General features: G+C 31.9%; 46 protein-coding genes (1 of these 46 cut by a window edge). 26 read left to right on the top strand and 20 right to left on the bottom strand.

The genetic code is table 11. The annotated features are described in order from the left end of the window. Positions 1 to 25: 25 nt before the first annotated feature. From BMY33_RS11420 to mazG, 7 genes are all read right to left on the bottom strand, one after another. The gene (locus BMY33_RS11420; RefSeq protein ID WP_091408464.1) at positions 26 to 1,387 is read right to left on the bottom strand and encodes a RagB/SusD family nutrient uptake outer membrane protein; all 1,362 of its coding nucleotides are present in this window, start codon (positions 1,385 to 1,387) and stop codon (positions 26 to 28) included. A gap of 12 nt (positions 1,388 to 1,399) precedes the next feature. Beyond that, on the bottom strand, positions 1,400 to 4,408 hold the full coding sequence (locus BMY33_RS11415) for a SusC/RagA family TonB-linked outer membrane protein (protein ID WP_091408461.1): 3,009 nt from the start codon (positions 4,406 to 4,408) through the stop codon (positions 1,400 to 1,402). A 634-nt stretch (positions 4,409 to 5,042) separates the two neighbouring features. Further along, positions 5,043 to 6,428 (bottom strand): RagB/SusD family nutrient uptake outer membrane protein, encoded by a 1,386-nt coding sequence (locus BMY33_RS11410; protein ID WP_170837062.1) that lies wholly within the window; start codon positions 6,426 to 6,428, stop codon positions 5,043 to 5,045. Between the two features lie 11 nt (positions 6,429 to 6,439). Next, positions 6,440 to 9,517 (bottom strand): SusC/RagA family TonB-linked outer membrane protein, encoded by a 3,078-nt coding sequence (locus BMY33_RS11405; RefSeq protein WP_091408457.1) that lies wholly within the window; start codon positions 9,515 to 9,517, stop codon positions 6,440 to 6,442. 346 nt (positions 9,518 to 9,863) lie between these two features. Further along, a complete protein-coding gene (locus tag BMY33_RS11400) occupies positions 9,864 to 11,387 on the bottom strand; it encodes a helix-turn-helix transcriptional regulator (RefSeq protein ID WP_091408455.1) in 1,524 nt (507 codons plus the stop codon). Between the two features lie 486 nt (positions 11,388 to 11,873). Continuing rightward, entirely contained in the window at positions 11,874 to 13,385 is a 1,512-nt protein-coding gene (locus tag BMY33_RS11395; protein ID WP_091408453.1) for a helix-turn-helix domain-containing protein, read from the bottom strand. Positions 13,386 to 13,667: 282 nt separating this feature from the next. After that, positions 13,668 to 14,441 carry a nucleoside triphosphate pyrophosphohydrolase gene (gene mazG, locus BMY33_RS11390; protein WP_091408451.1) on the bottom strand — a complete coding sequence of 258 codons (774 nt, stop codon included), beginning with the start codon at positions 14,439 to 14,441 and terminating at the stop codon, positions 13,668 to 13,670. A 118-nt stretch (positions 14,442 to 14,559) separates the two neighbouring features. Between mazG and BMY33_RS11385 the strand changes: the two genes are divergently transcribed. After that, positions 14,560 to 15,846: a glycosyltransferase gene (locus BMY33_RS11385; protein WP_091408448.1), complete on the top strand. Its 1,287-nt coding sequence runs from the start codon at positions 14,560 to 14,562 to the stop codon at positions 15,844 to 15,846. A 1-nt stretch (position 15,847) separates the two neighbouring features. Here the strand turns inward: BMY33_RS11385 and BMY33_RS11380 are convergent, their stop codons facing one another. From BMY33_RS11380 to BMY33_RS11365, 4 genes are all read right to left on the bottom strand, one after another. Continuing rightward, the gene (locus BMY33_RS11380) at positions 15,848 to 16,792 is read right to left on the bottom strand and encodes an NAD(P)H-dependent flavin oxidoreductase (RefSeq protein WP_091408446.1); all 945 of its coding nucleotides are present in this window, start codon (positions 16,790 to 16,792) and stop codon (positions 15,848 to 15,850) included. Further along, complete coding sequence (locus BMY33_RS24010) at positions 16,792 to 16,950, bottom strand: T9SS type A sorting domain-containing protein (RefSeq protein ID WP_425284221.1); 159 nt, start codon at positions 16,948 to 16,950, stop codon at positions 16,792 to 16,794. Before BMY33_RS24010 ends, BMY33_RS11380 begins: the two co-directional genes overlap by 1 nt. A gap of 29 nt (positions 16,951 to 16,979) precedes the next feature. Further along, positions 16,980 to 18,167, bottom strand: coding sequence for a tRNA 2-thiouridine(34) synthase MnmA (mnmA, locus tag BMY33_RS11370; RefSeq protein WP_091408441.1), 1,188 nt, complete (start codon positions 18,165 to 18,167; stop codon positions 16,980 to 16,982). Between the two features lie 145 nt (positions 18,168 to 18,312). Next, positions 18,313 to 18,999, bottom strand: coding sequence for a toxin-antitoxin system YwqK family antitoxin (locus BMY33_RS11365; protein ID WP_091408438.1), 687 nt, complete (start codon positions 18,997 to 18,999; stop codon positions 18,313 to 18,315). A gap of 258 nt (positions 19,000 to 19,257) precedes the next feature. Between BMY33_RS11365 and BMY33_RS11360 the strand changes: the two genes are divergently transcribed. Next, positions 19,258 to 20,250 carry a fasciclin domain-containing protein gene (locus BMY33_RS11360; protein WP_091408435.1) on the top strand — a complete coding sequence of 331 codons (993 nt, stop codon included), beginning with the start codon at positions 19,258 to 19,260 and terminating at the stop codon, positions 20,248 to 20,250. A gap of 77 nt (positions 20,251 to 20,327) precedes the next feature. Here BMY33_RS11360 and yidC read toward each other — a convergent pair whose 3' ends face one another. From yidC to ruvX, 5 genes are all read right to left on the bottom strand, one after another. Beyond that, complete coding sequence (yidC, locus tag BMY33_RS11355) at positions 20,328 to 22,211, bottom strand: membrane protein insertase YidC (RefSeq protein WP_091408432.1); 1,884 nt, start codon at positions 22,209 to 22,211, stop codon at positions 20,328 to 20,330. A gap of 98 nt (positions 22,212 to 22,309) precedes the next feature. Continuing rightward, positions 22,310 to 23,944, bottom strand: coding sequence for a CTP synthase (locus BMY33_RS11350; protein WP_091408431.1), 1,635 nt, complete (start codon positions 23,942 to 23,944; stop codon positions 22,310 to 22,312). Positions 23,945 to 24,149: 205 nt separating this feature from the next. Continuing rightward, entirely contained in the window at positions 24,150 to 24,569 is a 420-nt protein-coding gene (locus tag BMY33_RS11345; protein WP_091408428.1) for a DUF5606 family protein, read from the bottom strand. Positions 24,570 to 24,681: 112 nt separating this feature from the next. Continuing rightward, positions 24,682 to 25,272: a peptide deformylase gene (gene def / locus BMY33_RS11340; RefSeq protein WP_091408425.1), complete on the bottom strand. Its 591-nt coding sequence runs from the start codon at positions 25,270 to 25,272 to the stop codon at positions 24,682 to 24,684. Between the two features lie 46 nt (positions 25,273 to 25,318). Further along, on the bottom strand, positions 25,319 to 25,729 hold the full coding sequence (gene ruvX / locus BMY33_RS11335) for a Holliday junction resolvase RuvX (RefSeq protein WP_091408423.1): 411 nt from the start codon (positions 25,727 to 25,729) through the stop codon (positions 25,319 to 25,321). Between the two features lie 128 nt (positions 25,730 to 25,857). Between ruvX and BMY33_RS11330 the strand changes: the two genes are divergently transcribed. From BMY33_RS11330 to BMY33_RS11320, 3 genes are all read left to right on the top strand, one after another. Then, positions 25,858 to 26,541, top strand: coding sequence for a hypothetical protein (locus BMY33_RS11330; protein ID WP_091408421.1), 684 nt, complete (start codon positions 25,858 to 25,860; stop codon positions 26,539 to 26,541). Between the two features lie 56 nt (positions 26,542 to 26,597). Continuing rightward, on the top strand, positions 26,598 to 27,413 hold the full coding sequence (locus BMY33_RS11325; protein WP_091408419.1) for a 2,3,4,5-tetrahydropyridine-2,6-dicarboxylate N-succinyltransferase: 816 nt from the start codon (positions 26,598 to 26,600) through the stop codon (positions 27,411 to 27,413). Positions 27,414 to 27,490: 77 nt separating this feature from the next. After that, complete coding sequence (locus BMY33_RS11320) at positions 27,491 to 28,555, top strand: glycosyltransferase family 9 protein (protein WP_091408416.1); 1,065 nt, start codon at positions 27,491 to 27,493, stop codon at positions 28,553 to 28,555. Here the strand turns inward: BMY33_RS11320 and BMY33_RS11315 are convergent. After that, positions 28,552 to 29,373 carry a glycosyltransferase family 2 protein gene (locus tag BMY33_RS11315; protein WP_091408415.1) on the bottom strand — a complete coding sequence of 274 codons (822 nt, stop codon included), beginning with the start codon at positions 29,371 to 29,373 and terminating at the stop codon, positions 28,552 to 28,554. The genes BMY33_RS11320 and BMY33_RS11315 overlap by 4 nt on opposite strands. Positions 29,374 to 29,444: 71 nt before the next feature. On the opposite strand from BMY33_RS11315, the gene BMY33_RS11310 reads away from it, so the two are divergent. The 5 genes from BMY33_RS11310 (at position 29,445) to BMY33_RS11290 (ending at position 35,423) form a co-directional block, all read left to right on the top strand. Next, positions 29,445 to 30,203, top strand: a complete 759-nt coding sequence (locus BMY33_RS11310; RefSeq protein WP_091408412.1) for a glycosyltransferase family 2 protein — start codon at positions 29,445 to 29,447, stop codon at positions 30,201 to 30,203. A 182-nt stretch (positions 30,204 to 30,385) separates the two neighbouring features. Then, positions 30,386 to 32,761, top strand: a complete 2,376-nt coding sequence (locus BMY33_RS11305; RefSeq protein ID WP_091408410.1) for a TonB-dependent receptor — start codon at positions 30,386 to 30,388, stop codon at positions 32,759 to 32,761. 10 nt (positions 32,762 to 32,771) lie between these two features. Further along, positions 32,772 to 33,638, top strand: a complete 867-nt coding sequence (locus BMY33_RS11300) for a DUF4249 domain-containing protein (RefSeq protein WP_170837061.1) — start codon at positions 32,772 to 32,774, stop codon at positions 33,636 to 33,638. 4 nt (positions 33,639 to 33,642) lie between these two features. Next, a complete protein-coding gene (locus BMY33_RS11295) occupies positions 33,643 to 34,680 on the top strand; it encodes a sensor histidine kinase (protein ID WP_091408406.1) in 1,038 nt (345 codons plus the stop codon). Further along, complete coding sequence (locus tag BMY33_RS11290) at positions 34,677 to 35,423, top strand: LytR/AlgR family response regulator transcription factor (RefSeq protein ID WP_091408404.1); 747 nt, start codon at positions 34,677 to 34,679, stop codon at positions 35,421 to 35,423. Before BMY33_RS11295 ends, BMY33_RS11290 begins: the two co-directional genes overlap by 4 nt. Positions 35,424 to 35,436: 13 nt before the next feature. Here the strand turns inward: BMY33_RS11290 and BMY33_RS11285 are convergent, their stop codons facing one another. Further along, on the bottom strand, positions 35,437 to 36,213 hold the full coding sequence (locus tag BMY33_RS11285) for a lipopolysaccharide kinase InaA family protein (RefSeq protein ID WP_091408402.1): 777 nt from the start codon (positions 36,211 to 36,213) through the stop codon (positions 35,437 to 35,439). Positions 36,214 to 36,323: 110 nt separating this feature from the next. Between BMY33_RS11285 and BMY33_RS11280 the strand changes: the two genes are divergently transcribed. Genes BMY33_RS11280 through BMY33_RS11245 form a run of 8 tightly spaced genes read left to right on the top strand, consistent with a single transcriptional unit; the run spans position 36,324 to position 43,738 of the window. Further along, a complete protein-coding gene (locus BMY33_RS11280) occupies positions 36,324 to 37,127 on the top strand; it encodes a glycosyltransferase family 2 protein (RefSeq protein WP_091408400.1) in 804 nt (267 codons plus the stop codon). 3 nt (positions 37,128 to 37,130) lie between these two features. After that, positions 37,131 to 38,060 carry a glycosyltransferase family 2 protein gene (locus BMY33_RS11275; RefSeq protein WP_091408398.1) on the top strand — a complete coding sequence of 310 codons (930 nt, stop codon included), beginning with the start codon at positions 37,131 to 37,133 and terminating at the stop codon, positions 38,058 to 38,060. Continuing rightward, positions 38,057 to 39,043 (top strand): glycosyltransferase, encoded by a 987-nt coding sequence (locus BMY33_RS11270; RefSeq protein ID WP_091408396.1) that lies wholly within the window; start codon positions 38,057 to 38,059, stop codon positions 39,041 to 39,043. The genes BMY33_RS11275 and BMY33_RS11270 overlap by 4 nt, the downstream gene beginning before the upstream one ends. 1 nt (position 39,044) lies before the next feature. Beyond that, positions 39,045 to 39,614, top strand: coding sequence for an L-threonylcarbamoyladenylate synthase (locus BMY33_RS11265; RefSeq protein ID WP_091408393.1), 570 nt, complete (start codon positions 39,045 to 39,047; stop codon positions 39,612 to 39,614). Positions 39,615 to 39,622: 8 nt separating this feature from the next. Next, complete coding sequence (locus tag BMY33_RS11260; protein WP_091408392.1) at positions 39,623 to 41,047, top strand: CCA tRNA nucleotidyltransferase; 1,425 nt, start codon at positions 39,623 to 39,625, stop codon at positions 41,045 to 41,047. 25 nt (positions 41,048 to 41,072) lie between these two features. Then, positions 41,073 to 42,101: a COX15/CtaA family protein gene (locus BMY33_RS11255; protein WP_091408389.1), complete on the top strand. Its 1,029-nt coding sequence runs from the start codon at positions 41,073 to 41,075 to the stop codon at positions 42,099 to 42,101. Between the two features lie 56 nt (positions 42,102 to 42,157). Beyond that, the gene (locus tag BMY33_RS11250; RefSeq protein ID WP_091408387.1) at positions 42,158 to 42,667 is read left to right on the top strand and encodes an IS1096 element passenger TnpR family protein; all 510 of its coding nucleotides are present in this window, start codon (positions 42,158 to 42,160) and stop codon (positions 42,665 to 42,667) included. Between the two features lie 12 nt (positions 42,668 to 42,679). Then, positions 42,680 to 43,738 (top strand): nucleoid-associated protein, encoded by a 1,059-nt coding sequence (locus tag BMY33_RS11245; protein WP_091408385.1) that lies wholly within the window; start codon positions 42,680 to 42,682, stop codon positions 43,736 to 43,738. A 25-nt stretch (positions 43,739 to 43,763) separates the two neighbouring features. Here BMY33_RS11245 and BMY33_RS11240 read toward each other — a convergent pair whose 3' ends face one another. Further along, on the bottom strand, positions 43,764 to 44,459 hold the full coding sequence (locus tag BMY33_RS11240) for a hypothetical protein (RefSeq protein ID WP_091408382.1): 696 nt from the start codon (positions 44,457 to 44,459) through the stop codon (positions 43,764 to 43,766). A 106-nt stretch (positions 44,460 to 44,565) separates the two neighbouring features. Continuing rightward, positions 44,566 to 45,633, bottom strand: a complete 1,068-nt coding sequence (locus BMY33_RS11235) for a hypothetical protein (protein WP_091408380.1) — start codon at positions 45,631 to 45,633, stop codon at positions 44,566 to 44,568. Positions 45,634 to 45,773: 140 nt separating this feature from the next. Here BMY33_RS11235 and BMY33_RS11230 point away from each other — a divergent pair, with 140 nt between their 5' ends. The 8 genes from BMY33_RS11230 to BMY33_RS11195 all read left to right on the top strand — a co-directional run. Further along, on the top strand, positions 45,774 to 46,673 hold the full coding sequence (locus tag BMY33_RS11230) for an ABC transporter ATP-binding protein (RefSeq protein WP_091408378.1): 900 nt from the start codon (positions 45,774 to 45,776) through the stop codon (positions 46,671 to 46,673). Positions 46,674 to 46,677: 4 nt separating this feature from the next. After that, a complete protein-coding gene (locus BMY33_RS11225; protein ID WP_091408376.1) occupies positions 46,678 to 47,517 on the top strand; it encodes an ABC transporter permease in 840 nt (279 codons plus the stop codon). A gap of 27 nt (positions 47,518 to 47,544) precedes the next feature. Then, entirely contained in the window at positions 47,545 to 50,964 is a 3,420-nt protein-coding gene (locus BMY33_RS11220; RefSeq protein WP_091408374.1) for a T9SS type B sorting domain-containing protein, read from the top strand. A 77-nt stretch (positions 50,965 to 51,041) separates the two neighbouring features. Next, complete coding sequence (locus tag BMY33_RS11215) at positions 51,042 to 53,522, top strand: T9SS type B sorting domain-containing protein (protein ID WP_091408372.1); 2,481 nt, start codon at positions 51,042 to 51,044, stop codon at positions 53,520 to 53,522. Positions 53,523 to 53,602: 80 nt separating this feature from the next. Next, positions 53,603 to 55,609 carry an excinuclease ABC subunit UvrB gene (gene uvrB / locus BMY33_RS11210; protein ID WP_091408369.1) on the top strand — a complete coding sequence of 669 codons (2,007 nt, stop codon included), beginning with the start codon at positions 53,603 to 53,605 and terminating at the stop codon, positions 55,607 to 55,609. Positions 55,610 to 55,687: 78 nt separating this feature from the next. Then, entirely contained in the window at positions 55,688 to 56,704 is a 1,017-nt protein-coding gene (locus tag BMY33_RS11205; RefSeq protein ID WP_091408366.1) for an adenosine deaminase, read from the top strand. Further along, the gene (locus BMY33_RS11200; protein ID WP_091408363.1) at positions 56,701 to 57,282 is read left to right on the top strand and encodes a pyridoxine/pyridoxamine 5'-phosphate oxidase; all 582 of its coding nucleotides are present in this window, start codon (positions 56,701 to 56,703) and stop codon (positions 57,280 to 57,282) included. Before BMY33_RS11205 ends, BMY33_RS11200 begins: the two co-directional genes overlap by 4 nt. Positions 57,283 to 57,391: 109 nt before the next feature. Continuing rightward, a protein-coding gene (locus BMY33_RS11195) for a DUF3050 domain-containing protein (protein ID WP_091408361.1) crosses the window boundary here: on the top strand, positions 57,392 to 57,671 show its beginning. 506 nt of this gene lie beyond the right edge of the window; 280 of the gene's 786 nt are visible here — the first part of the coding sequence; the start codon lies at positions 57,392 to 57,394; its stop codon lies beyond the right edge, outside the window.

Raw genomic sequence — 57,671 nt, 5'->3', positions numbered from 1 at the left:
TTGGAAAAGTACAAAAACTCAACAATTAACTCCCATATCCTTGATTTTGCATTAAATTTGGATTTGCATCTCTTTCTCTTTGTGGAACTGGCAGCACCAAAAAGTCATCATCATAATTCAGCGGACCAACTGTTCCCTCTAATCTCTTGATATCGTGCAAACCAAAACCTTCGAACGACAATTCTCGTATGCGCTCATCAATTACATCCTGCAAAGTAATTGAACCCAGTGCTACTGCATTTGATCTACTCCTCAGTGCGTTTATTTCAGCCAAAGGATCTAAGCCTATTGCTGTTGTTAATCTAAAATTGGCTTCAGCCCTTATTAAATGCATTTCTGCGATACGTAAAAATGGAATATTAGCAAACTGAGATTGCCATTTAGTAGTAGCGGTTCCACCAGAAGTAGTATAAAAAAATTGGGATCGATCATCATTAGCATCATCAAAAATATCAAAGAAAGAACTGTTCACTGACACATCAGGATTTCCTGATCTACCTCCAAAAGCTTGACCAGCCCAAAAAGTATTCATCTGATTCACACCATCCTGACTAGTAATTTGCCAAGCAAAAATATCCTCACTAGAATTACCATCGTTATTAAATGCTGCATCATAAGTTGCAGTTAGAGAATGACCACTATTTTGTAGAACATCATTAGCTGCATCTCTAGCCCCAGCAAAATTACCTTGTTGTAAATATACTCTTGCTAATAATGCTTGTGCAGCATACTTATCAGCAAATACTCCATTAGAATCAGGGAGTAAACTATAAGCACTTAGAAGATCTGAAATTACCTGACTATACACATCTTCCACAGAACTTCTAGAAGGAGAAGTAATATCACTAGGATTTAGTATAGCTTCAAGTACAATAGGAGCAGCAAGCTGAGAGTTCCCTCCTCCTACATTATATGACTGACCAAATAATCGGGCTAGATCAAAATAAACAAGAGCGCGAAGAAACTTAGCCTCTCCTTCTACCCTATTTCTTTCAGATTCATCTTCAAATACATCTAAGTTTGCTAAGACAATATTAGCTTGATTATTAACCTCATAAGCATTTAACCAATAATCTCTTACAAATGTATTATCTGGTACTAATTGTTTTTCTATTAATTGGGCTGGTTGCTCAAAGGTTCCATTCCAAGAAAGATCTGTATCATTTCCAAGTAATTCTGATGCCAGATTTATTTGTCCTCCATAAGAAACAGTTTGTCCTGCTTCATCATAAATACCAGTTAATATGTTTTGTAAATTAGCTGGATTGGATGTTGCCACCTCTGGTAACAGACTTTGTTCTGGTGCTAACTCAAGATTGTCTTCACACCCTATAAAAGAGATCGCTAATACAATTACTATAAATTTTATATATTTTAATGTTTTCATATCAATACGTTTTTAAAAATCAATATTTATACCTAGAGTATATGTTTTAGCAGGAGGCGCAGAATAAAAAGTCTCTCCAACCTGAATGTTAGAATCTCCGTTAAAATCTGCAGTAGATTCTGGATCATAACCATCATAATCCGTAAAAGTCAACAGATTGAATCCTGTAAAATAAATTCTTACACGTTCCATATAAAATTTCTTTGTTACATCCTGTGGTATGGTATACCCCAAAGTCAAGTTTCTTAATCTTATAAAATCAGATTCTTGGAGATACCTGGTAGAAGCTTGTTGTCCATTTGTTGCAAACAATCTAGCTTGTGGTACATCTGTAATATCACCTGGTTGTTGCCACCTTCTTAATTGATCAGTTGTTTGATTGTCAAAGAATCTTGCATTTCCAGATTGAAACCTTCCTCCATTATTATATAATGAAGCACCCCATTCTCCTTGAAAAGTAAATGCAAAATCAATTCCTTTATAAGATATATTGTTAGTAAGCCCTGCTATAAAATCCGGATATGGGCTACCTGCAATAATCCTATCAGCCTCATTAAAATTATTGGTAGTACTCCTATCAATAGTACCATCTGCGTTTACAGTATTTCTTATAAATAAAGCATCTCCATTAGCTGGGTCAGCTCCTGCAAATTCTACTACGTAAAATGAAGAAACTGTTTCTCCTTCTCTAACAATATTTCTACCTGCAATAATATCTCCGCCAGGTAATTTAGTTACCTCATTATCGATAGTTGAAAGATTTAGTGATGTACTCCAACTACCATCTGCAGAAACAATATTTTTTGTATTAATAATAAATTCAAATCCTCTGTTCTTCATTTCACCAACATTCCTAGTAATGTTTGGGAAACCTGAAGTTCCTGGAACAGGCTCGTTTAATAAAAGATCATCTGTGTCTTTTACATAATAATCAATTTCTCCTGAAATTCTATTATTTAAAAAACCAAAGTCTAATCCTATATCTACTTGAGTTGTTTTTTCCCATTTTAATGCTGGATTTCCTAACTGAGTAGGAGCCAATCCTGCTCTTTGGTTATATGGAGTTCCCTGAAATAAACTTAAACTAGCAAAATTTCCTATACCAGCATTACCAGTTATTCCCCAACTACCTCTCAGTTTTAGTAATGAAACTACCTCTGAACTATTAAGAAATGATTCTTCTGAAACTATCCAACCTACCGATGCCGCTGGAAACCATCCGAATCTATTTTCGTCTCCAAATCGCGAAGAACCATCATATCGTAAACTAGCATTGAATAAATATTTATCGGCAATTGAAAATGTAGTTCTACCAAAGTAAGAGAGAAAATTAAATCTTGTACGACTCGATCCCCCCGCAGTAATTTCTGCTGCACTATTTAATGTCTGCAAATCATCTGAAGGAAATCCCTGACCTTGAGCGAACTGCAATCTTCTTTGACTATCTTCATAACTCATACCTAGTGTAGTTTCAAAATCAAAAATCTCGTTAAATCTTTTAGTATATGTGAGATAATTATTCAAGTTATATTTTTCCGTCTGGACAGCATTAGCAGTACCAAAACCTCCTACAGAAGCTGATTCTGTTAAACTTCCTGAAAAACGCTCTGCAACTTGAGATAAGAAATCATATCCAATTTCTGATCTAAAACTTAATTCAGGTAAAATTTTGTACTCTGCATAGACATTCGCTAATACTCGCCAAATATTAGTTTTAAAGTTTCCATTAAATTCATCTGTTAAAAAATTGTAATACTCTGTAGACTCATTGTTGGGAGTTACACCATCTGCCAAATAAGCTGGTGACAAAGGTGTTTGTGCAATAGCTTGCAATGGTGTTGCAAAAGCATTATCGTTAGAAATTCTATCAATTATAGATTTCGAAACACTTGAATTAGTTCCTACTCTGAATTTTTCTGAGAGTGTATGATCTATGTTTGTTCTAAAAGAATATCTTTCTAGTTGATTCCCGCGTACAATACCATCTGTATTATTATAGGCCGTAGACATAAAAAACCTTGTTTTTTCACTTCCTCCAGAAACCGATACCCCAAAATCTTGTACTGATCCATCTACCAACGCTAATTCTTGCCAATCTGTATCTACATCTCCATTTCTCCAGTCTAATCCATTTGCATAGAAATCAAACTGTCCTTCTATTCCTGCTTGAGTAAATCCAACATTTAAAGCAGACTCTGTAACCAATTCCACATACTGTTCAGCATTAAGCCAATCTCTAGTATTAGTAGCACTACTTATTCCATAGGAAGAATTAAGCGACACCTTTGTCTTTCCTTGTTTTCCCTGTTTAGTTGTAATAATGATAACTCCATTTGTACCTCTTGCTCCATAAATGGCGGCAGAAGAAGCATCTTTTAAGATGTCAATAGATTCTATATCATTAGGATTTAATGCTATTAAGGGGTTTATAGGCGAATCATTAATTGACTCATCAGAATTAGTTATAGGAATACCATCCACCACATATAAAGGTTCTTGAGAAGAAGAAATTGTTGATATCCCTCTCACTCTTACCTTTACTCCTCCTTCGACTTTACCATTTAATTGTGTTACTTGTACACCTGCAGCTTTACCTGTCAAGGTACTTTGTAAACTTGGTGTTGGTATTTCATTAATTTTATCTGAAGAGATAGAAGCAATATTAGCAGTAATTTTCCGTCGGGATTGTGTACCAAACCCAACTACTACAACTTCTTCTAAAGCACTCACATCTTCTTTAAGAATAACATCGATCTTGTTTTGACTAGTAATGCTTATTTCTTGTGAAACATACCCAAGAAAAGAATACATGATAATTTCTCCATTCGCAGCTTCTACCGAATAAACGCCATCAAAATCTGTTTGCGTTCCTCGATTAGTATTCTTAATAATTACATTAACTCCCGGTATAGGTAATCCGTTACTATCTGTTACAGTTCCAGATATAGATCTTTGCTGCGCTAACGCAATACTCGATATAAAAAAAACGAGTATCAATAGTTTGTAATGATTTACTTTCATAAGTGAAATTTTTCAAGATTTATACTCCAATATTTACTGATAACATAAAAGGAGGCAAGAGTATATTGAAGGCTAACTCAATAATAACATCACCAATATGAATAAACTACACGATTATTACTGGTAATCTCTTGCCCGTTCTTTTAATGATTGAGTTGTAAAGGAAGTTATAGAAGTAAAAAAAATAGGTAAAGCCTATAAACATTTACCTTGCCGATAAAAATTTCCCAACGTAACTAAAGGCTGTATTTTAAGAGAATGCGAACCTACTATACTATCATACTAAGTATTTCGAGAAGAATCTAAAAAAGTTAAGAAAGCTTTCTTAATATCAAAAAAATAAATAAAATTCCCCTTATTAATTTTATTACAAAGCTGTATATTTTCTATAAAACATATAATCCTGATTATAAAATATGATATTGAATTTACTACAAAAAAGTTCTATCTAGATTCCTAAATAAACTAGAATCGATAACTTTAAGTATTATATTCCTTTCTATTTAATTATAGACCAGAACTATAAAATAATGCGTTTTGCTTAGGGTAAGTAAAAAGGTCATCATAGACAATATTATGTCCACGATGACCTTTTTTGAAATTAGAAATAATTATCTAATTGTTTAAGATCTAATTAATATCCAGCATTCTGATCACTCCCTGATAACGCTGTATTATTATCTAATTCATTTTGTGGGATTGGAAAAAGGTTATTTCTCTCTGCAATAAACACTGCATTACCTTTATTCTGAACAACTACATCCAATAAATCAAAACGTTTTAAAGTATGATACCTGTCACCACTTTCCGCAAAAAACTCTACGAACCTTTCTCGTGGAATTAAAGTATTAACATTTCCTGAATCCAACAAGACATCTGGCAAACCAGCTCTATCCCTAACTTGATTTATTAAACCTGATGCTCTAGCATCATCTTGTTTAGCATATACTTCTGCCAGCATTAATAAAACATCTGCATACCTAAAGACATAAACGTCATCATCTCCAGTACCTGCTTGAGTATATTTACTTATTCTAGAAATCCCAGAAGATGGGTTTACTAATGAACCAGCTCTTTCATCACCAGGTTCGAAAGCTGCAGAAAGAGATCCTGAAAATCTAACCTCATCTCTTCCTCCATCTGGTTGATCCGAAAAGAAGAATGCAATAGTACTTCCGTCTGTAGCTGAATACGGTATTCCAAAAATAGTTTCTATTGGAGAAAGGACTAATCCACTATTTGCTCCTCCATATAAGTCACTTACATTTGTTGCTAATCCATAACCCGCATTTAATAAAGACTCTAGTGCAGTTTGCGCTGTTACCAAATCATCAAGCTGTAATGCCACTTGAGCTTGTAGTGTTCTTGCCGCATCACGACTGAATCGATCTACACTTCTATCCAAGATTCCATCCAATAAGGAAATACATTGTAATAAATCACTATTTATTTGATCATACACATCTTGTTCAGAGAATCTTGGTAAAGAAGACGCAGCGTCTAAATCACCTGATATTTGATTGGCTTCTAAGTCTAAAGGTACTGGACCGTATATGCGCACTAAATTAAAATACATTAAAGCTCTTATACCATAAGCTTGTCCTGTAATACGTGCCACATCATCTTCTGTTATTGCTTGTAAATCTGTATTAACAACTTTAATTAAGTTATTGGCTGCAAAAATCGTATTGTAAAATGCATCCCACATATTGTTATTGTTAATATTCTCGGAATCCGGATCATTACCGAATATTTGACTAAATGCTGGAAAAGAACCTGAGTGCACTTGTTCATCAGCCCACATTCCTAAATAATAGTTCATAGTTCCACTATACAAATCAGCATCTTGTAGATCATTATACATTCCAACTAGTGCATCTTCAGCTGTAGAAGCATCTACTATTTGGTTATCGACTCCTTGAACATTGTTTTCTGATTCAGTATCAACAAATTCATCTGCACAAGACATACATATCAAAAATGATATCAAAAATGTTGATATATAAAATTTATTCTTCATAATCATCTGATTTAAAATTTTAAGTTTATTCCAAACTTGTATGTTTTATTTAATCCTTGGGTAAAGAAATCTGTCCCTCTTGAAACATTATCGCTACCAAAAGTATTTACTTCTGGATCAAGACCAGAATAATCCGTAAAGGTTAATAAGTTATCTCCTCCTACATATATCCTTAGTGAAGTATTTTTAACTCCTAACAAAGTAGTATTAAAGGTGTATCCTAAAACAACTTCTTTCAACCTTACATAATCTCCTTCTTCAACATACTGACTAGAATCTTGTGCATTAAAAACTTGTAACGATCCTTCTCTTGGTCGTGGTTGTGTAGCATCTGTATTATCCGCTGTATAATAATCTGATATACCTTCTCTAGTTTTACCAAAGATAGTTCTACTTCCTGGCCCTGCAAAAGCGAGGGAATTATTATAGATATCCTTACCCAATTCAAATTGTACATTGGCCGCTAAATCAAAGCCTTTATAAGTAATTGAATTTCTAAAATTCCCAATCAATTCAGGATTTGGATCTCCTATAAATTGTCTATCATCTGGAGTGATGTTACCATCTCCATTAACATCTACATATCTAACATCTCCTTCTGAAACTCCTCTAGCTTGTAAAGCTGCTGGGATTTCATCACCAGGTCCATAAATACCGTCAAACACCAAACCAAAAAATGATCCCAATGATTGCCCTACAGATACTCTAGACGCAAAACCACTATCAATCGGTAAGAAATCACCATTTGCATCCCGAACCAATGCAGTTACTTCATTCTTATTAAAAGTCAAGTTAACCTGAGAATTCCAACTAAATGAATCATTACGAACTATATCAGCACTAAGACCTATTTCATGTCCAATGTTTTCTATAGAACCAATATTATCTGTAATCGCAAGGAAACCTGTAGAGTTTCTAAATGTTCTATTTAACAATAGATCTGTAGTATTCTTAATATAATAATCATAAGTAAGATTTATTTTATTAAATAATGATACATCGAGTCCAAAATTAGTTTGTGTTGTAATCTCCCATTTTAAATTAGGGTTTTCAACTTGAACAATCGAAGTACCTGGAACATCAGCTACATTAACAGCTCCTACTAATCCTCTAGAGGCAAAATTCCCTAAACCAGATTGATTTCCTTGCTGCCCCCATGATACGCGAGCTTTAAGGTTCGTTATTGCTTCACTTTGGAAATCTTCAGAGATAATATAGGCTGCAGAAACCGCTGGGAAATAACCTATTTGATTTCCTTGTCCAAAAACAGATGAAGCATCTGCTCTTAATGTACCTTCTATAAATATTTTATCCTGATAAGAACCACCTAATCTAGACAGATAAGAGAATAGTCTTCTTTCTGTATTAAAATTATCAGCCTGTATTAAAGTTGATCCATTTGCTGGCTGATTAAATCCTTCAGGAAAATTTTGTGTATTTATAGTAGTTTGATTTGTATCACTACCTTCAAAAGAAAAACCGGCTAAAGCTGTTAATCCCCAATCTCCAAACTTTTTATTATAATTAAGTGTAGTATTAGACACCCAATTTGTAAATAAATTCTGGAATGTAAATGCATCTCCATTTGCACCTGCTCCTTGTGCTGTTTCAGCCGGGAAGAAACGATCTTGTCTAAAATCTAATCTTTCTAAATTTATTTTAGAGTATAATGATAGACCTTCTAATAATTTAACTCTCAATCCAAGATTAGTAATATATCGCAAAGAAACCTCATCAGAACTTTCTAACAATGCATTTTGAATAGGATTAGAAAACAAAAAATTGTCTCGCGTAAGTTCCCCAAATTCATCTCTTAATGGAAGTCCTGGATATTCCAATAAAGATGTTGTCAAAGCTCCAAAAATATTATTATCTGAATTAATTCTCGAAACATCTGTTTCAGAAATTGAAATTCCAGCGTCAATATCAATAGATTTACTTGCTTTAAAATCAACATTAAGCCTAAGTGTTCTTCTAGCAAAATCTTGATTTATTATAACTCCTTCTTGATTAAAATCGGAATACTGCAAAAAGTATCTTGCATTTTCACTTCCTCCAGATAAACTTATATCTGTTTGCCTAACAACGGCCTCCGATCTATATATTTCATCTACATAGTTTACATCAGAATCTGAAGCGTATAATTCATCTAGAGTTGTCAATCCGCTAGCATCTAAAAAGTTAAACCCTAGAATACCTCCTGTAGAAAACAATCCAGTACCTGAAGGAACACCTATTGCTTCATCCCAAGCTATATCTGCATATCTAAGGGATTCTCCTAATGGTGCTGGGTCAAATCTTTCTATAGCATCTTGAAACCCTAAATAAGAATTAATTTCTACTTTAAGTTTTCCTGTTTTCCCTCTCTTAGTTGTAATTAAAACTACTCCATTTGCCGCTCTAGATCCATAAATCGCTGTAGCAGAAGCATCTTTTAAGACCTGAATAGATTCAATATCTGAAAAATTCAATGATGATAAAATATCGTTATCTTGACCTCCAAAGTTACCCCCACCAGGTGTACCATTTAATAAAGGTACTCCATCCAAGACGTACAAAGGTTCATTAGAACCCTGAATAGAACTAGCTCCCCGAATCCTAACTGAAAAACCAGCTCCAGGTGTTCCTGAATTTTGATTTACCTGTAGACCTGTAACGGTTCCTTGTAAGGCACCAGAAACAGTTGGTGTAGCAATATTAACAATATCATCTACTTCGACCGTAGCAATAGAAGTTGATAGAGATTTCCTCGCTCGTTCTCCAAAACCAACAACTACAACTTCTTCTAAAGTTGCTCTAGACACTAGTAGGCTAACATTAATATTATTTCTATTTCCTACTACTAATTCTTTTGTTTCAAAACCAACATAACTATAAGTTAGAACCGCTCCGGATGAAGCAGCAATGCTATAATTTCCATCAAAATCAGTTTGAGTACCTTCGGAAGTATTTTTAACAATGATGTTAACCCCTGGCAAAGGTAATCCATTGTCATCTGTAACTGTACCAGTAATTTTCTTTTGTTGCGCAAAAGAAATACTGGATACAAAAAACACAAACAACAGTAATTTGTAATTAATTTGTTTCATAAATTAAATTTCATAAAATTAAACCTCAGTTAGAAATTGCGAAAAGAGAAAGAGAATATTGGTAATGATGGCTAATTCAATTTATCTATTGACTTTTTATAAAATGTACAATGTACTCTGTAGATAAAAAAACTCTATTTCTCTTTCCAGCAATTTTTGACAAAACAACTGATTATAGGGCTTCAAAGAGTTAAAACTGATCAAGCTTTACCCTTTTACCGATGAAATTTTACTTCTTTACCTACCTTTCGCATATAAAGGTTTGATTTTAACAGAAATCAAAAATCATAGTATTTTACATCTATAATTTTGAGGAATAAAAAATTAAAACTGAGGAGTCTTTTAGTTAAATACTAAAACTTCTTAAATATTCTGATGGAGTAATTTGATTATACTTTTTGAAAGATTTATTAAAAGTAACTTTATTATTAAATCCAACTTCATAAGCAACATCAATAATGTTAACAACCCCAGATTTGTTATTTTTTAAAATAGACATAGCTTCATTAATCCGATATGAATTAATTAAATCAAAGAAATTAAGTCCAAAATGCTCATTTATAATCTGTGAGGTATTATGTCTATTCGTATTTAAAAGATCTGCAATCTTTTGTAAAGTAATATCATTATCTCTATATACTTTTCTTTCATCCATTAGATCTACCAATTTATCTTTTAATTCAATAGATAATTCTGATGTTAAACTTGAAGAGCTATATTTATACGCATCCAATTTATCTATACTTACAGTTTTCCATTTCTTATCTCTAACAAGTGCTAGGTTAAAAAATGTATTATAACTCACATACAAGACCAATAAAGTCATCAGAAAAATTTGAAGATTAAAAAGTAAACTACCCAACTCATATTTTCTAAATACAAATGCGTAAGTACCATAAAACATGGTATAAAGACTATAAAAAACTATCAAGTTTCTTCGCCAATTTTTTTCTGATCTATTAAAAGTCTCATCTAATTTTATTTTACCTAAATATTTAACCATTAACAAAGAACCATAAATTATTAAGGAAACTAGTTTAGCTAACATTATTAAAATAGTATAAGGACGTGCGTTATGAACAATCATGTACAATTTCTCATCTCCAGACAAAGAATAAATAGGTATCATAAAAACAAGAAACAAAACCGTAGGTAATAAATGTATTATATCTCCTTTTTTAAGTTGATATTCCTGATCAATTCTTTTAAAATAGAAATAAATAAACGGCCCATATAAAAAAGAAAAAGATGCAGACACATATAATGAATGCGGTAAATAAAACTCATAATTAGTAATCAGAATGCTAATTCTAAGAATAAAAAAAGAATGTAATAATAGAAAACAGCCTATTAAAAGATTAGCAATTCGGTCCTTAGCTGGTTTAAATATTAAAATAGTAGAAATAAAAACACCTATAAATCCAACATATAAACAAAACAAAGCCCACACATTAATTTTTCGTTGATACTTTTTCTGTAATATTTTGAAACTATCATTTTTTTTAATCGGATCAAAGTAGCTATGATTAACAAATGAAACATCAAGAGTCTTCAAAATGTACTTTTCTATAAAGACACTTGCCATATTAGGTTGATTAGACTTAGCATAAGAAAAAGCCAGTCTTTTATATAAATAGGTGGAATCCCTATAATTATTGTCTAGTAAAGCTTTGTATTCAGAAATTGCTTTATCATATTTTCTTTGATTAAAAAGTGTATTCGCTTTACTCAAAACACTAATAGTGTCTGAAATAAAATTTACCTCTAAAACTACTTTATTATTCTTTCCTAGTAAACTTGCACTATAAAGAAAACAAAATAAGAATATCTGAAAACAAGCAGATTTTACGTTTAGTTGAGTTTGCCGCATAATATTTTGAAAAATCTGTGCAGATAAAAATACTATATGTTTATTATTATTTTCATAAAATTAATCGAATAACTTATTCGTTGAAAAAGAGCTTTCACAACTACAAACAAACAGTTTAAAAACATGATTATCAACATATTATGTTCATAAAATCAATATGTTTGGCAAAAATAAAACCAAATAATTTGTTAATTAATAGTTTTAATAAAATGTTAATTAACAAATTATGAATTGAAAAAGTAACTATTGCAATTGTTTAAAAACAATGCAATCACAAGAGGATGGCACTAATATTTTGATGGCTAACTCAAATATTAAATTTCACAAAACTTGAACAAAGTCTATATAGAAAATGCACATCCTATTTATGATTACAATGTAAAAGAAGTGATAGAAAATATAAAGTCGGGTAACCCTTATCAAGGTTTACCTTTACCGAAAAAGATTTACTTTATTCCGAAGAATGTTTACTAAAACACATATGCATCAAGCTACTAATGATTTTAGGTATTCAGAAGGTGTTACTTGATTATATTTTTTGAAAGATTTATTAAAGGTTACTTTATTATTAAATCCAACCTCATAAGCGATATCAATAATATTAAAGTTCTTATGTTTTTCACCTTTTAAAAGTTCTTTTGCTTCTTCGATTCTATATTTATTTATTAACTCAAAGAAGTTCAAATTAAAATGCTCATTTATAATTTGCGAAGTATTATGCCTTGTAGTATCCATTAACTCCGAAAGTACTTGAAGTGTTATATTATTTTGCTTATAAATTTTTTCTTCATTTAATAAGTATAATAATTTTTCCTTTAACTCTACTGACAAGCCTTCCGTTAATCCTGATTTAACATACTTAGGAACTGGCACTTTATTTTTTGGTTTAGTCTTAATTACTTTTAAGCCTCCAAAAATACTCGGTTGAACAAAAGCGGTATAACTAACATACAATACTAAAAAAGCCATTAAACCAACTTGCGTATTAAATAGAATACCACTGTAAATTTTTGAAATAATTAAAAAAGCATAAATACTATAGGTAACTATATATAAAGAACAAAAAATTACAATATTTCTTTGCCAGATAGATTGCATACGTAAAACAGGTTTCTTACTCTTTATAGATTTTATATAAATTACTAGTACCAAACCACCATAAACTATAAGTGATATTAATTTCACAATTGTAATTAAGGTACCATGTGGGACAGTACCATTTAACATCATTTTTAGTTTTTCTTCTGCTGACAAAAAATAAACCGGTAATAATAAGAATACAATCAATAATAATGTCGGAACTAAATGCAAAAGGTCGATATTCCTAAAAACATACTTATTTATTACTCTTTTAAAATAAAAATAAATCAATGGACCATATAGAAATGAAAACGACGTGGATATATATAGACTATCAGAAAAGTAATATTGATAATTTGTCAATAATGCGCAAATATGGAGAATAAAAAAGGAATGCAGTAAAACAAAAAAGCTCATTAAAAGATTAGCAACTTTATCAGAACGCTTTCTAAGGTTTAACACAAGAGCTACAAAAAAACCAATAAAACCAGTATACAAACAAAAAATTGACCATAAATCAACTTTTTTTAAATATTTATTTGCTAATAATTCATAAGGTTCAGAATCACTAATATTATCAAAGAAACTATGACCAACAAAAGAAATATCTAAACTTGCTTTCACATATCTATTGATATACTGAACCGCTAATTCAGGTTCTTTCATTTCAGAATAGGTAAAAGCTAATTTCTGAAATACAGATAAGGAATCTGAACGTTTTTCTTCTAAGGCATTAAGATATCTATCAATAACCGATTGGTATTGTTCTTTAGTATCGAACTTTTCCTGGATATATAAAGAATTGCTCTCCTTATCTATTATCTTATTATTTCCAAAACTATATACAGTGGAAGTAATAGAGAATAAAATAAAGATACCCAGTAAAGATATTTTTATATTTTTTTTTGAGTTAGCCACACAATTATTACTAAATAATTATACTTCCTAATTTACGACAACTTTTTCATAATTTTTTCATAACAGAGCATATCCCGATAATATCTTACTCAAAAAACCAGTAAAATCAATACTTTAAGAATAAAAAAATATTTTTAAAAAATATGGTTATACCGTAAAATACTTGCGAAATATCAATAAAATTCATTGAAAAAAAACCTGAAAAAGCAAAAAAACCTCAACTTGAGATTCTTTTTAATAATAATAAAATGATAAGCACTTAAGAAATAAAATAATATAAACTTATATTTTTTTGGCTTCTTCCCAAAATACATCCATCTCCGCAAGTGTCATATCCTGTAAACTTTTACTTTTTTCTTTCGCTTTCTTCTCTAAATACTGAAATCGCTTAATAAATTTTTTATTAGTTCTTTCTAAAGCATCTTCTGGATTAATATTTAGAAAACGAGCATAATTGATCATCGAGAATAATACATCTCCAAATTCAGATTCAATTCTATCAGTATCATCTTTTTTGATTTCATCTTGGAGCTCTGCCAATTCTTCCTCTAGCTTTTCGAAAACCTGTTGTGGCTCTTCCCAATCAAATCCTACTCCAGCCACTTTATCTTGGATACGACTTGCTTTCACTAAAGCCGGTAAAGATTTAGGAACACCCTCAAGAACACTTTCCTTTCCTTCTTTAAGCTTTAAGTTCTCCCAATTTCGTTTTACATCTTCTTCGTCCGTTACCTCTACATCACCATAAATATGGGGATGACGACTTATTAATTTTTCACATATTTCATTAGCTACATCGGCAATATCAAAATGTTTAGTTTCACTCCCTATTTTAGAATAAAATACAATATGTAAAAGTAAATCTCCAAGTTCTTTCTTAACTTCATTAAGATCATTATCTAAAATAGCATCCCCCAATTCATAGGTTTCTTCAATAGTAAGGTGTCTAAGAGATTGTAATGTTTGCTTTTTATCCCACGGACATTTCTCTCGCAATTCATCCATTATCGTAAGCAATCTATCAAAAGCTTTTAATTTATTTTCTCTAGAATTCATCCTATCATTTTATTTCAAAAATACGGATAATATCATCCTTTTATTAATTTGATAATAAAAGTATTTTTCTCCAAAAAAAGTATAGCTTTGAGGCTTATGTAATAACAAAATTCTGTGTATGTCCTCCCTAAAAATTCTTTTCGCTTGTATTCCTGCAGATGGACATTTTAATCCGATGACTCAATTAGCAGTACATCTAAGAGAAAAAGGGCATGACGTTAGATGGTACACAGGAAAAACGTATAAAAAAAAATTGGAGCAGATGGAAGTTCCATATATACCGTTTAAAAAAGCTGAAGAAATCAAAGTTTCTGAATTAGATGAGGCATATCCAGAACGTAAAAAACTAAAAGGAATTTCCCATATAAAATTTGACATCATAAATCTATTTATACATAGAATGAAAAACTATTATATCGATGTTAAAGAGTTATATTCATCTTTCTCCTTTGATATATTAGTATACGACAATATGTTTCCTGGAACTATTGTAAAAGATAAATTAAATGTTCCAGTTGTTGGTATTGGCGTCGTTCCATTAGCTTTATCCGCATCTGATATACCTCAATATGGTTTGGGACATCAACCTGCAACTAATTTCATAAGTAAACGAAAACAAAATTTCATCAAGCTCATGGCAGAAAAGTTACTTTTTAAGGAAACTAAAGAAGCATACAATGAATTGTTGGAAAATCTAAATTTACCCAAGGAAGAACATAACATTTTTGATATTGCTCCACTAAATTCCTCTGTTTTCTTACAAAACGGAGTGCCAGAAATGGATTATCCTAGACATTTCACCCCAAAAACTATACGATATGTTGGAGCTTTACATACTTGGAATAACCATAAAAATAGTCTAGTTAAAGATTGGAAAAACATATTAGACCTTGGAAAAAAAACTATTCTAATTTCTCAAGGAACAGTAGAAAAAAACAGTAAAAAGCTTATCGAACCTGCATTAGACGCTTTTAAAAATACCAATTATAATGTTTTAGTAGCTACTGGATACAATGAAACCGAGCTATTACGGAAAAAGTACCCTCATAAAAACATACATATTGAAGACTTTATTTCCTATGATATTGTAATGCCGTTAACAAATGTTTTTATCACTAATGGCGGATATGGAAGTAGCATGATTAGCATTAAACATGGAGTACCTATGGTCACTGCAGGAATCAATGAAGGTAAAAATGAAATTTGTGCACGTATTGATTATTGCGGATTAGGTATAGATCTAAAAACAGAAAGACCTCGATCAATTTCATTACAAAATGCTGTTAACAAGATATTAAACTCAGAAATATACTATGACAATGTAGAAAAAGTACAAAAAACTTTAAATTCCTATAACACTCTTGACATTTGTGAAAAACACATTATAGATCTTGTATCTTCATAAATCAAAAATCAATTCTATTCATTTGTTTTTGAGTTTCATTAAAATTAATTATCAAATCGTTTATTATTTGCTCGACAGGCTTGATATCGTGAATCAAACCAGATACTTGTCCTATTTCTAATTCACCTTCTATAAGATCCCCTTCAAACATTCCTTTTTTCGCTCTTGCACGACCTAACAATGTCTTTAACTCATCTATTGATGGTCCCTTGACATATAACTCCGCAACATCATTATAAAATTTATTTTTCAACATTCTAACTGGAGCTAATTCTTTTAAAGTAAGATGTGTATCTCCTTCTTTAGCATCTACGACCATTTGTTTAAAATCCTTATGAGAAGAAGCTTCTTCACTAGCCACAAACCTACTACCAATCTGAACTCCATCAGCTCCTAAAGACATTACAGCAAACATGGAAGAACCTGTTGCAATACCTCCAGCAGCAATTAAAGGAATACTTATTTTTTCTTTGACCATAGGAATTAACGCCAAAGTAGTTGTCTCATCTCTTCCGTTATGACCTCCTGCTTCAAAACCCTCAGCTACGATCGCATCTACTCCCGCGTTTTGCGCTTTTAAAGCAAATTTTAAGCTGCTTACTACATGTACAACAGTAATACCCTTTTCTTTAAGATAAGAAGTATATGTTTTAGGATTACCGGCCGATGTAAAAACTATCTTTACATCCTCTTCGATTATAATTTCAATAATTTCTTGAAGATTTGGATATAGCATAGGAACATTTACACCAAATGGCTTGTCCGTAGCTTTTTTACATTTCTGTATATGCTCTCTTAACACCTCAGGATACATAGAACCAGCTCCTATAACTCCTAAACCTCCTGAATTACTAACTGCACTTGCAAGTTTCCATCCGCTTGCCCAAATCATCCCACCTTGAACAATGGGATATTGAATTTTAAAAAGTCCTTTGATTTTATTCATTAATATTTTGATATCTTCAATGTATGACGAGAGGTTCCTGAAATTAATTCCACTAAGTATAGACCATTAGATAGATTGCTCAATGAAACAAGTTTTCCATTCGTCACAGATTCTGATTTTACTAATTTGCCCTCTGCAGTAAAGATGCGAATTTTAATAGATTCAATAGTAACAAAACTAATATAAGTTAAGAAATTACTCCCGACCCAACTAATTCTTCATCTTTATACCAAGCAACAAACTGACCTTCCATAATTGCACTCTGAGGATTTTCAAAAACAATATACATACCGGAATCTACCTGATGTAAGGTCGCTTTTTCCAATGATTGTCTGTATCGTATTCTTGCCATAACATCTAATTTCTCATCCACCTGTAACTTAAGATCTGATCGTACCCAGTGCAATTCATCATTACTAATAAAAAGACCTCTTCTATATAAACCCGGGTGTTCTTTACCTTGCCCGGTATAAATCACATTAGTTTTAACGTCGGTTTCGATAACAAACAATGGTTCCGGAGTACCTCCAACAGCTAAACCTTTTCGTTGACCTTTAGTATAATAATGTGCTCCTTGATGTTTTCCAACAATTTTCCCATTATTAACACCATATTGATATTTTAAAGAGAGAAACTCTAATTCTTCTTCTTTTGAATTAAAATTTGGAATGGTTTTATTATACATTTCTTCTGTGGAAGAAATCTCGATGATATCACCTTGTTTAGGTTGTAATTTTTGCTGAAGAAACTCTGGAAGTCTAACTTTCCCAATAAAACACAATCCTTGAGAATCTTTCTTATCTGCAGTAACTAGATTTTGTTCTTTTGCTATCTCCCGCACCTCTGGTTTTAACAACTCCCCTACAGGAAAAAGTGTCTTCGATAATTGATCCTGTGATAATTGACACAAAAAATAAGATTGATCTTTATTAGGGTCTTTACCCGCCAATAATCTGTGGACTTCCTTTCCTTCTTTTAATATTGTATCTTTTCTACAATAATGTCCTGTAGCAACATAATCTGCTCCTAAAGACAAAGCTATTTTTAAAAAAACATCAAATTTAATCTCTCGATTACATAAAACATCTGGATTAGGTGTTCTTCCCCTTTCATACTCATTAAACATATAATCTACTATACGCTCTTTGTATTCTTCACTGAGATCAACCGTTTGGAAAGGTATACCTAATTTTTCTGCTACAAGCAACGCATCATTACTGTCATCTAACCAAGGGCATTCATCAGAAATGGTCACAGAATCATCATGCCAATTTTTCATAAAAAGACCTATCACTTCATAACCCTGTTCTTTTAATAGATACGCCGCTACACTCGAATCTACTCCTCCTGATAAACCTACAATAACCCTTTTCATTATCAATGCTTTATTTACTTAATATCTTCAAAACAAAATGAAGATATTTTAATTTAAAAATTATCTGCAAAAATAATAAATAAAAAAAGCAATGCTTATGCATTGCCTTAAGGTTTTTTCTATATGTCGATTCTAAAAACTTATACTATGAACCTGTTTTTCCAATAGGAAATCTTTTTTGTTCCAATAATTTTCCATTTTCATAATAACTCCATATACCATCTTTACGATCTCTCTTATAATTACCTTCTATTCTAACTCTTCCTTTAACATCATAGTATTTGGTAATACCATGTAATTGATCATTTTCATAAGTAAACTCCTTAATTAGAACTCCTTTCTCAGAATACACAATACGTTTACCTTGTTTTTCACCTCTTACGTAAATAATTTTTTCGGTTAACTGACCATTTTCAAAATATGTTTTCTGTTCTCCATGAAGTTTTCCCGCTTTATAGTCTTCTGTCATCATTATTTTAGAAGATCCTTTATGATAGTATGTCCATAGCCCAACTCTTTCTTTACCTATCATTTTCCCTTTACTAATAACTTTACCCTTCGCAGTAAAATATTTTACTTGAACACTATCTGAGTCAGAAGAAAACATTTTAGTAGCTGTTGGTATTGTTCCACTATTTGGTTTATAAAACTTAAACTCACCAATTTCTTTTCCATGATCAAAAGTACCCTCATAACGAAGTTGATCGCTATTTACATATTTTTTTTGCCATCTTCCATGTCTCTTCCCTTCCCCGTCAAAGGAATTAAACTTTTGGGTATATCCAATCGTAGTCATGTAAACAAAAACGAAAAATAAAAATCTATTTCGCATGGTTTTATTTCATTTTTAAGTAACTAATTAATCCAAAAAGCGTACCAATATTCAATAAAAATACAATCAAAAGAAAATATTTTACTTTTTTTATATAAAAAAAGTCCTACAAAAAAAACATTAAAACTTCCAAAAAAACAACTAACTGATAACAAAAGTAGGTACTGTTAACTTTTGTTTAACAAACAATTAAAAATATATGAAATAAATACCACGTTAGCTTATCTGAACAAATTTTAACTTTTAAAACTCAAAAACATGAAAATTATTTCAAAAATCACCAATGCTATTATTATTGTAGCATTAATTTTAACAGCTTCATCCTGCGGGAACGATGATGATGGTAATGTTATTATACCAACAGATGATAATATAGTCGCAATTGCCACTGGAGATTCTGATCTTTCATTATTAGTAACCGCTCTTGCTGCTGCAGATGGAGATTTAGTCTCAATTCTTAATGGAACCGGTCCATTTACAGTTTTAGCTCCCACAGATACTGCTATGCAGGCATTTCTTACAGCAAACAATTATGCGGATATTAATGCTATTCCAACAGATGAATTACAACAACTTTTATTAAATCATGTTATTCCGGGAGAAATTAGCTCGACAACTCTTACAAATAATGTAGCTGGTTATGCCGAAACCTCTTCAACAGCTGGCCCTAATGGATCTACTATTAGTATTTATTACAATACTGCTAATGGAGTAGTTTTTAATGGAGGAGCTACCGTAAGCACACCAGACATTGCTGCTTCTAATGGTATAATACACAAAATTGATGCGGTCATTGAATTACCAGATGTAACTACATTTGCTACAGCAGATCCTAATTTTTCAAGACTAGTAGAAGCCCTAACTGCATACAGTTTTGATTATGTTACTACTTTACAAGGAGAAGGTCCTTTTACAGTATTCGCACCAAATAATACTGCTTTTGATGCTTTATTAGATGTTAATAATAATTGGACCGTTCCTGGAGATATTGAAGAAACTGTATTAACAAATGCTTTAAACCTTCATGTTGTGCCAAGTAGTAATGTAAGAGAAGCTGATTTAGTAGACGGAAATCTTACAACTTTGTCAAAAGAAATTACGATTGATGTTGCTGCTAAAACAATAAGACTAGAAGGAAATGATCCTGCAAGTGCTAGTACAATCATTTTTACCGATGTACAAGCAACAAATGGAATTATCCACGTCATAGATAAAGTTGTTTTGGATCTACCATCAATAGATCCTAATTAACTACTATCAATAAACTCAAAAAAAGAGAGCCCCATTTTTCAATTGAAAAATGGGGCTCTCTTTTTAATAAAAACTTATTATTTCTTCTTCGTTTTTTGTTGTTCCGCTTGATCCATGAGTTCCTTCATTCTCTTTTGAAACTTACCTTGTTTCTTAGGTTTCTTCTTATTCTCTTGAATCTTTGCATGAATTTTATCTTCATCAATAATTACATTCTTTATCACTAACATAATACCAATCGTAATTAGATTAGAAATGAAATAGTATAATGATAATCCACTCGCATAGTTATTAAAAAACACCAACATCATTAATGGGGATAGATACATTATAAATTTCATATTAGGCATCCCAGGTTGTTGCTGTTGCATTGTCTGTCCTGTAGTCATCATCATATAAATAAAGATAGCGATCGACGCTAGGATCGGAAATAAACTAATATGATCTCCATAAAATGGTATTTCAAACGGCAATTTCGCTATGGTATCATAACTTGATAGATCATCTGCCCATAAGAAACTCTTTTGTCTTAAATCAAAAGCACTTGGAAAGAAATTAAACAATGCATAAAAAACTGGAATCTGCATCAATGCAGGTAAACAACCACTCATAGGGCTGGCACCTGCTTTACTATATAAAGCCATTGTTTCCTGCTGCTTTTTCATAGCATTATCCTTATACTTTTCAGTAATTTCAGCAATCTCAGGCTTTAATATCTTCATTTTAGCTTGAGAAACATAAGACTTATATGTCACAGGAGATAATACAATTCTAACTACAATAGTCATAACAACAATAGCTATACCATATGGAAGAAAACCACTTAAGAAGGCAAAAAATGGAATAAATATATACCTATTTATTATACCAAAAATCCCCCATCCTAGAGGTACAATTTCATCTAGATTACGATCATAAGAACTTAGAATTTTATAATCTGTTGGACCATAGTACCAATTCATATTATAATTTAATTCACCTCCCTGAAGTTCTAAAGGTAAAGAGGCCGCAAACTCTTTGGTAACTGTAATATCTTTATCATCCAATTCACTTGAGTTAGCAATATTTTTAGAAGCTAGAGTAGCTGTTTTAAACGGAGTATCTGTTAGTAAGATAGATGTAAAGAAATGTTGTTTAAATCCAACCCAATTTACTTGTTCTTCTTTGTCTTCATCAAAATCCCCTTGACCCGTAAAATCATCCTTATCACCTTCATATTCATAATGAATATCTGTATATCGATTTTCATATGAAGCACTTTTAGCTTGCCTTATAGCTTGTAATTTCCAATCCAAATTAACAACCTGACTTGTATTAAACACCTGTTGTAAACCTTGTGATCTGATTGAAAAGTCCAACATATATTCATTAGGTTTCAACTCATAACGATATTCTAAAAATTTAGAATCCGAAACCTTAAGCTTCATTGACAATACAGTATTCTCTCCATTTTTAGACACAGTAGGTTCAAAAAACAGATCTTTTGTATTTAAAATTCTATTATCCGTAGTTCCAAAATTCAGATTAAAAGAAGCATTCTTACCATCTTTAATTAAATAAAGAGGAACTGAATCATATGTTTTAAAGTTTTTAAGCAGTGCTTCTTCAATATAACCTCCTCTATTATTAATCTTTAAGCTTAAAACTTCATTTTCTATTTTTGTAATATTCTCTTTTGCGGAAGGCAAGCTGGCAGAATATGCAAAGGCTCCTAATTGAGATTTTGCCGCAACTGCAGCTAAGGAATCCTGAGGGTTTACCACAATAGCCTTACTTTGTTCAACAAACTCCGCAGTCTTATTATCTTCAGCTTTTTCTTCGGCTTCAACTTGTTCTTGTTCTGCTTTTTGTGCCTCAATCTCTTCTGCTGTGGGTTTATTAACCCAAAACATCCAAGCAAAAATTCCAAATATCAGTACAAATCCAATTACTGTATTTAGGTCAAACTTCTTTTCTTCCATTGATATGTGTATAAAAAAGCCTCCAAACCTTTAGTTAAAAGAGGCTTTCTAAAATTATATTACTTTTTTGTTTTCAATTATCTAGCCAGTTCAAGGTATTATGACACTTTGGCATCTTTATTACTATTAGAATATGCCACAGCTGCTTTTACAAAAGCCACAAAAAGTGGATGAGGATTAGCTACAGTACTTTTATATTCTGGATGATATTGCACACCCACAAACCAAGGGTGTTCAGGAATTTCTACAATTTCTACTAAACCAGTTTTAGGATTAACTCCTGTTGTTTTAAGTCCTGCATTCTCTAATTGTCCTTTATACCTATCATTATACTCATAACGATGACGATGACGTTCCGTAATAAATGATGTATCATAGGCCTCAAAGACTTTACTATCTTCTACTAATTTACAATCCCAAGCACCAAGTCTCATAGTTCCACCCATATCAGTAATGTTTTTTTGTTCTTCCATTAAACTGATCACAGGGTTAGCCGTACTTTCATCTACCTCTACAGAGCAAGCATCTTTTAATCCTAAAATATTACGAGAATATTCTATAACAGCCATTTGCATTCCCAAACAAATCCCAAAAAATGGTAATTTGTTTTCTCTAGCATATTGTACTGCTTTTATTTTTCCTTCGATTCCTCTTTCTCCAAAACCTGGAGCTACCAATATCCCATCGAGATGAGCAATCTTATTTGATATTGTATCATCATCAATATACTCAGAATGTATACTTTCTACGTTTACTTTTACCTCATTTTCTGCACCGGCATGTATAAACGCTTCCAAAATAGATTTATAAGAATCTTGTAATTCCACATACTTCCCAATAAGACCTATAGTAACTTCACATTTTGGATTTTTATGCCTTTTAAGGAAATCATTCCACTTATCTAAATTAGGAACATTATCATCTCTTAATACTAGTTGTTTAAGCACAACCGCATCTAACCCTTCTTCCAACATTAAATTCGGCACATCATAAATAGTTGAAGCATCGATAGACTGAATAACAGCTTCTTCTTTTACATTACAAAATAAAGCCAGTTTTCTACGCAAATCATCAGATAGTTCGTGTTCTGTTCTGCACACTAATATATCAGCTTTAATGCCGCTTTCCATCAATGTCTTTACACTATGTTGTGTTGGCTTAGTTTTTAATTCTCCTGCTGCAGAAAGGTATGGTATTAACGTTAGATGAATCACTAAAGCATTAGTATCTCCTAATTCCCATTTTAGTTGTCTAACTGCCTCTATATATGGCAAAGACTCAATATCACCAACTGTTCCTCCTATTTCAGTGATTACGATATCATAATCACCGCTCTTACCAAGAATTTGGATTCTCTCTTTTATTTCGTTGGTTATATGGGGAACCACTTGAACAGTTTTACCAAGAAACTCTCCACGGCGTTCTTTTTCTATAACACTCTGATATATCCTACCTGTAGTGACATTATTTGCTTGAGAAGTTGGTGTATTTAAAAAACGTTCATAATGTCCTAAGTCAAGGTCCGTTTCTGCACCATCATCAGTTACATAACATTCTCCGTGTTCATATGGGTTCAACGTTCCAGGATCAACATTGATATACGGATCTAATTTCTGAATCGTAACTCTATATCCTCTAGCCTGAAGCAATTTTGCCAATGAAGCTGCTATAATTCCTTTTCCTAAAGAAGAGGATACACCTCCTGTCACAAAAACATATTTGGTATTAGCCATGTAAACTTAACTATTTGTTCGGTTGTGTTTAAATTTTGCGCAAAAATACAAAGAAGAACCCAAACAAAGCATTGAAAATAAGGCAATATTTATGCAACTTATCCATAATTCTTTAACAGTGTAAAAAACTGAAAATGAATTATTAAAGTATGAAAACAAAAAACCCATCTACTTGAGATGGGTTTTTTATTTATCTAAAAACTCTTTATTCTTCTTCATCAGAAGTTACTTCTTCCGGCTCTTCAAAATCAGTGATTCCTTTAGCTTGTAAAATATTATACCACTGTATTACTTTCTTCATATCACTAACATACACCCTATCTTCATCATAATCTGGTAATATCTCGCTAAAATAAGCTTCTAATTTATTCTTAGACTCTTTATGGCTTATAGCTTTTTCTCCGTTCTCTTTTTCTTGGATTCTCTTAAAAATTTCTCTTAACGGAACTTCTTCCGTAAAAGTATAAATTGCTATTTCACTAAGAATACTAACATTATTTTGAATACTAACAGATAGTTTTTTTCCATCCGCTAATGATTCTGCTACAAAACCACTTCTAGTTTGTGCCTTTAATTCATATAAACCTGGTTTTCCAGAAATTGATAATATTTTGTCTAAGCTCATAAATTTACATTCAAAGTTGGCAAATATCAGTAGTTCATTTTTAAAAATCAAACATTAACCAACATAAATTATTTATTTAATTCTTACTTTAAGAATGTATTGAAAATCTTTTCTAACGTCCTTTTTTGGCTAAAGGAAACTTCATTCTATAATCAGCACTAATCTTTCCTTTAGATATATTAGTAAGTTTCCCCTTAATTAAACGTTTTTTAAGGCTGGATAGTTTATCTGTAAACAAAACTCCTTCTATGTGATCGTATTCATGCTGAATCACTCGTGCGGCAAGCCCCGTATATGTCTCTGTATATTCAACAAAGTTCTCGTCAAAATAGTTAATCTTAATTGTTTCTTTTCTGAATACATCTTCTCTAACTTCAGGAATACTAAGACATCCTTCTGTAAATGCCCATTCTTCTCCTGTTTCCTCTATAATCCTAGCATTTATAAAAACTTTTCTAAACCCTTTTAGCACTTCTCTTTCTTCTTCAGAAAGTTCCTCATCATCCGCAAAGGGCTCAGCATCTACCAAAAATAATCGTATTGGAAGTCCAATTTGGGGAGCAGCCAATCCAACACCATGTGCATTGTACATAGTCTCAAACATATTTTCTAGTAACTCTGAAAGCTTTGGATATTCTTTATTAATCTCCTTTGCTTTTTTCTTCAATACCGGATCACCGTACGCAACAATTGGTATAATCATATTATTAATATTCTCTGTTTTTATTCTCTTATTTTTAAAAATACTTCTATAAATTATAAAGATAATCCTGGAGTATGATAGTAGCACTAATCTGATCTACTAATGCCTTATCTCTTCGCTTCTTTTTGGATATACCACTAGCAATCATAGTATCAAAAGCTATTTTAGATGTAAATCGTTCATCAATTCTTTTTACAGGAATATCCGGCAATAATTTTTCTAATTTTTCTAAAAACGGTTGGATTAATTTTTCACTCTCCGAAGCTTCTCCGTGCAATCTCTTTGGTTCACCAACTACGAACAATTCCACTTCTTCTTTCGAAACATACTCCTTCAACCAACTTAACAACTCTTTAGTATCTACGGTCGTTAAACCAGAGGCTATAATCTTGGATTCGTCGGTAACTGCAATCCCGCATCTTTTTCCTCCATAATCTATTGCTAAAATCCTTGCCATAATCAATTTTGTGCAAAAGTATGATATTATTATAAAAACTTCTACACTTATTATTATTACATATATTTACTTAGATATTATTTTCAACTTCAAACAGCATTTTCATCTACCTAAAGCCATATTGATTAATGAATTCAAAAAAATACTTATATATATTAGTAGGGATAATTGTCACCTTATTAGTTCTTAATATAACGAGTTATTGGAATTTATACAATAATCAACTAGATCAAAATGATTTCTTTTTTAAAAAATTTAATTTTGACAACGAAAAAAATGTGCCTTCCATTTTTTCTAGTTTTCTTCTTTTTTTCGCATCTGCATTATTATTAAAAATTGCTTTTAACAATTCATTCATTAATATCAAAAAAACATTCTGGACTTCGTTAAGTATTCTATTTTTATTTCTTTCTCTTGATGAACTTCTCCGCATTCACGAAAAAATTGGACCTCAGTTTTCTTTTTTAGAAAACACTTCAGGTATTTTTCATTATGCTTGGGTTATTCCATATGGGATTATTACCACGGTAATTGGTTTATTATATCTTAAACCTATTTTTAAACTTCCTAGGAGAACATTATTTATGTTTATTAGCTCAGGTACAATATTTATTGCAGGAGCTATTGGATTAGAAATGATATCTGGCTGGTATATTGGTCAAAACGAATATGCCCAACAGGAGATAAGAATCATACCAAGGTTTTTTATTCTCTATACAATAGAAGAGTTTATGGAGATGCTTGGTATTACTCTTTTCATTTATGAACTTATCAGGATTCTTGAAATTCATAAAACTTCGTTACAAAAATAAACGATACGAGTTAATATTATATGACAATCTTTATATTTACCAAAATTTTTTAATAAATGAACCAACTAAAAGAGACCATAGAAAAAGCTTGGGATAATAGAGAGCTTTTAAAAGAAACGAGTACTCAGGATGCTATCAGAAAAGTTGTAGACTTATTAGATTCTGGAGAACTTCGTGTAGCAGAACCTATAGAAGGTGGATGGCAGGTAAATGAATGGGTAAAAAAAGGGGTTGTACTCTATTTTCCAATTCAAAAAATGAAAACACTAGAAGCAGGTATTTTCGAATACCACGACAAGATTCCATTAAAAAAAGGATATGAAGCAAAAGGTATTCGAGTAGTTCCTAATGCGGTAGCTCGTCATGGAGCCTATATTTCTCCTGGCACCATTTTAATGCCAAGTTATGTAAATATTGGTGCTCACGTAGAAGAAGGTACCATGGTAGACACCTGGGCAACTGTAGGAAGTTGTGCGCAAATTGGTAAAAATGTTCACCTTAGTGGTGGTGTTGGAATTGGTGGTGTTTTAGAACCATTACAAGCCGCTCCAGTTATCATTGAAGATAATGCTTTTATTGGATCCAGATGTATTGTAGTAGAAGGTGTTCGTGTAGAAACTGAAGCCGTACTTGGAGCTAATGTAGTATTAACTGCTTCTACTAAAATTATTGATGTTACTGGAGATACTCCTGTAGAAAGAAAAGGAGTTGTACCTGCAAGATCTGTTGTAATTCCGGGTAGTTATACAAAGAAATTTCCAGCTGGCGAATACAACGTTCCTTGTGCTTTAATTATAGGAAAACGCAAAGAGAGTACAAACAAAAAAACTTCACTTAACGATGCGCTTAGAGAGCACGATGTAGCTGTCTAATTACAAATAAAATATGTATACTTGTGAGCTTGTCTTTTTTTTAGGCAAGCTCATTCTTTTAATCAATAGTTTAGTAAATGAAAATATTAGTCATTCAACAAAAAATGATCGGTGATGTCCTAACAAGCACTGTTATTTGCGAAGCATTAAGAAAAGAATATCCTGATGCTACTATTGACTATCTAGTAAACTCTAATACAAAACCAGTAATCCTTGGAAATCCATTTTTCAATACTATTGTAGAGTTCAAAAATGAATATCGTAATAACAAAAAAGCATTCTATTCTTTTTTAAAAGAAATCAAAAAATCAAAATACGATCTAGTTGTTGATGCTTATGGGAAACTAGAAAGCAACCTCATCTCCTATTTTTCTAAAGCTCCGAAGAAAATATCTTTTCATAAATGGTATACTCAATTCCTGTACTCTAAAGTAATTTACAGAAATCCCGAACCTATTACGAATGCTTCTATTGCAATTGAAAATAGATTAAGATTAGTATATCCTGAGGATAAAATTGCTACTAATATTATTCGACCAAAAATATTCTTAACTGAAGAAGAAAAAAATACTTCAAAAACATATCTGGAACAGCACAAAATAACACCGGAAACACCTCTAATCATGATTAGTGTTTTAGGTAGTGAAATGAGAAAAACGTTGCCTTTCGATTATATGGCGAAAGTTATTGATGAAATTGTAACTACAACTTCTGCGAATATTCTATTTAATTATATTCCGAATCAAGAAAAGGATGCTAAAGCTATTTATAATCTAACAACACAAAACACTCAGAAACATATTCATTTCAATGTATTCGGAAAAAGTTTACGCGAATTTATAGCAATACTCTCCCATTGTGATGCATTAATCGGGAATGAAGGTGGCGCAGTCAATATGGCTAAGGCATTAGATAAACCTACATTTACCATTTTTTCTCCTTGGATTCTTAAAAAAGACTGGAATATGTTTGAAGATGGCATTACGCATGAATCAGTACATCTCTATGACACTAAACCAGAATTATATTGGGATAAAACTCCAAAAGAGATGAAAGACCAAGCAATAGAGTTATACAAAAATCTTTCTTCAGAATTAATCATTCCAAAGCTTAGATCATATCTTCAAAACCTGAATCTTTAATCTTTTTCAATTCCAAAAGGAGTTCTGATTACATTATCTCGCTTAGTAACTTTCCTTATGGCTTTATTTTTAGTAATCATTTCTGGATGAACATAGCTTCTTTCATGGTGTAAATGTATGCAAACAGCACTATAACGTACTTGTTTTGCCTTAATTCCTAAGTTAAATAATCTTTCGCCGATCTCTCTATCTTCTCCTCCGTATTGCATTCGCTCATCAAAACCATTAACCAACATTACATCTTTTTTCCAACCAGAAACATTCATCCCATCCCAAGTAGCTTTGGTAGGAGTTATAAAATTAAGAAAACGTTCTTTCCTGCCTTCAGCTGTTAATTTATTTAATTTAAACGAAGACTCTAATCCTTTATTAATTAACCAATCGACATCAAAACATTCTTGGTTCCTTATATGTTTTTCGGAAATTAGTTCCGAAATATCCTTAGGTAGTTTAAAATAACCTCCTGACAAAAACCAACCAGATTTTCTCATCCGTAAATGGGTTTCAATAAAATCTTCTCTAGGAATACAATCCCCATCAGTAAATAATAAATAATCCGAATCAGCAACCACAATAGCTTTATTTAAAATTACTGTTTTTCGGAACCCTTGATCCTCATGCCAGATATGCTTCAAAGAATATTTAACTGTTTTAGAAAATTCTTGTATCAATTTTTTAGTGTCTTCTGCCGAACCATCATCCGCAACAATCACCTGAAAGTTATTGATACTCTGACAGTCATATCCAAACAACACTTTACCCAACCAATCAGGTTGGTTATAAGTACTAATGATTACTGTTATTTCTGGTGATTGCATTGCCGTAAAAATAACTATTTTTGCAAGATACCTTATATAAATAAGGCGTCAATCAATCTTAAAACATCTGAATGGTTAAACTATCTGCTGTTATCATCACTTACAATGAAGAAAAAAAAATAGAGCGATGTCTCTCATCTTTAGTAGGTGTCGTTGATGAGATTGTCATTGTAGATTCTTTTTCTACAGATAGAACAGAAGAAATTTGCAAACAATTTGATGTAAAATTTATTAAACAGGAGTTTTTAGGATACATAGAACAAAAGAACTTTGCTATTGCCCAAGCTTCTAATAATCACATTATATCTTTAGATGGTGATGAAGCTTTATCCTGTGAGCTTCAGGATTCTTTAATTAAATTAAAATCAAATTGGATTCATGAAGGATATTATATGAATCGTTATAATAACTTTTGTGGACAGTGGATAAAATATTCGGATTGGTATCCCGATAAAAAACTAAGAGTTTTTATAAAAGGAAGAGGGGAGTGGAAAGGCATAAATCCGCATGATTCCTTTAAACTGGTAAATCCAAAAGGGTCTTCAAAATTAAAAGGAGATATACTACATTGGAACTACGCAACCTATCAAGAATTTAATCTTAAAACTGATAAATTCTCCACAATATCTGCACAATCTTATTATAAACTAGGTAAAAAAGCTCCCATTTGGAAAATCATTCTTAATCCAACTTGGGCATTTTTTAAAGCCTATTTTTTAAGATTTGGTTTTCTAGATGGTTTTAATGGTTTTGTTATATGTATACAAACTGCCAACATTACTTTTCTAAAATATTCTAAACTTAGAGAATTGATTAAACAAAAAAGGTAGTTAAGCCAACCAGCCCAAACATATCATTGCTAGACGTTTATTAAAACTAAGTACTGATTAACTATTTGTTTATTCAAAAAAATAATGGTTTATCAGGTTTTTTCAAGGCTTATCCAAATTTCTAAAACATAGCAAGGCTTCTCATATAGTTTTGAGTAAAAATTATTTAAAACTGTATTCATATGACTAAAAAATTTGTATACCTGCTCTTTTTATATGCACTTGGAACATTTGGACAAGAAAAACTTACCATAAGTGGATATATAAAAGATATTAGTTCCGGAGAAAAATTACTTGGAGTTAATATCATTATTGATAATTCTATAGGAACCACAACAAATGATTATGGTTTCTACTCTATAAACATAGAAAAAGGAAGCCATCAAATAGAAATCAGTTATTTAGGGTATAAAACTATTCTTAAAGAAATTCAAATCACAAATAACCAAAAAATAGATTTTGACCTAACGGAAGAATTAGCTCAATTAGATGAAATTATCATCTCATCTAATAACACCAGAAAAAAAATAGAATCAACTGAGATGAGTGTTATCTCATTGCAAGGAGAAACTATAAAAAAAATGCCTGCTATTCTTGGGGAACCTGATGTATTAAAATCATTACAGTTACTACCCGGAGTATCTAGCGTAAACGAAGCCTCTTCTGGATTTAATGTAAGAGGTGGTTCTGTTGATCAAAACCTAATATTACTCGATGAAGCCACTATTTATAATGCTTCACATCTATTTGGTTTCTTCTCAGTATTCAATTCTGACGCTATAAAAAATGCAAAATTATATAAAGGAGGAATTCCCGCAACATATGGAGGAAGATTGTCTTCTGTACTCGATATAAAGCAAAAAGAAGGAAATACCAAAAAGTTCGGAGGAAACATCGGAATAGGTCTTATTTCTGCCAAAGCATTAATTGAAGGGCCTATTCTAAAAGGAGATAAAGAAGAAGCTTCTGGCAGTTACATGTTAGCTGGCAGAAGGTCATATATAGATCTATTTTCTTTCCTTCTAGAAGATTTCAAAGATAGTTCACTATTTTTCTATGACTTCAACCTAAAAGCAAATTATGACCTCAATAAAAACAATCGATTGTTTCTTTCAGGGTATTTCGGTAGAGATACATTTGAACTCGATGGATTACTAGGGACAACCTGGGGAAACTCATCTGGAACACTTCGCTGGACAAGCGTTATCAATGAAAAGCTATTTTTACAAACCTCTGCTATTTTTAGTAATTACGAATATAACTTAGATAATCTCAGAACTGGTTCCGAGTTTAGATGGAAATCCAGTATCACCAATTACAATTTAAAGCCAAAATTATCTTGGTACATTAACAATAACAACACGCTTAAAACAGGAATTGATATGACTTATTATCAATTCAAACCAGGAAAAATATCTTCTCTAAATGGATCTAGCATTAATGAAGAAGAGTTTAGTGATAAGTTTGGTTTAGAAAATGGAATTTACGTAGACTTAAAACAAAAACTATCCGATAAACTTAGTGTTCAATATGGACTAAGATGGTCTAACTTTTTTAGACTAGGATCCCAAGAAATAAATCAATATGAAACAGGAAGTCCATTAACCTATAATGCCGAACAAGATATTTATGAAGAGAATGAAGTGATAGGAACCACACAATATGGTTCTGGGGAAAATATAAAATCATTTAATGGATTAGAGCCTAGAGTATCAGCAAGGTATTTATTAAACGATTCTAATTCTCTTAAACTAAGTTACAATAGAATGTATCAGTATTTGCATCTAATCTCCAACACTACCTCTCCTACTCCTTTAGACGTATGGTCTCCAAGTGGCACCTACATCAAACCACAATATGCAGATCAATTAGCATTAGGATACTTCAAATCATTTAATGAAGGAAAATATGATCTAAGTCTCGAAACATATTACAAGAAACTCAATGATGTTACTGATTTTATTGATGGAGCAGATCTAATATTTACTGAAGAAATAGAAACGCAAATTGCACAAGGAGATGGAAGAGCATACGGATTAGAAGTGCAGTTGAATAAAAATGAAGGTAGATTAACCGGTTGGTTAAGTTATACACTTGCCAAATCAGAAACTAAAGTTCTCGGAATTAACAATAATGAATATTATCCGTCCAACAGTGACCAATTACACGAACTAAACCTAGTTGGATTCTATAAACTAAATAAAAGATGGGATTTTGGAGCTAATTTTGTTTTTGGTTCAGGAAGACCAGTAACCTATCCTACCGGACGATACGAACAAAATGGATTAGTCGTTGCTGATTATAACAACAGAAATGGAAATCGACTACCTGCCTATCACAGATTAGATATATCAGCTACATTAAACCCAAAAAAAGGGAAAAACGGTAAATGGGTATTTAGTCTAGTGAATGTATATAACAGGCAAAATGCAGCTTCTATCTACTTCAATGAAGTGGGAGAAGTGGGAGATCAAGAAATTGCTACCGGAATGACGCAAGCAACCAAATTGTCTTTCTTTGGTATAGTCCCAAGCATATCCTATGAGTTCAAATTTTAAAAAACATCAAATGAAAAATTTATTTATAACATCCGTAATAATCATCTCATCACTCTTTCTATCCTGTGAAACCGATGTAACTAGTGATATCACTTTAAACGAAAGCACTCCAAGATTAGTAATCAACGGAGGATTAGAAAGAAATACTATCACTCCATTAACGGCACAACGCATACAGTTAATGACTACTGCTTCATTTCTATCCACAGAAGAATTGCCTTCTATAAGTGACGCATCTGTCGTTGTGACAAGTAATACAGATTCCTGGACATTTACACATACATCTAATGGAATTTACGAAAACTCTGAAATCATCCCAGAAATCGGAAACACATACACCATTACAATAAACTGGAATGGAGAAACCTACGAAGGGTCAGATTCCATAAGCGAAGTGCCATCTTTTGATGATTTTTATTTTGAATTTGAAGAAGAAACAATAGCAACAGATGCTGGATACTTTGTTAAATTTGATACCACAGACCCTATAGATATTGTTAATTTTTATTACTATCGTCTTTTCAAAAATAACGAGTTTATTATTGTTCCGGACCCAGGAAATAGTGAAGTTTTAATTGTTTCAGATGAATTCTTTGATGGTAGACAACGTATCGGTGTAAATCCAAATGATGAAGTGCCTTTTGAAATCGGAGATATTGCTACAGCACAACAACTTTCAATATCTGAAGACTATTTCGATTTCTTAAACGAATTGTTTATACAAACAGGGAATTTAGGTAATCCAATAATTGGTAACCCGCCACCAGCTTCAATACGTGGAAATTTAATAAATTTAAGCAATCCCAATAATAGAGCATTAGGATACTTTTATGCAGTAGACATCGAAGAAGACACCATAACAATCATAGAAAACTAATAAATTGAAAACTAACAGGATTTATTTTTATTTATTCATTATTCTTCTGTTTAATGCTTTTCACCTTATTAGTGAAATTTATACTGCTGATCTAAAAGAAGGGCTTTCCGAAACTATTATATTATTACCTGTAAGTTTCATTTATACTTTGTTTATTTTTTGGTCTAGAGTTTATTTAAAAAACAAACTAATTCCAAAAATAATAAATATAGAAAATAGATCTCAGTTCTTAAGTGTTTGGACTACCGTTATTATAATAAAAACAGTTACACTAACATTTATCTGGCAGACAGTTGCTTATACATTTGAAAATGATAAAGAAATTGAAAGATCTTTTTTTGACTTGGTGTTCTGGCTCGTTTTATTAATCAATTTCGCAGTCATCGCTTTCGTATATTTTATTGAAATTTTCTTAGAATCTCAGCAAGAGAAACAGGACATCAAAATTAAACTTACGCAATATCAAAATGAAAAATCAGTAGCTCAATACTTGGCCTTAAAAAAACAATTAAATCCTCACTTTCTTTTTAATAGTTTTAATAGTTTATCTGGTCTAATAAGTATTGATACTAAAAAAGCAGAACATTTTTTACAAGAATTATCTAATATTTACCGTTATAACTTAACTCAGAGCGAAGAGGTAGTAGTACCGTTAAAAAAAGAATTAGAACTTATTAATTCATACATGTCATTGCAGAAAATTCGATTTGGAGAAAGTATTATTTTTCAAAATGATATCGAAGAATCTAAACTGCACCTTCTACTACCTCCTATGACTTTAGAATTACTTTTTGAAAATGCTATCAAACATAACAGTGTGGACATCATTAAACCTTTGAAAATAACTATTTCTGTTGATAATTTAAGTCTTAAAGTCGTGAATAACTTCCAACCTAAAAATAATGATTATGAAAAATCGCTTGGTATCGGACAAAAGAACTTAGTAAATCAATACAAGATGTTGCATTCTGAAATTCCTGTTTTTAACATTTTCAATAACAACTACATAGCCTCTATCCCACTTATTCAACCCGAAATATGACCAAAGCTATTATTATAGAAGATGAGAGTATTGCAGCGATTAGATTACAAAATCTAATTCAAGAAGTCAATAACCAAATAATCATTGTTAAGGTTCTGACCTCTATAAATGAATCAATACAATATTTATCGACAGAGAGTCCTGATTTAATTTTTTTGGATATCAATTTATCTGATGGGTATTCTTTCGAAATCTTTAAAATACTAGAAATAAATACTCCAATAATTTTTACCACAGCATACTCAGAATATGCAATTAAAGCATTCGAACAAAATAGTATTGATTATTTATTAAAACCAGTCGCTAAAAACTCATTATCAAGAAGCATCGATAAATTCTTTGGACTTAATAAAAACAAGTTACCCGAATACAAAGACTTGTTTCTTCATAACGGAAAAGATTATAAAAAACGATTTTTAGTGAAAATGAATAATAGTTTAAAAACTATTGAAATTGATCAAATTGCATATTTCTATACGGAAGAAAAACTAACTTTTGTAAAACTTTGGAATGGTAAAAAAACTCCAGTGGATTTTTCTTTAAAAAAATTAGAACAAGAATTAGATCCTTCTAATTACTTTAGAATTAACAGGAAATATATTATCCATTTAAAATCGATTGGAGAGATGTATTACACCTCGAAGTCAAGAATAAAAATATCATTAGATCCTGACACTTCTGAAAGTAATATTTTTGTCGCGATAGAAAAAATAGGAAAGTTCAAAAAATGGCTTTCTTTATAATTTTTCACCCGTACTAATCTCTGTATTTCTTTTTCCAGAAAAAGATTTTTCTTTTCAATTTTCGTTTACCATGATAACGATTCTGAAACTCCTGGGTGTATTGCCACATTAATCTAAAAACATCTGATTCAGCTTCATCAGTGCACTTAGCATATTCATTACTCATTACCCTAATCATAGATTCGTGTATTGTTAAACGAGCAAAATTTTTAATTCTTGTTTCGAAATTCATTTCACCAAACTCCATCCGATTTAAATCTACTAGATAAAAATCATACCCATCTTCCTTTCGTTTGATTAAAGTATTCCCAGGAGAATGATCTAAAAAATTCACACCATTCTTATGCAACTCATATGTAAACCTCGTAAAAGCTCTCAATATATCTTCATGATCTGCAATGCTAAAATCAGTTGTTAATTCTCTATAAGTAAGATCACATTCTACTAATTCACTAACATAAAAACTCTTTTTAAACAAAAACGGAGTTGCTCGGGTATCATAAGCGATCGGAAAAGGTGTTTTTATTCCTAAATCCAATAAATTATTGGCATACATATATGATCGCTCGGCTTTAGATTTCCGAAAAAACCTATACGCTACTTGATTAACTATATTAGGAATCTTGAATGACTTTATGGTATATTTTTGATCATTAAGGTTAATAATCTTAATCACATTACGCTCAGCGTCTCCTAATATATCTGTATATTCTTCAAAGTTATCAATAGCATTCTTTATATCAGAAGCTAACAACTTCTTAGAATTATGTACTACAAATCTGTTCGGCATTATGTTTAGAATAATGAACAAAGGTAGTATTTAAGATTTTTAAAAGGAAAGACGTTCTATAAAATTGTTTGCACAGAAATGTGTTACTTTGCAAAACAAACATTTTTAAAATGACAAAGTATCCTACTTGCTCTTTGGTAACACCTACATATAACTGGCCAGAAGCCTTAGAGCTACTACTTTTAAGCATAAAAAAACAAACACATCTTCCTAATGAAGTAATCATAGCCGATGATGGATCTAGAGAAGAAACAAGTAAGTTAATTAAAAGAATGCAAGGAGATTTTCCTGTGCCTTTACACCACATTTGGCACGAGGATAATAAAAACCAAAAACCCGCTATAATGAACAAAGCCATTGCTAGTGCTAAGTTTGAATATATTGTGGAGATTGATGGCGATATTATTATGCATAAAGACTTTGTAAAAGATCATCTTTCCATGGCTGAAAAAAGTGTATTTCTATATGGGAGTCGTGTGAACATACAGGAGGATTACTTAGACACATTGTTTAAGAAAAAGCAAACCCATTTTGGTTTTTTCTCTAAAGGAATCAAAAAAAGAGGACGCACATTACGAATCCCTTTTCTTGCCAATAAATATAAAACAGAAGACAAACGTTCTTCTAAACTAAGAGGTTGTAATATGTCCTTTTGGCGAGAAGATTTCCTCAAAGTCAATGGTTTTAATGAATCTTTGACCGGTTGGGGTATTGATGATAGCGAAATGATTCAACGACTAATTAACATCGGTATTAAAGGAAAACGATTAAAATACAAAGGAATTGTGTACCATATTTATCATAAAGAACAAGATAAAAGTCATATCCATGTAAATGAAATAATCGAAAAGGAAACCACTGAAAAAAAAGTGACTTACATAGAAAAAGGAGTTGATCAATACCTAAAAAACTAAATTATGTTTGACATCTCTGTCATTATCATTAATTATAATTCCGAAGAGTATACTGTTAATTGTATAAAATCACTCTTAGAACATACTTCTGAGCAGCTATCTTGTCAATATCTTGTAGTAGATAATGGATCTAAAAAAGAAAGCTATAAAACCGTTAACACTTATATTGAATCTATTAAAAATAATATTTCCATAGAGCTAATCCGAAGTAATATCAATACTGGTTTCGGTAGTGGAAATATGATCGGAGTACAAAAAGCTACCGGAAAATACTTGGCGTTCGTTAACAATGACACCATATTAGAGAGTGATTGTCTTTCTTCTCTCAAAAATTTTATGGATAACCGATCAGATGTTGGCGTATGTGGCCCACAAGCTTTTACAGAAGATAAAAAGATTTTGCCCACTATAGATCATTTTGCATCATTGGGAAGAGAGATTTTAGGAAGAAAGTTTCTTGAGAAACTTAACTCTAAAAAATATCCTAAACGTAAAAAGTTATATACAGAACCCCAACAAGGACAATTCATTGCTGGAAGTTTTATGTTTTTTAGAGCCGAAGATTTCAATATTGTTGGTGGGTTCGACACTAACATCTTTTTATATTATGAAGAAACTGATATCTGTAAACGTCTGGTAAAAATTAACAAATCAGCATATTTAGTTCCAGATGCCACATTTATTCATTATCACGGGGCAAGTACCGAAAAATCGGTAGCTATCAAAACAGAATTAAAAATATCTCTGCTATATATCATAAAAAAACATTATGGTGTCATTCCCTTTTATATACTCTTAACTTATCTACAAATCAGATATTTCTTTAGCAGTATTGTAAAACCAAAATACTGGCCATTATTTTACACGTTATTATTACAAGCGCCCCTAACAAGGTCCTTAAAACATAAGCAAAAAATTAAACCAATAGTATGAAAGTATTGATTGTTGACAATTCAGGGATCATTCCAGCAATTAATTATGGAGGTATTGAACGAGTTATTTGGGGTCTTGGAAAAGAATTACATAAACTCGGGCATGAGGTGGTTTATCTCGTAAGAATTGGATCTCAATGTGATTTTGCAAAAGTATTAGAGCTAAATCCTGAGCAAGACTTAAATTCACAGATTCCCGATGATATTGATATCGCGCATTTTAGTCATACACCGCTTTATGATGTTGATAAACCAGTCATTGTTACCATGCACACGAACCCTCCTAAAGAAGAGGTTTTAAATATCAATACAGTATTCATTTCAAAAAATCACGCAAAACGATATGGATCGTCTACGTATGTATACAATGGTTTAGATTGGGATGACTATCCTGACCCTATATTAAACAAAGAAAGAGATTATCTACATTTTTTAGGCAAGGCAGCCTGGAAAGTAAAAAATGTATTTGGAGCAGCTAAAATTACTCTTGAATCAGGTAATTCTTTACACATTCTTGGAGGAGAAAAATGGAATTTCCGAAATTTAAAAAGAGGGTTAAAATATATACTAAATCCTAAAATTATTTTTAGAGGTATGGTAAATAATAGTGCCAAAATGGAAATTATTCAGTATTCTAAAGGACTTGTTTTTCCTGTGAAATGGCACGAACCTTTTGGATTAGCCATTACAGAAAGTTTATATGCTGGATGTGCTGTTTTTGGGACAGAAAATGGCTCATTGCCAGAATTAATTACTTCTGAAGTTGGTTTTACCAGTAATAATGCTAGTGAAATATCCAAGGCCATTAAAGAATTTAACTATGATCCGAAACGTTGTCATGAATACGCGGCTAAATATTTCAATGCAAAAATAATGACCGCCTCTTATGTACAACTTTATGAAAAAATTTTAAAAGGGGAAAACCTGAATAACGAAGTACCTAAGTTTATTGACAAGGAAAATATAATTCCAAAATTCAACTAGAATGGAAGATCACAAAGAAGAAATACAAAAAACAATAGATATTCTTAAAAAAGGGGGACTTATCCTCTACCCTACAGATACTGTTTGGGGAATTGGATGTGACGCCACCAATGCAGAAGCTGTTGATAAGATTTACGCTTTAAAACAAAGAGCCGACAGCAAGGCTATGTTATGCTTAGTAAGTGATTTTAAAATGCTTCAACAATATGTAGAAGAAGTTCCTGAAGTTGCGTATGACATCTTAAAATATGCTACTAAAGCGACAACAATAATTTATGACAGACCACTAAGAGTGGCTGAAAATCTTATTGCCGAAGACAATACACTTGGAATTAGAGTTGCGCGCGATCCATTTTGCAGTAAACTAATTAGAAAATTTAAAAAACCTATTGTTTCTACTTCTGCAAATATTAGTGGAAAATCAACGCCTCGCAACTTGAAAGAAATAAGTAAAGAGATTTTGGAAGGCGTTGACTATGTTGTAAATTTGCCGTTGAAAAATAAAGATGCTAAGCCTTCTTCGATTATTAAAATAGGTGGTGATAGCACAGTGAAAATTATCAGGAAGTAAATTGATTCATGTCGGAAGCGAAAAATTATAAAAAAGCATTACAACATTCTGTTTTTAATACAATTACCAAAGCAGCAGCAAACCTGGAATTACAGAGCTATGTTATTGGAGGATTTGTAAGAGATCATATTTTACAAAGAGGAACTGCAAAAGACATTGATATTGTAGCCGTAGGTAGTGGAATTGAACTAGCTAAAGAAGTTTCTAAGCTACTTCCAGGAAATCCAAAAGTTCAGATATTCAAGACTTATGGAACGGCAATGTTAAAAGCCAGTGATATTGAAGTTGAATTTGTGGGTGCTAGAAAAGAATCTTATCAAGAAAATAGCAGAAATCCTATTGTTGAGAATGGAACTTTACAAGATGATCAAAACCGAAGAGATTTTACTATTAATGCGCTAGCATTAGATCTTTCAGAAGATAATTTTGGTAATATTTCAGACCCTTTTAACGGATTGGAAGACTTAAGATCCAAAATTATTCGTACTCCATTAGATCCAGATATCACTTATTCCGATGATCCTCTACGAATGATGAGAGCAATTCGTTTCGCAACTCAGTTAAATTTTAAGATTGAGTCTACATCATTAGAAGCTATATCAAAAAATAAGGATCGAATCAAAATCATCACTAAAGAACGTATTGTTGATGAATTAAATAAAATTATGCTTAGTGAAAAACCATCAGTCGGTTTTCTACTATTGGAAAAAACTGGTTTATTACCATATATACTACCTGAATTGGTTGCTCTAAAAGGGATTGATGAAGTAGAGGGCCAAAAGCATAAAGATAACTTTTATCACACTCTAGAAGTTGTAGATAACATATCCGAGAACACTGATGACTTATGGTTACGTTGGGCTGCGTTATTACATGATATTGGCAAAGCACCAACTAAAAGATTTAGTAAAAAAGTAGGATGGACATTTCATGGTCATGAATTTGTAGGTTCTAAAATGGTATTCAAATTATTTAAGCGCCTAAAAATGCCTTTAAATGACAAAATGAAGTTTGTTCAAAAGATGGTATTGATGAGTTCTCGCCCAATTGTTATCGCATCAGATGTAACAGATTCTGCGGTTAGAAGATTAGTATTTGACGCAGGTGATTACATCGAAGAATTAATGACGCTTTGCGAAGCAGATATTACAACAAAAAACCCTAAACGTTTTAAAAAATACCACAACAATTTCAAAATTGTTCGACAGAAAATGGTAGAGGTAGAAGAACGTGATCATATCCGTAATTTCCAACCTCCAGTAAGTGGAGAAGAAATAATGCAAACTTTTAATATAAAGCCTTCACGTGAAATTGGAATCATTAAAGAGGCCATTAAAGAGGCTATATTAGACGGAGAAATATCTAATGAACATGATGCGGCATATCAATTTATGATCAAGAAAGGAGAAGAACTAGGATTAAAGAGTAGCTAAGGATTAGAATTTATACATTAACTATATGAAAAAATATTTCAGACCACTTGTTATAACATCTGTCGTACTTATATATTTAATTATAATTGCTGGAGCGGTTGTTAGAATGACAGGTTCTGGAATGGGATGCCCAGACTGGCCTAAATGCTTTGGCTACTACATCCCTCCAACCGAAGAGGCACAAATTCAATGGAAAGCTAATCACGAATACCAAAAGGGATTTATAGTAATCTTAGGTAAAGAATTAAGAATTGCAACCAAAGATTTTTCATCCACCACAGCATATAACCCTGATAATTGGGAACCTTATACCAAACACGATTATGCAGAATTTAATGTATGGCATACTTGGATAGAATATATAAATAGACTTGTTACTGTGCTTTCTGGAATACCTATTCTATTAATGTTTATAATATCTCTATGGTTCTGGAAAAGTAACCGGAAAATACCAATTTATGCTGGTATCACAATTATCGCAATGGCGTTTCAGGCTTGGTTAGGAAAAATTGTGGTAGACTCTAATTTACTACCACTTAGGATTACGGTTCATATGCTTGTTGCTTTCATTATTCTAGCAATATTATTATATGTGTTGTTTTTAACAAGAGACAAAATAACATCTATTAAATTTAGCAAAACATTTAAAACAATGCTGTTATTTTCTGCTGTCCTAACATTGGTACAAGTAGCATTAGGAACCCAAGTAAGACAATATGTTGACGAACAAATTAAAATTGTAGGGGAGCAAACAAAATCGGAATGGTTAAATCCTCCTACCTTTACTTTTTATGTCCATAGATCATTTTCTATACTGATTGTTTTAATAAACATTTGGCTACTTTGGTACAACAAAAAAATGCTACTAAGAGTATCCAAATTAAATTGGGTTATAGGCTTAATAGGGTTAGAAGCATTAACAGGCATATTAATGTACTATTTTGATTTTCCTTTTCTATCACAACCTTTACATTTAGTTCTATCATCATTATTGTTCGGTGTACAGTTTTACATCATACTAGAGGTGTTTAAAAATAAAGTTATTGAAGCTTAAAATTCTAAAATAGTCACAAACAAGTTTGTATCTTTGCCAATCCAAATTATTCAAGAATGATTTACCGTTTCAGAATTATCCTAGATACAGAAGAAGATGTATTTAGAGATATCGAAATAGAACAAGATGCGACTTTAGAGCAGTTCCACAATGTTATTAACCAATCTTTTGGTTTTGATGGTATGGAAATGGCTTCTTTTTATATTAGTGATGAACAATGGAGTCAAGGAGAAGAAATATCTCTCTTCGATATGAGTGATGGCAACCAGCCTGTAAAACTAATGAATGAGACATCTCTAATCGATGTAGTTCATGAAGCTTCTCCTCGATTAATTTACATATATGATTTTTTAAGTATGTGGACGTTTTTAGTAGAGCTTGCCGAAATTGCAGAATATGAAAATGGACGAGAGTACCCGAATGTTATGTTCGTTCACGGACAAATTCCTGACAATGCTCCAGATAAAGAATTTAAAGCTGATGATTTAGACCAAAATAGTGATGATGAAGGTTTCTTAGACCTTGATGATTATGATGAATTAGGATTTGACGAACATTGGAATTAAAACTAAAAGAATATGATCAACTTATATAGCACTCAAATTGAATCCCTTTCGATTCACAAAATAGGGAACAAAAGTAGAAACGAAAATATATTTCTTTCTGACACTCCATATGCACTTAATGATGAATTAACTGCATTACTAAAGGAATACTTTTTTAAACCTTTTAGAGAAAAAGAAGAAAACTATTTCCAATTTACTAACGAAGTTGATGTAGAATTTAATCCGCTATATAAAATAGTTACCGAAATTTTTAACAATCCCTCATCTGCACACGAAAAATCGAAAAGAATTGCTTCTTTGTTATATGAACAATCGCAACACCCACATATCAAAAGTGGTGAAGTGTATATTGTTTATCTAGATAACCTTACGATAGATAATGAAAAGACCTCTGCCGTTGGAATTTTTAAATCAGAATTAAAATATGATTTTCTTCAGTTTGAAGAAAAAGGAACTAATATAGGCTTACTCCACCAACAAGGAGTTAATCTTAATAAATTAGATAAAGGTTGTTTGATTTTTAACCATAAAAAAGAAGAGGGTTATAAAATTCTTTCCGTAGACTCTAATCGTTACGATACTAAATATTGGTTAGAACATTTCTTAGGAGTAGAAGCTTTTGAAGATGAAAACTTCTATACCAAAAAATACATGAAGTTTTGTCAAGATTTTGCAAAGGATGTAGTATTACCTGCAGAAGACAAAAAAGAAGAAGTGATGTTCATGAATCGAGCGGTAAATCACTTTGCTAAAAATGACACTTTCGAAGAATCTGCTTTCCTTAATGAGGTTATAGATAATCCAGATCTTATTCCGGAATTTAAACATTATAAGACAGAAAAAGCTCCAAAATATCACATAGAAGACCTTACAGAATTCCCTATTGCTAATACCGCGGTTTCTGCAGCAAGAAAGAAGATTAAAAACACCATTAATTTAGACACCAATATCCAAATTAAAATGGATTTCATCAATCCAGAATCTGCAGAAAAATTCGTAGAAAAAGGCTGGGACGAAGAAAAACAAATGTATTATTACCTAGTATATTTCAATAAGGAACAGAAGGATTAATATAGTGCTAGTGCTAGGTTAAGTATTATCTAGAACTTTTTGCCCTAAAAATAAGGGCTGTATTTACTTCTATAATTGATTTATCAGAATTTTCAATAAAATCACTTAGGAAGATTTTCTCATCATCTTTGTTAATAGGTTTTGGTTCTTCTATTATAGAATCCCCTACCAATCTATTTTGATAATAAATTAATGGTGATAATTTAATTACTCCACTTTCTTTAATATATGTTCCAGTAGTTTTGATAAAACGTTCACCATATTCTCCATAGTCCTCATAAGTAAATATATTTTCTCTTAAATCCAATGCCTTATATCCATTAGGTTTTGTATGCAGAAAACTTTTTACAAAAACCTCATGTCTAGGTTTACCAGAAACGTTATAGTAGTATAGAATAGGTTTTGTTCTTTGCGGATTATGAATACTGTATTCAACTAGTAATGAATCTCCTGAACGTTGAAATTGCCCAGTTTTATGAGCTCTATACTTTGATACATAAGTTATGTTATCCACTTGATAAACAAATTTCACCATTAGATCATTTACTCCACCTCTAAAATCAGGAAGTCTTGGTTGGACTGGTCTTGAATGAAAAACTACTGCCTCTACTTTTGCCGTTTTTTCAAAAGGATAAAATTTCGGAAGTTCAAAGTTATTCCACATCCAAATACAGGACATTAATAAAAACAGACCTCCGAAAGTCCATGGATTTACTTTCATTAACTAAATTTTAGTCATAAATATTACTGGTGAAAATAATGTTACAATTTAAAAATTTGCAAAATTTAGACTTTATGTTATTAGTCCATATAATATCTAACTAATATCAACCCTCCAACAATCGTTTCATATTTACATTTTCATAATTACGTTTTACAAAATCCAAGGCAGTTTTTAAAACTTCCCCCATAGACTTACTTCTTCTAAATTTTAAATCCAACGTAAAATTATACAAATGCTCTCGTAATTCTTTTAGATTTTCTTCTGTAGAAATCGTGTCTTCACACATGCAATTTACCAATGTCTCATAACGGGATCTAGAATTCAATATTCGCTTTGCAAGAATAGAACGTTCTTCTTTTTTATACTGCTCTATAGAACTAGGCTGAAGCTTATTCATTACAATATCTACCATATCAAAATTCTCCTTAAAAAATTGTGGTTGATATACTTTTAACTTCCCTTCAAAACATTGCTGATCAAAATCGATAGCTCTGATTTTATACTCTACATGATCAAAATCATGAATAGGGATTATAACGTAATTATAAGATCTCATATCCCCTAACAAACGCATCTGACAACGTTCATTGAACTTCACAAACTCTTTGGCTATCTGAGATTTAGCCTGGTCACTTAAATCTGGCAAAAAATCTTTAATAAATACATCGCCAGGAATCCCAGCAATATGCTCTTCTATCAATGTATTTTTATATACCAAAAAGTTAATTCTATTGGGCGAGAACATATGCTCTAACTCCAATCCATAAATACGAGAAGCATCAGCTTTCTTAACATAAATATAAGTATAGTTATCATTAAGAATATTTCTTACTCTAACTCGAAAAGGCTTCGAGTTTCCAAAGGTGCAATAATCAATCGCATCTATATTAAGAAATTCGATCGCATCTTCATTACCATCAGAATGTAATATGGTATATACTTTTTTTAAACTAGATTCAATTTCTGGCCTTTCGTGTTCTTCATAATATACTCGAACCCACAAAGTATCTTCATCATTACTATCATAAACAACTATGGAACCCGAAAACCTCAACAAATCATCATAAAACACAGGAATCTTAATTTTACGATTACATTCCTTTAAATAACTATCCAAACTATCATTAATTGGATAGGTAGGTTTCTTCTTAGACATTAACTTTTCTTCCATATTCAGCTGCTTTCAGTTAGCAATTTACAAAAGAAAAGGTTGCTAAATACAATATTCAATTACTAACAAACCATAACTTTATTGTAACAAAACTTAATACCGATCGTCTAGTTTAATATAACCACCAAAAATAATCACAATTGGAAACCATTCTAACTTTGAAGAATCTTACCAAAAGATTCGGATCAATAACAGCTGTCAATGATCTTTCCTTCACTATTAAGAAAGGAAATGTATACGGTATTCTAGGCCCTAATGGAAGCGGTAAATCGACTACTCTAGGAATTGTTCTTAATGTTGTCAATAGGACTTCTGGAGACTTTACCTGGTTTGACGGATCTACTTCTACACACGAAGCACTTAAAAAAGTAGGAGCAATTATAGAGCGTCCTAATTTTTATCCATATATGACAGCTGCTCAAAATCTAAAATTGGTTTGTCAGATTAAAGATGTCCCTACAGATAAAATCGAAGAAAAGTTAGAACTTGTTGGTCTTTTAGACAGGAAAGACAGTAAATTTAGAACCTTTTCTTTAGGAATGAAACAGCGGTTAGCAATCGCATCTGCTTTGCTTAATGACCCAGAAATTCTTATTCTTGACGAGCCTACAAATGGTTTAGATCCTCAAGGAATTCATCAAATAAGAGAGATTATTAAAGTAATTGCTTCACAAGGAACCACTATTCTTTTAGCTTCTCACCTTTTAGATGAAGTAGAAAAAGTATGCAGCCATGTGGTCATCATCCGAAAAGGAGTAAAACTATATTCTGGACCGGTAGATGAAATGAATGCAAGTCATGGTTTCTTTGAATTAAATAGTAATCAAAATAGCATATTAAAGAAGTGGTTATCTGAACAGAGCACTTTTGGTAATATTAAAGAAGAAGATGGTAAACTAATCGCTTTTTTGAATAATGAATTAGATGCCGAAAGTCTGAACAAGCAGTTATATGATGCTGGTATTACGCTTACACATCTTGTAAAGCGTAAAGAAAGCTTAGAAGAACAGTTCTTACAATTAACCAACAACTTAAACTAAAGCCATGTTACGATTACTCAATATAGAATTTCAAAAATTACGATATAATAAGTCAGCAAAAGTATTAACCATTACCTATTTTGTTCTAATACTGCTTATTTCTCTCATAGCATCTTATGAATTCAGTTTTGGAGGAGTAAACTTTAGATTAGCGGATCAAGGGATATTTAATTTCCCATATATATGGCACGTAAACTCTTGGATCGCTGCCTGGCTAAAACTTTTTCTTGCTATTGTTATTGTATCCATTATGGCTAATGAATATTCCAATAGAACATTAAAACAAAACCTAATAGATGGTTTAAGTAAAAAAGAATTTCTAGCCTCTAAGTTTCTTACAGTTGTAGTTTTTTCTTTAATATCTACTATTTTCTTATTCGTAGTATCATTAATTCTAGGATTAGTATTTTCTGATTATAATGAGGTTTCGATTATATTTTCTGATTTAGAATTTATTTTGGCATACTTTATAAAACTAGTTGGATTCTTTTCTTTCTGTATGTTTTTAGGAATACTTATTAAGCGTTCTGCTTTCGCTCTTGGTTTTTTGATTTTTTGGCAACTTATCGAGGGTGCTTTTAGATTGTTCTCTGGTTTAATTAAGTGGAAGTTTGATTCTGACATTATAGATAAAATCATTCCATTCTTGCCTTTAGACAGTATGTCTAATCTAATTAATGAACCAGTAACTCGATTAAATGTTATACAATCTGCTGCTAACCAACTTGGAGAAAACTTCCAAAGAGACTATGCTGTACACTGGTATGAGATATTAATTGTGTTAATCTGGATTGCAATATTTGTTAGACTTTCATATTATCTTCTTAAAAAGAGAGATTTATAATATCTTTGAGTTTTTGCAAATCAACTCATGAAACACATATCGTTCATCTTTTTCCTTTTATTAGGAGCTTCAGTATTTTCGCAAGGAGAAGCTAATAACTGGTATTTTGGACAAAATGCGGGAGTCAACTTTAGTACTACACCTCCTACTCCACTTACAGATGGTAGGATAAGTACTTTGGAAGGATGTACAACAATATCTGATGCTACTGGAAATCTTCTTTTTTATACAGATGGTTCAACTATTTACACACGGAATCACGGGATAATGTTAAATGGAGAAGATCTAAGAGGAGATACTTCGAGTACTTCATCTGCATTGATTGTTCCACAACCAAATACGCCTAATATTTATATTGTTTTTACTGTAGATGAGCCCCATCATTTTAATGCAGATGGGGATTCCAACACCAATGATGGAGATGGAGTAAATGATGGACTATTATATTCGGTAGTAGATATGTCGTTAGATGGAGGAAATGGGGCTGTAATTTCTGGTCAAAAAAATCTTCCGCTAATAACGTATGATACTTCTGATTCTTTAGAAAGCTTATACAGATGTTCAGAAAAAATAACAGCGGTAAAAAGTGACGATTGTGATTCTTTTTGGGTAATTACTCATTTTATTGATACCTATTATGCATTTAGTGTTGATCAAACAGGTGTTAACACTACTCCCGTTACATCACAGGTTGGAGTTACTGTTCCTATTTCTGGATACCGTCGTAATGCATTAGGTTACCTAAAAGCCTCTCCAGAAGGTGATAAATTAGCTGTAGTTCATTTTGGATTAACTACCGTAACTGGAGGTGATGGCCCTGGTAAAGTACTGTTTTATGATTTTGATAACAATACAGGAACTGTAAGTAATGAGATAGAATTATATAATGGTGATGCGCCTTACGGTATTGAATTTTCACAAAGTGGTCAACGTTTATATACTACAGTTGGTATTGGAGACGGAGGATTTGGCAATGGTTTTCTTATGCAATTCGATCTTACATTACCCGACAACCAAATCGCCGCTAGTGGCACTCGAATTTTAAATGAAAATGGGCAAGACAATTCTAATTTTAGTGCAGGAGCATTACAATTAGGACCAGATGGTAGGATCTACAGAGCCTTATATGATTTTGATTCGGGAACTGGAAATTATCTTGGAGTTATTGAAAACCCAGAAGAATTAGCAATAAATATCAACTATAGTGATAGAGGGTTATTAGTTAACACAGATGGAAGAAGAGGATCCAGAATAGGCCTTCCTCCTTTTATCCAATCTATTTTTGCCCAGTCAATTGATATCATAAATAATGGTGATGTAAATAATGTAAACCTTTTACTTTGTGAAGGAGACACATTTAGACTTGAATATCAAGATATCTCTACAGCCACATATACTTGGTATATCAATGATGTAGCAGTCACAAATACTCCTTATTTTCTAGACATTACAACCACAGGAAATTATAGATTAGAAGTTGATCTAAATGATGGAAGTTGCCCTTTAATTGGTGTTGCTAATGTGACATTTTTTGAAGTTCCTACCATTCAAAACACACCAATGAATGAAATCATCTGTGATGATAATAATGATGGGGTAACAAGTTTAGATCTCTCTATTTATAACTCTTCGATTCTCGGAATGCAGGATCCTAGTCAGTTTCAAATTCGTTATTTTAGATCGATTGCCGATGCTGATGCTGATATAAATGAAATATCTGGAAATTTCGTAACAGAAAACAACCCGCAAACTATTGCCATTAGAATTGAGAATATAGAAAATATAGTCTGCTATAATACATCTAGTTTTCAGGTACAGATTTTTGATGGACCCACAGCTTTTAATACTAATCCAATAGTTGCATGTGATAATGCAGATGATGGAGATGATACTAATGGATTAATCACATATGATTTAACAACAATCAATGCTGATATATACGATAGCCAAAATATTTCTGATTTTACTATTAGTTATCACACATCGCAAATTGATGCCGATAATAATACAAACCCATTTCCCGATCCCCGAAACGCAATATTATCAAGTACAATGACTTCTATATTCGGAAGACTTGAAAACAACCTTAATACTTCCTGCTTTGATACTGTAGAAATTCCTATTACTATTAATGTATTACCAGTTGCTAATAATTCTTCTATTTCACAATGCGATGAATATCTGAATACAAATGATGGAATAACATCATTTAATTTAAATCAAGCAATAAATCAAATTACTGGAGGATCAACTGATCGTTCAGTATTATTTTTTGAAAATTTAATAGATGCTCAAGCTGGATCTCCTTTTATATCAAATACCAGTACATATATAAATACTAGTGCTAATCAACAACTATCAGTAAGAGTAATAGATGATCTAACTGGTTGTTTTAGAATCGCAACATTGGATTTACTCGTAAGCACTACATCAGCTAGTGATGCTGTTTTAGCAGTTTGTGATGATGATGGTATAGAAGACGGTTTTAGAGAATTTGACCTTATGCTCGCAAATCCTCAAATTCTTTTAGGAATTACGAGTCCTAACCTTTCTGTTTCTTATTATGAAACTAGCGAAAATGCACTCAGTGAAACGAATGAAATTATATTATATACTAATATAACTTCAGGAACTCAAGGACAAGACATTGTATATGCAAGAGTAGAAGATAATCTAAATAACTGTTATGGTATTAATCAAGTGCGACTATTTGTTAATCCCTTACCGGATATTGAGGAATTAGGAGAAGCCTTTTTATGCGAGGGAGACAACGTCATTATCAGCTCTGGATTACAATCCGGAAACTCCAACAACTTTGATTACTTATGGTCTCCAAATGGTGAAACTACAGAAAGTATTAGTGTTTCTCAGGAAGGAGTATATACTGTTTCGGTTATGGATCAAATTACTGGATGTTCTAAAGATAGAATGATTACTGTTACAAATTCTTCTCCGGCTACTATTATACAACCTATAGAAATTAATGATGCTTCAGACAATAACACCATAATTATAAACACTTCAGGTACTGGTGATTATGAATACTCAATTGCTTTTAATAACGCTAATATTAGAACATATCAGGATAGTCCAGTGTTTACGAACGTACCTCCAGGATTCCATACAGTATATGTAAGGGATAAAAATGGTTGCGGACCAGAAGCTACCCAAGATATTTCTGTCGTTGGGTTTCCTAAATATTTTACACCAAACGGAGATGGTTTTCACGAAACATGGAATGTAAAAGGGATATCCGCTCAGGTACTTGGAAATTCTATCATTTACATTTTTGATAGAAGCGGAAAATTATTAAAACAGTTAGTCCCATCTGGTAATGGCTGGGATGGAACTTATAGCGGTACGTTAATGCCTTCTAGTGAATATTGGTTTCGTGTAGAATTAAGTGACGGAAGAATTCGAAAAGGAAGTTTTTCTTTGATAAGGTAATACACCTACACGCCTTTTCTTCTTCTATAAAGCTATGGTATATTATTAGTATATTCGTGGCCTAACAGAGATTGTAGATGGTAAAAGAATTACACTTCACTTTATTACTTTTTATTTTATGCTTTAACGGATATACTCAAAATGAGCCTACAGATTGTATCAATAGCATTATAGTATGTGGAAATACAAATTTAGAGCTTAATTCGAATGGAGTTGGTACTAATGATTTTGCTTTACCCGGTAATTTCCCTCCAGATTGCGCATTTGCGGAAAGTCAAAGCTTATGGATTAAAGTTGATATCGTACAGTCAGGGACTTTAGCATTTACCATAACGCCAGAATCTAGCAATGCTGGTGAAGATTATGATTTTGCTGTTTACGGTCCTAATGTTACCTGTAGTACACTCGGAACCTCTATTAGATGTTCATCTACCAATCCCACAGCGGCTGGCGTATCAACTTTAACAGGTCTTAATGACACAGAAACAGAAACTAGTGAAGGTCCTGGGGGTGAAGGAAACGGATTTGTGCGATCTATCGATGCTCTTGCCGGAGAAGAATACTATATACTCATCGACAATTTTTCTCAAAATGGTGGTTTTGATCTAGAGTTCACAGGAACGGCACAACTACCCGATAGTCCACAAAATGATTCAGGTACTTCTACTAATTTAGATCTTACAGAATGTGATATAATTACCGACACTAACGATGGAATGACAAATTTTGATTTAGAAAGTAACACTTCTGCTATTCTTGGCTCTCAAATCAATACCATTGTTACTTATCACGCTTCTGAAGAAGATGCAAGTCTAGGAAATGGAGCATTAACCAGTCCTTATCTCAGTACTCAAAACAACCAAACTATTTATGTGAGAATCGAAAATACAGTCACAGAATGCTTTGTGGTAGATACGTTTATTTTAATAACAGATCCCGGCCCACCAATTATTACTCCTACTCCATTTATAGTATGTGATACCGATGATGATGGCGATGATACTAACGGATTTGTTTCTTTCTTATTAAACAATAAGGATTCAGAAATTCTTAATGGATTAAACCCTACTGATTACACATTAACCTATCATATATCTCAATCTGACGCTGATACTGGAGCTAATATTATTGATAAAACAACACCTTATACGAACATCTCTAATCCACAAACAATTTTTGTCAGAGTTCAAGAAAATGCTTCTTTACTTTGTTTAAGTACTATCAATTTTGAATTGCGAGTTAATCCTCTTCCAATTGCTAACGCTTCTAACCTTGTACAATGTGATGAATATAATGATCCAACAGACGGTATAACGTTATTCAATCTTAATCAAGCAATTGATCAAATTACTGGAAGTGGTACAGACAGAACTATTACATTTTTTGAAGATCTTACCGCTGCTAACATGGGAGCACCTTCAATTATGAATATAGATACTTATCAGAATTCTTCGACAAACCAACAATTATTTGTTCGTGTTACTGATGACAATAATAATTGTTTTAGAATTTCAACATTAGACCTTCAAGTAAGTATTACTTCTGCAAGTAATGCTTCTTTAACTATATGTGATGATGATGGTATTGAAGATGGTTTCAGAGAGTTTGATTTAACGCTTGCCAATGCTCAAGTACTTTTTAACATTAATAACCCTAATTTATCTGTAGCCTATTATCAAAATATTAATGATGCTCTTAGTGAAACTAATTCTGTAACCTCATATACTAATATTACTGCCGGAACACAAGGAATAGACATTGTATATGCCCGTGTAGAAGACAACTTAAATCAATGTTATGGTATAAATCAAGTAGCACTTTTTGTGAATTCATTACCAGATATTGAAGAACAGGAAGATGTTATTTTATGTCAAAATGAAAATATAATTGTTGATGCTGGTTTACAAACCGGCTCTAATTCCAATGATTTTGATTATTTATGGTCTACCGGAGAAACTTCTGAAACAACTAATGTAACACAAGACGGAGTTTATGAAGTTATTGTTACTAATCAAATTACAGGATGTTCTAAAAACAGAATAGTAAATGTTGCACTCTCTGGTCCTGCTATTATTATAGATCCAATTGAAATAAATGATGCATCTGATACTAATGCGGTTACTATAAATGTATCTGGACCTGGCGATTATGAATATGCTATTGTATATAACAACGCTAATATCAGAACTTATCAAGATAGTTCTACATTTATCGACGTACCGCCAGGCTTTCATACGGTATATGTGAGGGATAAAAATGGATGTCAGCCAGAAACTACGCAAGATATTTCGGTTGTTGGATTCCCTAAATATTTCACTCCTAATGGAGATGGTTTTCATGAAACTTGGAATATAGGAGGTATTTCATCTCAAGTTTTAGGTAATTCTATCATTTATATTTTTGATCGAAGTGGAAAATTATTGAAGCAATTAGTTCCCTCAGGAAATGGATGGGATGGAACTTATGGAGGAACTTTAATGCCTTCCAGTGAATATTGGTATCGAGTAGAACTCAGTGATGGAAGAATTCGAAAAGGTAGCTTTTCATTAATACGATAAACTTTCCCTAAAACTTCGTTTCTCCTTAAAGAATCATATGAGTATTCTGTATCTTTATTCAGAAAAGATAGTTATACATAATGAAGTTCGAACTCAAGTCAGATTTTAAACCAACAGGTGATCAACCTGGAGCTATAAAGCAACTTGTTAATGCTCTAGAAGCAGGAGAAAGATATCAAACTCTTTTAGGAGTAACAGGTTCTGGTAAAACATTTACTGCTGCCAATGTTATTTCTGAAGTACAACGTCCTACTTTAGTCTTAGCTCATAATAAAACATTAGCAGCTCAATTATATTCTGAGTTTAAACAGTTTTTTCCAGAAAATGCAATAGAGTATTTTGTATCCTATTATGACTACTATCAACCAGAAGCATATATCCCAACGACGGGTACTTATATTGAAAAAGATTTATCGATCAACGATGAAATCGAAAAACTACGATTAAGTGCTACTTCTTCTCTACTCTCTGGACGAAGAGACGTACTAGTTGTAGCTTCCGTTTCTTGTTTATATGGTATTGGTAATCCTGTTGAATTTCAAAAAAATGTAATCTCCATACAACAAGGACAGTTTGTATCAAGAACAGCGTTATTACATAAATTAGTACAAAGCTTATATTCTAGAACCGAAGGAGAATTTAATCACGGTAACTTTAGAATTAAAGGAGATACCGTAGACATTTATCCAAGTTATGCAGATGATGCATTTAGAGTTCATTTTTTTGGAGATGAAATAGAAGAAATCGAAGCCTTTGATATACAAACAAATGAGGTTATTGAAAAATATGACCGCTTGAATATATATCCCGCCAATATGTTTGTAACTTCTCCTGATATATTAAATGGAGCTATCGATCAAATAGCTTTGGATTTAGGTAAACAAGTAGAATACTTTAAAGAAATAGGAAAGTTTCTTGAAGCCAAAAGATTAGAAGAACGCACCAATTTTGATTTAGAAATGATCAAGGAATTAGGATATTGTTCGGGAATCGAAAACTATTCACGTTATCTAGATGGTCGAGAACCAGGAACGAGGCCTTTCTGTTTATTAGATTATTTTCCAGATGATTATTTGATGATTGTGGATGAAAGTCATGTAACTATCCCGCAGACACATGCCATGTATGGAGGAGATAGATCCAGAAAAGAAAATCTAGTAGAATTTGGTTTTAGACTTCCTGCCGCTATGGATAATCGACCATTAAAATTTGAAGAATTTGAAGCACTTCAGAATCAGATAATCTATATCAGTGCTACACCTGCTGATTACGAATTACAAAAAAGTGAAGGAACATACGTAGAACAAATCATCAGACCAACAGGATTATTGGACCCTATAATAGAAGTACGTCCAAGTCTTAATCAAATCGATGATTTAATTGAAGAAATGCATAAACGCATCGAAAAAGATGAGCGTATTTTGGTTACCACACTTACCAAACGAATGGCAGAAGAGTTAACAAAATATCTTACCAGAATTGATATTCGTTGTAGATATATCCATAGTGATGTAGATACGTTAGAACGTGTAGAAATTATGCAGGATTTACGAAAAGGGCTGTTTGATGTTTTGATTGGTGTAAACCTATTACGTGAAGGTTTAGATCTTCCAGAGGTTTCATTAGTAGCTATTTTGGATGCAGATAAAGAAGGTTTTTTACGTAATAATAGATCACTAACTCAGACAATAGGTCGAGCCGCTAGAAATGTTAATGGGCTAGCTATCATGTATGCTGATAAGATTACAAAAAGTATGCAAGACACCATCGATCAAACTAATTATCGTAGGGAAAAACAAATTGCATACAATACAAAACATGGTATCACTCCTACAGCAATAAAAAAATCACTAGATAATGCGCTCGCTGGTAAAAAAGTAGAGCCATATCAATTCGAAACTGCTCCATCATTACAAGCTGCAGAAGAAGAAACAGCTTATTATACAAAAGAACAATTAGAAACTCGAATTCGTAATGTTCGTAAAGAAATGGAAAAAGCTGCTAAGGAATTAGATTTTATGACTGCTGCTAGATTAAGAGATGAAATAAAGATGTTACAAGCTAAAGTTCAGGATCAAAAAGTATAATGTATTTGCAGGTATAGTTGGAATTAAGTTTCTACCATTGGTTTATACGACATCTTAAAAAATAAAACTAAAAACAATATGGTTTCAATTGAAAAATTCATAGAAAATATTCCTAAAACAGAATTGCATTTACACATCGAAGGAACTTTTGAACCCGAATTAATGTTTGAAATTGCAAAAAGAAATCAAAAGAAGATTCCTTTTAATTCTGTCGCAGAATTAAAAAGTGCCTATAAGTTTAATAATCTACAAGAATTTCTGGACATCTATTATGCTGGAGCCAATGTATTAATTAAAGAACAGGATTTTTATGATCTCACCTGGGCTTATCTTACTAAAGTACACGAACAGAATGTAGTACACGTAGAGATATTTTTTGATCCTCAAACTCATACAGATCGTGGGGTTTCTTTTGATACAGTTATCAAAGGAATTCATTCCGCTCTTGAAGATGGAAAAGAAAGACTAGGTATCACATATAAATTAATTATGTCTTTTCTAAGGCATTTAGACGAAGCTTCTGCTTTTAAAACTCTAGAACAATCTTTGCCCTATAAGGATTGGATTAGTGGCGTTGGATTGGATTCCTCAGAAGTTGGTAATCCTCCATCAAAATTTGAAGAAGTATTCAAAAAATCTCGAAAAGAAGGATTTCTTACCGTAGCACATGCTGGAGAAGAAGGTCCAGCAACATATATTTGGGAAGCATTAGAATTATTACAAGTTACACGAATTGATCATGGTAATCGTTGTTTAGAAGATAACAAATTGGTAAAACAGTTAGCTTCTTCACAAATGCCATTAACCTTATGTCCACTCTCTAATTTAGAATTAAAAGTAGTTTCTAATTTAAAGGAACATCCAATAGTCAAAATGATGGCCGAGAATTTACTCGTTACTGTAAATTCTGATGATCCTGCTTATTTTGGAGGATATATGAATGAAAACTACATAGGCATTGCAAATGCTTTGGACCTTTCTAAAGAACAAATCGCAGAGCTAGTAAAAAATAGTTTCATAGCAAGCTGGTTACCTAAGCAAGAAAAAGAAAAAAGAATATTAGAGATTGATCAATATTTGACTAAAAACTCATGAGTTTAAATCCATTTCAACTGTTTAACAAATGGTATGTAAAAGAACTTGATACCAGCACTTCTAGTTTACCTTCGGCTTGTTGCATCTCTACTATTGGACTCGATGGATATCCTAATGCACGATTTGTATCATTAAAAGAAGTCAGAGATGAAACCTTTATTATTACTGGCCCGCTCCAATCTAGAAAAGGATTAGAAATCGAAAAATCGTCTAAAATAGCAATTACTTTTTGGTGGGAAACTACTCAAAGACAAATACGTATCCAAGGTAATGCCACTAAAATTACTGATGATGAAGCTGCTACTTATTTTGACCTAAGAACAAAAGACTCTAAAATTATATCTATTATTAGTAAACAAGGGGATACTACTAAAAATATCGATACCCTAAAACAAAAATTTTCTGAAGCTGAATCTACATATGAAAGTAAAAATATCTTGAAACCCAAAAATTGGGGAGGATATGCTATCCAACCAATTAGAATAGAGTTTATGGAGTTTAAAAAAAGTAGATTTCACCAAAGAACTCTTTTTCAATTAAGCAATAAGGAATGGACAACGACCATATTGCAACCGTAACTAAAAATAGACATATAATATTTGACAATAATATTAGTCTATAATAGAATCATAAATAAAAAGTGTAAACATAATATTTTTGCAATTACTGATACCTATCTAAAAAAGAATGAATAAAATTCAGCATATAGAAAATGAAATTTCTAAATTAAGAAGTCAATTACAGAATCATCAACTCTATGAAAAATTAAAAACTGTAGATGATATTAAAACCTTTATGGAAAATCATGTGTTTGCCGTTTGGGATTTTATGTCACTTTTAAAAAGTCTTCAAATAAAACTAACAAATGTTCAAATTCCCTGGATACCATCAAAAAACCCAACACTTTCCAGGTTTATAAATGAGATTGTTCATGGGGAAGAAAGTGATATAAATGAAATTGGAGAAC

Source organism: Aquimarina amphilecti (assembly GCF_900109375.1).
GTDB classification, from domain to species: Bacteria; Bacteroidota; Bacteroidia; order Flavobacteriales; family Flavobacteriaceae; genus Aquimarina; species Aquimarina amphilecti.
The sequence above is the reverse complement of the archived record's forward strand: the minus strand, read 5'-3'. Positions and strand labels throughout refer to the sequence as shown.

What these genes read in the sequence shown, in the direction of transcription:
- BMY33_RS11420 (WP_091408464.1), bottom strand. Translation starts at nt 1,387, where the DNA reads ATGAAAACATTAAAATATATAAAATTTATAGTAATTGTATTAGCGATC.
- BMY33_RS11415 (WP_091408461.1), bottom strand. Translation starts at nt 4,408, where the DNA reads ATGAAAGTAAATCATTACAAACTATTGATACTCGTTTTTTTTATATCG.
- BMY33_RS11410 (WP_170837062.1), bottom strand. Translation starts at nt 6,428, where the DNA reads ATGAAGAATAAATTTTATATATCAACATTTTTGATATCATTTTTGATA.
- BMY33_RS11405 (WP_091408457.1), bottom strand. Translation starts at nt 9,517, where the DNA reads ATGAAACAAATTAATTACAAATTACTGTTGTTTGTGTTTTTTGTATCC.
- BMY33_RS11400 (WP_091408455.1), bottom strand. Translation starts at nt 11,387, where the DNA reads ATGCGGCAAACTCAACTAAACGTAAAATCTGCTTGTTTTCAGATATTC.
- mazG (WP_091408451.1), bottom strand. Translation starts at nt 14,441, where the DNA reads ATGAATTCTAGAGAAAATAAATTAAAAGCTTTTGATAGATTGCTTACG.
- BMY33_RS11385 (WP_091408448.1), top strand. Translation starts at nt 14,560, where the DNA reads ATGTCCTCCCTAAAAATTCTTTTCGCTTGTATTCCTGCAGATGGACAT.
- BMY33_RS11380 (WP_091408446.1), bottom strand. Translation starts at nt 16,792, where the DNA reads ATGAATAAAATCAAAGGACTTTTTAAAATTCAATATCCCATTGTTCAA.
- mnmA (WP_091408441.1), bottom strand. Translation starts at nt 18,167, where the DNA reads ATGAAAAGGGTTATTGTAGGTTTATCAGGAGGAGTAGATTCGAGTGTA.
- BMY33_RS11365 (WP_091408438.1), bottom strand. Translation starts at nt 18,999, where the DNA reads ATGCGAAATAGATTTTTATTTTTCGTTTTTGTTTACATGACTACGATT.
- BMY33_RS11360 (WP_091408435.1), top strand. Translation starts at nt 19,258, where the DNA reads ATGAAAATTATTTCAAAAATCACCAATGCTATTATTATTGTAGCATTA.
- yidC (WP_091408432.1), bottom strand. Translation starts at nt 22,211, where the DNA reads ATGGAAGAAAAGAAGTTTGACCTAAATACAGTAATTGGATTTGTACTG.
- BMY33_RS11350 (WP_091408431.1), bottom strand. Translation starts at nt 23,944, where the DNA reads ATGGCTAATACCAAATATGTTTTTGTGACAGGAGGTGTATCCTCTTCT.
- BMY33_RS11345 (WP_091408428.1), bottom strand. Translation starts at nt 24,569, where the DNA reads ATGAGCTTAGACAAAATATTATCAATTTCTGGAAAACCAGGTTTATAT.
- def (WP_091408425.1), bottom strand. Translation starts at nt 25,272, where the DNA reads ATGATTATACCAATTGTTGCGTACGGTGATCCGGTATTGAAGAAAAAA.
- ruvX (WP_091408423.1), bottom strand. Translation starts at nt 25,729, where the DNA reads ATGGCAAGGATTTTAGCAATAGATTATGGAGGAAAAAGATGCGGGATT.
- BMY33_RS11330 (WP_091408421.1), top strand. Translation starts at nt 25,858, where the DNA reads ATGAATTCAAAAAAATACTTATATATATTAGTAGGGATAATTGTCACC.
- BMY33_RS11325 (WP_091408419.1), top strand. Translation starts at nt 26,598, where the DNA reads ATGAACCAACTAAAAGAGACCATAGAAAAAGCTTGGGATAATAGAGAG.
- BMY33_RS11320 (WP_091408416.1), top strand. Translation starts at nt 27,491, where the DNA reads ATGAAAATATTAGTCATTCAACAAAAAATGATCGGTGATGTCCTAACA.
- BMY33_RS11315 (WP_091408415.1), bottom strand. Translation starts at nt 29,373, where the DNA reads ATGCAATCACCAGAAATAACAGTAATCATTAGTACTTATAACCAACCT.
- BMY33_RS11310 (WP_091408412.1), top strand. Translation starts at nt 29,445, where the DNA reads ATGGTTAAACTATCTGCTGTTATCATCACTTACAATGAAGAAAAAAAA.
- BMY33_RS11305 (WP_091408410.1), top strand. Translation starts at nt 30,386, where the DNA reads ATGACTAAAAAATTTGTATACCTGCTCTTTTTATATGCACTTGGAACA.
- BMY33_RS11300 (WP_170837061.1), top strand. Translation starts at nt 32,772, where the DNA reads ATGAAAAATTTATTTATAACATCCGTAATAATCATCTCATCACTCTTT.
- BMY33_RS11290 (WP_091408404.1), top strand. Translation starts at nt 34,677, where the DNA reads ATGACCAAAGCTATTATTATAGAAGATGAGAGTATTGCAGCGATTAGA.
- BMY33_RS11285 (WP_091408402.1), bottom strand. Translation starts at nt 36,213, where the DNA reads ATGCCGAACAGATTTGTAGTACATAATTCTAAGAAGTTGTTAGCTTCT.
- BMY33_RS11280 (WP_091408400.1), top strand. Translation starts at nt 36,324, where the DNA reads ATGACAAAGTATCCTACTTGCTCTTTGGTAACACCTACATATAACTGG.
- BMY33_RS11275 (WP_091408398.1), top strand. Translation starts at nt 37,131, where the DNA reads ATGTTTGACATCTCTGTCATTATCATTAATTATAATTCCGAAGAGTAT.
- BMY33_RS11270 (WP_091408396.1), top strand. Translation starts at nt 38,057, where the DNA reads ATGAAAGTATTGATTGTTGACAATTCAGGGATCATTCCAGCAATTAAT.
- BMY33_RS11265 (WP_091408393.1), top strand. Translation starts at nt 39,045, where the DNA reads ATGGAAGATCACAAAGAAGAAATACAAAAAACAATAGATATTCTTAAA.
- BMY33_RS11260 (WP_091408392.1), top strand. Translation starts at nt 39,623, where the DNA reads ATGTCGGAAGCGAAAAATTATAAAAAAGCATTACAACATTCTGTTTTT.
- BMY33_RS11255 (WP_091408389.1), top strand. Translation starts at nt 41,073, where the DNA reads ATGAAAAAATATTTCAGACCACTTGTTATAACATCTGTCGTACTTATA.
- BMY33_RS11250 (WP_091408387.1), top strand. Translation starts at nt 42,158, where the DNA reads ATGATTTACCGTTTCAGAATTATCCTAGATACAGAAGAAGATGTATTT.
- BMY33_RS11245 (WP_091408385.1), top strand. Translation starts at nt 42,680, where the DNA reads ATGATCAACTTATATAGCACTCAAATTGAATCCCTTTCGATTCACAAA.
- BMY33_RS11240 (WP_091408382.1), bottom strand. Translation starts at nt 44,459, where the DNA reads ATGAAAGTAAATCCATGGACTTTCGGAGGTCTGTTTTTATTAATGTCC.
- BMY33_RS11235 (WP_091408380.1), bottom strand. Translation starts at nt 45,633, where the DNA reads ATGGAAGAAAAGTTAATGTCTAAGAAGAAACCTACCTATCCAATTAAT.
- BMY33_RS11225 (WP_091408376.1), top strand. Translation starts at nt 46,678, where the DNA reads ATGTTACGATTACTCAATATAGAATTTCAAAAATTACGATATAATAAG.
- BMY33_RS11220 (WP_091408374.1), top strand. Translation starts at nt 47,545, where the DNA reads ATGAAACACATATCGTTCATCTTTTTCCTTTTATTAGGAGCTTCAGTA.
- BMY33_RS11215 (WP_091408372.1), top strand. Translation starts at nt 51,042, where the DNA reads ATGGTAAAAGAATTACACTTCACTTTATTACTTTTTATTTTATGCTTT.
- uvrB (WP_091408369.1), top strand. Translation starts at nt 53,603, where the DNA reads ATGAAGTTCGAACTCAAGTCAGATTTTAAACCAACAGGTGATCAACCT.
- BMY33_RS11205 (WP_091408366.1), top strand. Translation starts at nt 55,688, where the DNA reads ATGGTTTCAATTGAAAAATTCATAGAAAATATTCCTAAAACAGAATTG.
- BMY33_RS11200 (WP_091408363.1), top strand. Translation starts at nt 56,701, where the DNA reads ATGAGTTTAAATCCATTTCAACTGTTTAACAAATGGTATGTAAAAGAA.